The 56,145-nt window shown below is 57.5% G+C and carries 55 protein-coding genes (1 of these 55 cut by a window edge); 30 read left to right on the top strand and 25 right to left on the bottom strand.

Annotation, left to right across the window (positions count from 1 at the left end):
* Positions 1–26: 26 nt before the first annotated feature.
* Positions 27–503 (bottom strand): cytidine deaminase, encoded by a 477-nt coding sequence (locus E1J53_RS00475; protein ID WP_134270018.1) that lies wholly within the window; start codon positions 501–503, stop codon positions 27–29.
* A gap of 70 nt (positions 504–573) precedes the next feature.
* Complete coding sequence (locus E1J53_RS00470) at positions 574–2,955, bottom strand: amino acid permease (RefSeq protein WP_134270017.1); 2,382 nt, start codon at positions 2,953–2,955, stop codon at positions 574–576.
* Positions 2,956–3,287: 332 nt separating this feature from the next.
* Between E1J53_RS00470 and E1J53_RS00465 the strand changes: the two genes are divergently transcribed.
* The 4 genes from E1J53_RS00465 to E1J53_RS00450 all read left to right on the top strand — a co-directional run bounded on the left by E1J53_RS00465 (position 3,288) and on the right by E1J53_RS00450 (position 6,698).
* Positions 3,288–3,983 carry a DUF6090 family protein gene (locus tag E1J53_RS00465; RefSeq protein ID WP_134270016.1) on the top strand — a complete coding sequence of 232 codons (696 nt, stop codon included), beginning with the start codon at positions 3,288–3,290 and terminating at the stop codon, positions 3,981–3,983.
* Between the two features lie 80 nt (positions 3,984–4,063).
* A complete protein-coding gene (locus E1J53_RS00460; RefSeq protein ID WP_134270015.1) occupies positions 4,064–5,296 on the top strand; it encodes an acyl-CoA dehydrogenase family protein in 1,233 nt (410 codons plus the stop codon).
* A 131-nt stretch (positions 5,297–5,427) separates the two neighbouring features.
* Positions 5,428–5,763, top strand: coding sequence for a phosphoribosylpyrophosphate synthetase (locus E1J53_RS00455; protein ID WP_134270014.1), 336 nt, complete (start codon positions 5,428–5,430; stop codon positions 5,761–5,763).
* Between the two features lie 68 nt (positions 5,764–5,831).
* Positions 5,832–6,698: a pirin family protein gene (locus tag E1J53_RS00450; protein WP_134270013.1), complete on the top strand. Its 867-nt coding sequence runs from the start codon at positions 5,832–5,834 to the stop codon at positions 6,696–6,698.
* A gap of 193 nt (positions 6,699–6,891) precedes the next feature.
* Here E1J53_RS00450 and E1J53_RS00445 read toward each other — a convergent pair whose 3' ends face one another.
* From E1J53_RS00445 to E1J53_RS00435, 3 genes are all read right to left on the bottom strand, one after another.
* Positions 6,892–7,668 (bottom strand): Bax inhibitor-1/YccA family protein, encoded by a 777-nt coding sequence (locus tag E1J53_RS00445; protein ID WP_134270012.1) that lies wholly within the window; start codon positions 7,666–7,668, stop codon positions 6,892–6,894.
* A 71-nt stretch (positions 7,669–7,739) separates the two neighbouring features.
* Positions 7,740–8,165: a type II 3-dehydroquinate dehydratase gene (gene aroQ, locus E1J53_RS00440; protein WP_134270011.1), complete on the bottom strand. Its 426-nt coding sequence runs from the start codon at positions 8,163–8,165 to the stop codon at positions 7,740–7,742.
* 803 nt (positions 8,166–8,968) lie between these two features.
* Positions 8,969–9,505, bottom strand: a complete 537-nt coding sequence (locus E1J53_RS00435; protein WP_134270010.1) for a helix-turn-helix domain-containing protein — start codon at positions 9,503–9,505, stop codon at positions 8,969–8,971.
* A 151-nt stretch (positions 9,506–9,656) separates the two neighbouring features.
* Between E1J53_RS00435 and E1J53_RS00430 the strand changes: the two genes are divergently transcribed.
* A complete protein-coding gene (locus E1J53_RS00430; RefSeq protein ID WP_134270009.1) occupies positions 9,657–11,093 on the top strand; it encodes an oligosaccharide flippase family protein in 1,437 nt (478 codons plus the stop codon).
* Here E1J53_RS00430 and E1J53_RS00425 read toward each other — a convergent pair whose 3' ends face one another.
* Positions 11,094–11,876: a hypothetical protein gene (locus E1J53_RS00425; RefSeq protein WP_134270008.1), complete on the bottom strand. Its 783-nt coding sequence runs from the start codon at positions 11,874–11,876 to the stop codon at positions 11,094–11,096.
* Between the two features lie 261 nt (positions 11,877–12,137).
* Here E1J53_RS00425 and hemH point away from each other — a divergent pair, with 261 nt between their 5' ends.
* Together hemH and bioD are read left to right on the top strand one after the other, a co-directional pair.
* Positions 12,138–13,223: a ferrochelatase gene (gene hemH, locus E1J53_RS00420; RefSeq protein ID WP_134270007.1), complete on the top strand. Its 1,086-nt coding sequence runs from the start codon at positions 12,138–12,140 to the stop codon at positions 13,221–13,223.
* 142 nt (positions 13,224–13,365) lie between these two features.
* Positions 13,366–14,019 (top strand): dethiobiotin synthase, encoded by a 654-nt coding sequence (bioD, locus tag E1J53_RS00415; RefSeq protein ID WP_134270006.1) that lies wholly within the window; start codon positions 13,366–13,368, stop codon positions 14,017–14,019.
* A 17-nt stretch (positions 14,020–14,036) separates the two neighbouring features.
* Here bioD and E1J53_RS00410 read toward each other — a convergent pair whose 3' ends face one another.
* Both E1J53_RS00410 and E1J53_RS00405 read right to left on the bottom strand, forming a co-directional pair.
* On the bottom strand, positions 14,037–14,255 hold the full coding sequence (locus E1J53_RS00410) for a hypothetical protein (protein ID WP_134270005.1): 219 nt from the start codon (positions 14,253–14,255) through the stop codon (positions 14,037–14,039).
* A complete protein-coding gene (locus E1J53_RS00405) occupies positions 14,255–14,536 on the bottom strand; it encodes a hypothetical protein (RefSeq protein ID WP_134270004.1) in 282 nt (93 codons plus the stop codon). The genes E1J53_RS00410 and E1J53_RS00405 overlap by 1 nt, the downstream gene beginning before the upstream one ends.
* A gap of 449 nt (positions 14,537–14,985) precedes the next feature.
* On the opposite strand from E1J53_RS00405, the gene E1J53_RS00400 reads away from it, so the two are divergent.
* A complete protein-coding gene (locus tag E1J53_RS00400; RefSeq protein ID WP_134270003.1) occupies positions 14,986–16,014 on the top strand; it encodes a glycosyltransferase family 9 protein in 1,029 nt (342 codons plus the stop codon).
* On the opposite strand, the gene E1J53_RS00395 is transcribed toward E1J53_RS00400, so the two are convergent.
* Complete coding sequence (locus E1J53_RS00395) at positions 15,998–18,391, bottom strand: M12 family metallo-peptidase (RefSeq protein WP_173021315.1); 2,394 nt, start codon at positions 18,389–18,391, stop codon at positions 15,998–16,000. The two genes, E1J53_RS00400 and E1J53_RS00395, sit on opposite strands and share 17 nt — an antisense overlap.
* Before the next feature lie 524 nt (positions 18,392–18,915).
* A complete protein-coding gene (locus E1J53_RS00390; protein WP_173021314.1) occupies positions 18,916–19,311 on the bottom strand; it encodes a DUF4783 domain-containing protein in 396 nt (131 codons plus the stop codon).
* Between the two features lie 507 nt (positions 19,312–19,818).
* On the opposite strand from E1J53_RS00390, the gene gpmI reads away from it, so the two are divergent.
* From gpmI to E1J53_RS00365, 6 genes are all read left to right on the top strand, one after another.
* A complete protein-coding gene (gene gpmI, locus E1J53_RS00385) occupies positions 19,819–21,354 on the top strand; it encodes a 2,3-bisphosphoglycerate-independent phosphoglycerate mutase (protein ID WP_134270000.1) in 1,536 nt (511 codons plus the stop codon).
* A 60-nt stretch (positions 21,355–21,414) separates the two neighbouring features.
* Entirely contained in the window at positions 21,415–22,134 is a 720-nt protein-coding gene (locus E1J53_RS00380) for an META domain-containing protein (RefSeq protein ID WP_134269999.1), read from the top strand.
* Positions 22,135–22,232: 98 nt separating this feature from the next.
* A complete protein-coding gene (locus E1J53_RS00375) occupies positions 22,233–23,399 on the top strand; it encodes a methylmalonyl-CoA mutase family protein (RefSeq protein ID WP_134269998.1) in 1,167 nt (388 codons plus the stop codon).
* A gap of 46 nt (positions 23,400–23,445) precedes the next feature.
* Entirely contained in the window at positions 23,446–24,570 is a 1,125-nt protein-coding gene (locus tag E1J53_RS00370; protein WP_134269997.1) for an aldose epimerase family protein, read from the top strand.
* Between the two features lie 40 nt (positions 24,571–24,610).
* Positions 24,611–24,922 carry a hypothetical protein gene (locus E1J53_RS23925; RefSeq protein ID WP_173021313.1) on the top strand — a complete coding sequence of 104 codons (312 nt, stop codon included), beginning with the start codon at positions 24,611–24,613 and terminating at the stop codon, positions 24,920–24,922.
* Positions 24,837–25,520, top strand: a complete 684-nt coding sequence (locus tag E1J53_RS00365; protein WP_173021312.1) for a TIGR04283 family arsenosugar biosynthesis glycosyltransferase — start codon at positions 24,837–24,839, stop codon at positions 25,518–25,520. The genes E1J53_RS23925 and E1J53_RS00365 overlap by 86 nt, the downstream gene beginning before the upstream one ends.
* 102 nt (positions 25,521–25,622) lie before the next feature.
* Here E1J53_RS00365 and E1J53_RS00360 read toward each other — a convergent pair whose 3' ends face one another.
* Both E1J53_RS00360 and E1J53_RS00355 read right to left on the bottom strand, forming a co-directional pair.
* Entirely contained in the window at positions 25,623–26,378 is a 756-nt protein-coding gene (locus E1J53_RS00360) for a metallophosphoesterase (protein ID WP_134269995.1), read from the bottom strand.
* A gap of 15 nt (positions 26,379–26,393) precedes the next feature.
* Positions 26,394–26,639 (bottom strand): GlsB/YeaQ/YmgE family stress response membrane protein, encoded by a 246-nt coding sequence (locus E1J53_RS00355; RefSeq protein WP_134269994.1) that lies wholly within the window; start codon positions 26,637–26,639, stop codon positions 26,394–26,396.
* A gap of 264 nt (positions 26,640–26,903) precedes the next feature.
* Here E1J53_RS00355 and E1J53_RS00350 point away from each other — a divergent pair, with 264 nt between their 5' ends.
* From E1J53_RS00350 to E1J53_RS00325, 6 genes are all read left to right on the top strand, one after another.
* A complete protein-coding gene (locus E1J53_RS00350) occupies positions 26,904–28,346 on the top strand; it encodes a M14 family zinc carboxypeptidase (protein ID WP_173021311.1) in 1,443 nt (480 codons plus the stop codon).
* Positions 28,347–28,422: 76 nt separating this feature from the next.
* Complete coding sequence (locus E1J53_RS00345) at positions 28,423–29,784, top strand: T9SS type A sorting domain-containing protein (protein WP_134269992.1); 1,362 nt, start codon at positions 28,423–28,425, stop codon at positions 29,782–29,784.
* 12 nt (positions 29,785–29,796) lie between these two features.
* On the top strand, positions 29,797–30,363 hold the full coding sequence (locus E1J53_RS00340; RefSeq protein ID WP_134269991.1) for a hypothetical protein: 567 nt from the start codon (positions 29,797–29,799) through the stop codon (positions 30,361–30,363).
* A gap of 502 nt (positions 30,364–30,865) precedes the next feature.
* On the top strand, positions 30,866–31,279 hold the full coding sequence (locus E1J53_RS00335) for a thiol-disulfide oxidoreductase DCC family protein (protein WP_134269990.1): 414 nt from the start codon (positions 30,866–30,868) through the stop codon (positions 31,277–31,279).
* An 87-nt stretch (positions 31,280–31,366) separates the two neighbouring features.
* Positions 31,367–32,629 carry a LamG-like jellyroll fold domain-containing protein gene (locus tag E1J53_RS00330; RefSeq protein WP_134269989.1) on the top strand — a complete coding sequence of 421 codons (1,263 nt, stop codon included), beginning with the start codon at positions 31,367–31,369 and terminating at the stop codon, positions 32,627–32,629.
* A gap of 83 nt (positions 32,630–32,712) precedes the next feature.
* Complete coding sequence (locus tag E1J53_RS00325; RefSeq protein WP_134269988.1) at positions 32,713–34,482, top strand: aminopeptidase P family protein; 1,770 nt, start codon at positions 32,713–32,715, stop codon at positions 34,480–34,482.
* A gap of 7 nt (positions 34,483–34,489) precedes the next feature.
* Here E1J53_RS00325 and E1J53_RS00320 read toward each other — a convergent pair whose 3' ends face one another.
* The 3 genes from E1J53_RS00320 to E1J53_RS00310 all read right to left on the bottom strand — a co-directional run bounded on the left by E1J53_RS00320 (position 34,490) and on the right by E1J53_RS00310 (position 37,832).
* On the bottom strand, positions 34,490–35,551 hold the full coding sequence (locus E1J53_RS00320) for an MBL fold metallo-hydrolase (protein WP_253929745.1): 1,062 nt from the start codon (positions 35,549–35,551) through the stop codon (positions 34,490–34,492).
* 76 nt (positions 35,552–35,627) lie between these two features.
* On the bottom strand, positions 35,628–37,163 hold the full coding sequence (locus E1J53_RS00315) for a M20/M25/M40 family metallo-hydrolase (RefSeq protein WP_134269987.1): 1,536 nt from the start codon (positions 37,161–37,163) through the stop codon (positions 35,628–35,630).
* A gap of 36 nt (positions 37,164–37,199) precedes the next feature.
* Positions 37,200–37,832 (bottom strand): NAD(P)-dependent oxidoreductase, encoded by a 633-nt coding sequence (locus E1J53_RS00310; protein ID WP_134269986.1) that lies wholly within the window; start codon positions 37,830–37,832, stop codon positions 37,200–37,202.
* A gap of 148 nt (positions 37,833–37,980) precedes the next feature.
* Between E1J53_RS00310 and E1J53_RS00305 the strand changes: the two genes are divergently transcribed.
* The 3 genes from E1J53_RS00305 to E1J53_RS00295 all read left to right on the top strand — a co-directional run bounded on the left by E1J53_RS00305 (position 37,981) and on the right by E1J53_RS00295 (position 40,411).
* On the top strand, positions 37,981–38,784 hold the full coding sequence (locus E1J53_RS00305) for a pseudouridine synthase (RefSeq protein ID WP_134269985.1): 804 nt from the start codon (positions 37,981–37,983) through the stop codon (positions 38,782–38,784).
* Positions 38,785–38,790: 6 nt separating this feature from the next.
* Positions 38,791–39,555 (top strand): acetolactate decarboxylase, encoded by a 765-nt coding sequence (locus tag E1J53_RS00300; RefSeq protein WP_216649986.1) that lies wholly within the window; start codon positions 38,791–38,793, stop codon positions 39,553–39,555.
* A gap of 139 nt (positions 39,556–39,694) precedes the next feature.
* Positions 39,695–40,411 carry an outer membrane beta-barrel protein gene (locus E1J53_RS00295; protein ID WP_134269984.1) on the top strand — a complete coding sequence of 239 codons (717 nt, stop codon included), beginning with the start codon at positions 39,695–39,697 and terminating at the stop codon, positions 40,409–40,411.
* A 63-nt stretch (positions 40,412–40,474) separates the two neighbouring features.
* Here E1J53_RS00295 and E1J53_RS00290 read toward each other — a convergent pair whose 3' ends face one another.
* On the bottom strand, positions 40,475–41,290 hold the full coding sequence (locus tag E1J53_RS00290) for a mechanosensitive ion channel family protein (protein WP_134269983.1): 816 nt from the start codon (positions 41,288–41,290) through the stop codon (positions 40,475–40,477).
* 250 nt (positions 41,291–41,540) lie between these two features.
* Between E1J53_RS00290 and E1J53_RS00285 the strand changes: the two genes are divergently transcribed.
* On the top strand, positions 41,541–42,026 hold the full coding sequence (locus E1J53_RS00285; RefSeq protein WP_134269982.1) for a regulatory protein RecX: 486 nt from the start codon (positions 41,541–41,543) through the stop codon (positions 42,024–42,026).
* Here E1J53_RS00285 and E1J53_RS00280 read toward each other — a convergent pair whose 3' ends face one another.
* Entirely contained in the window at positions 42,027–43,994 is a 1,968-nt protein-coding gene (locus E1J53_RS00280) for a tetratricopeptide repeat protein (protein WP_134269981.1), read from the bottom strand. It abuts the gene before it with no gap.
* 59 nt (positions 43,995–44,053) lie between these two features.
* Between E1J53_RS00280 and rsgA the strand changes: the two genes are divergently transcribed.
* Both rsgA and surE read left to right on the top strand, forming a co-directional pair.
* Positions 44,054–45,028 carry a ribosome small subunit-dependent GTPase A gene (rsgA, locus tag E1J53_RS00275; protein WP_134269980.1) on the top strand — a complete coding sequence of 325 codons (975 nt, stop codon included), beginning with the start codon at positions 44,054–44,056 and terminating at the stop codon, positions 45,026–45,028.
* 370 nt (positions 45,029–45,398) lie between these two features.
* Positions 45,399–46,235, top strand: a complete 837-nt coding sequence (gene surE / locus E1J53_RS00270) for a 5'/3'-nucleotidase SurE (protein WP_134269979.1) — start codon at positions 45,399–45,401, stop codon at positions 46,233–46,235.
* A 324-nt stretch (positions 46,236–46,559) separates the two neighbouring features.
* Here surE and E1J53_RS00265 read toward each other — a convergent pair whose 3' ends face one another.
* From E1J53_RS00265 to E1J53_RS24185, 3 genes are all read right to left on the bottom strand, one after another.
* Positions 46,560–46,856 (bottom strand): hypothetical protein, encoded by a 297-nt coding sequence (locus E1J53_RS00265; RefSeq protein ID WP_134269978.1) that lies wholly within the window; start codon positions 46,854–46,856, stop codon positions 46,560–46,562.
* A gap of 59 nt (positions 46,857–46,915) precedes the next feature.
* Complete coding sequence (locus tag E1J53_RS00260; RefSeq protein ID WP_134269977.1) at positions 46,916–47,281, bottom strand: hypothetical protein; 366 nt, start codon at positions 47,279–47,281, stop codon at positions 46,916–46,918.
* A 658-nt stretch (positions 47,282–47,939) separates the two neighbouring features.
* Positions 47,940–48,629, bottom strand: coding sequence for a fused MFS/spermidine synthase (locus tag E1J53_RS24185; RefSeq protein WP_154640106.1), 690 nt, complete (start codon positions 48,627–48,629; stop codon positions 47,940–47,942).
* A 68-nt stretch (positions 48,630–48,697) separates the two neighbouring features.
* On the opposite strand from E1J53_RS24185, the gene E1J53_RS00250 reads away from it, so the two are divergent.
* Positions 48,698–49,378: a hypothetical protein gene (locus tag E1J53_RS00250; protein ID WP_134269975.1), complete on the top strand. Its 681-nt coding sequence runs from the start codon at positions 48,698–48,700 to the stop codon at positions 49,376–49,378.
* Positions 49,379–49,390: 12 nt separating this feature from the next.
* Entirely contained in the window at positions 49,391–50,284 is an 894-nt protein-coding gene (locus E1J53_RS00245) for a glycosyltransferase family 2 protein (protein ID WP_173021310.1), read from the top strand.
* On the opposite strand, the gene E1J53_RS00240 is transcribed toward E1J53_RS00245, so the two are convergent.
* From E1J53_RS00240 to E1J53_RS00230, 3 genes are read right to left on the bottom strand one after another with little or no spacing between them, the layout of a single operon-like run.
* Positions 50,281–51,234, bottom strand: a complete 954-nt coding sequence (locus E1J53_RS00240; RefSeq protein ID WP_134269973.1) for an L-histidine N(alpha)-methyltransferase — start codon at positions 51,232–51,234, stop codon at positions 50,281–50,283. The two genes, E1J53_RS00245 and E1J53_RS00240, sit on opposite strands and share 4 nt — an antisense overlap.
* Positions 51,231–52,577 carry an ergothioneine biosynthesis protein EgtB gene (egtB, locus tag E1J53_RS00235; RefSeq protein ID WP_134269972.1) on the bottom strand — a complete coding sequence of 449 codons (1,347 nt, stop codon included), beginning with the start codon at positions 52,575–52,577 and terminating at the stop codon, positions 51,231–51,233. Before egtB ends, E1J53_RS00240 begins: the two co-directional genes overlap by 4 nt.
* A 9-nt stretch (positions 52,578–52,586) precedes the next feature.
* A complete protein-coding gene (locus E1J53_RS00230) occupies positions 52,587–52,871 on the bottom strand; it encodes a DUF427 domain-containing protein (protein ID WP_134269971.1) in 285 nt (94 codons plus the stop codon).
* Between the two features lie 181 nt (positions 52,872–53,052).
* Between E1J53_RS00230 and E1J53_RS00225 the strand changes: the two genes are divergently transcribed.
* Positions 53,053–53,658, top strand: coding sequence for a TIGR04282 family arsenosugar biosynthesis glycosyltransferase (locus E1J53_RS00225; protein ID WP_134269970.1), 606 nt, complete (start codon positions 53,053–53,055; stop codon positions 53,656–53,658).
* A 191-nt stretch (positions 53,659–53,849) separates the two neighbouring features.
* On the opposite strand, the gene E1J53_RS00220 is transcribed toward E1J53_RS00225, so the two are convergent.
* Both E1J53_RS00220 and E1J53_RS00215 read right to left on the bottom strand, forming a co-directional pair.
* Positions 53,850–54,953: an AI-2E family transporter gene (locus E1J53_RS00220; RefSeq protein WP_134269969.1), complete on the bottom strand. Its 1,104-nt coding sequence runs from the start codon at positions 54,951–54,953 to the stop codon at positions 53,850–53,852.
* A gap of 198 nt (positions 54,954–55,151) precedes the next feature.
* The gene (locus E1J53_RS00215; RefSeq protein ID WP_134269968.1) at positions 55,152–55,913 is read right to left on the bottom strand and encodes a hypothetical protein; all 762 of its coding nucleotides are present in this window, start codon (positions 55,911–55,913) and stop codon (positions 55,152–55,154) included.
* A 133-nt stretch (positions 55,914–56,046) separates the two neighbouring features.
* On the opposite strand from E1J53_RS00215, the gene icd reads away from it, so the two are divergent.
* Positions 56,047–56,145 carry the start of an NADP-dependent isocitrate dehydrogenase gene (gene icd / locus E1J53_RS00210; protein WP_134269967.1) on the top strand. It continues 1,131 nt past the right edge of the window, so only the first 99 of its 1,230 coding nucleotides appear in the window; its start codon is at positions 56,047–56,049; its stop codon lies off the right edge, out of view.

Here is a 56,145-nt window from a genome sequence, read left to right as displayed (position 1 = left end):
GCAGCACCGCTGCCTGGCCGTTTTCGTTACAGCAGCTCCCCGGAAAAGCCAAAGGGCAACAAGTCTCCGGCGGAGGAGAAGACGTAGACCGGTCCCGACTCTCCGCGTAAAATGAGACGCATGGGGGTGCGGAAGCGGGTTTCGTGTTCGCGCAATTGCTGACGGCAACTGCCGCAGGGGCTGGCGGGCTCCCGGAGTTCCATACTCGGGGACTTGACGGTAATGGCCATCGCCACGACGGGCATCCCGGGCCGCTGGCTGGCGGCCGCCGCCAGCGTGGCGGGTTCGGCACAAATGCACATCGGATAAGCAGCATTTTCGGTGTTCCAGCCCGTAACGACGGTGCCGTCCTCCAGGCGGGCCGCCGCCGCCACCTTAAAGTTGGAGTAAGGAGAATAACTGTGCGCCAGGGAAGCGGTGGCCGCCGCCAGGAGTTGCTGATCTGCGGCGCTCATGGCTTCCGGGGAAGCGTACTCTTCGTATTGGATGGTATGGGTTGGCATGGGGCTTGGCTTTTCCCGCCGTCAGCTCAACGGGGAAGGAAAGAACGCTCCAACCACAGGTTTTGGTTCATTACCGGATTTTGACTTCCCCGGCAGCGTTGACGAACAGCACGTTGCCGATGTCCTCGTAGCCCCCGAAATAGTCCTTGCCCAGTCGCTTGAGGGCCTCGTCCCGGAAACCGAGAATCACCAGATCCGCCTCGCCCGATTTCTCGGCAATGACGCTGCGGGACTCCGTTTCCCCCTGACGGCAAAGCACGTCAATATTGTTCCGACTGATCGGCAGCTGCCCGGTCTCGATCAGATCGTACAGTTTCTGCTTTTCCTCGTCAAGCTTGCTTTCCTCAAAGACGGCAAAGAGTCGGATTTCGGCGTCCTGCCAGTCCGGGTGGCCGGTCATGATGTAGGCCAGCAAAATCATCAGGTTGGCACTCTCGTAGTGCGCCCGGGTGATCCACACGTGAATACTACGCTTCAGCCCGAAGCCACGCTCCGACAGCCCCAGGATACCGACGTTGAAGTCGACCGATTTGATCAGTTTGAAGTTGTCGATGATGTCCTTCAGGCCATCCTCCTGATTTTTGGAATACTCCAGCAGCAACAGGTTGTTCTCCGTGCCGGCAATGCCGGGGAACTGCACCGTCTGGGCGATGGCCGAGGTGTAGGACGGAGACACGATGGTGTCTACGTAAATTCGGCTATCGGTGGCTTCCGCCATCCGGATGATGCGCTTTTTGATCTCGGCGGCCTCCTCGCTGGATTCGTGGCTCAGGTAACCGTTTACGTAGTGCAGGTAGGTGCCGAATCCGTACTTCTGCGACAACCACCTCAGGAGATCGAAGGCGCCCAGTCGGGTAAAGGTGGCGTCACTGGCGGCAATTACGCTGGGCCGCCAGCTCTTCTTCTCTTCTTTATCCGCCTTCTGCAGGAAAATCTGCAGGCGGCGCGAGAACTGGAAAATCACGCCCTGGAAGATCAACGCCATGCTGCGCTTGTCCGGGTTGCTGTAGGCGATGTACATGTAAAGTACGCCGATCAGAATCAGGGCAATGGTGGCGTAGGTGCTGTTCATGAAGAACATGAGCCCGAAACAGGCCAGGGCACCGAAAAGCGACACGAACCACTTGGAGCGGAAGCGGGGCCGGTAGCTGGGGTCGGCGGCAAAGTGGTTGAGGAAGCTGATCAGACACAGGGATCCGTAGGTCACCATGAAGAACATCGAGATGATCTCCGCGACGCTGTCCAGGGCCCCCAGCATAATGAAGAAGGCCGCCACGACCACCGTGATAAGGCTGGCGTTGTAGGGTTCCTTTTGGGCTCCTTTACCCTTGGCCACCCAGTAATTGAACTTCCGGCCGGGGAAGATGCGGTCCGCCGCAATGGCCTGCAGCGTCCGTGGGGCCACCAGAATGGAGCCCAGGGCGGAGGAGATGGTGGCGGCCGCCAGGCCCAGGGGAATGATCCACCACCCCTGCCAGGCGATATCGGCCATCACCAGGCGGCTGGTGTCGGCCAGCGCCTCGGGCGGTGCCGAGGCGGCGAGCTTCCAGGCCATGAAGAAGTAAATGACCATGCCGCCAATGGTAGCCGCCAGCGTTCCCAGCGGGATGCTCCTCCCCGGATCCCGTAAGTCGCCCGACAGCCCCACGCCCGCCGTCATTCCGGTAAAGGCCGGAAAGATGATGGCGAAGACGGTGAAGAAACTCAGCTGGGGGATTTCCGGGGGCGTATCGACTGGCGTGGGCGGGATGGGTTTGCCCACCACGGTACCGTCCGGCAGTTGGATCGTATCCAGTTGCACGGCTTCTCCGGTTTCTTCTTCGATGATGTGATCGATCGCGGCGGCAGTTTCTTCCACCCCGGCGCTGTAACTGTTGAAAAAATCAACGGAATTATTCTCGCTGTACTCCGTCGTCCCGAGGAAAAAGGCAATCAGGGCCATGGCCAAGGTAGCCACCACGGTGTAAAGCACTTTAACCCCCAGATCAGCTCCCTTGGACAAAATGACCAGCGTCAGTAGCAAAAGGGCGGGAATACCGATGGTTTGGGGCTGCGCCAGCAGCCAGTCGGCCCAGGGCAGCAGGTTATTACTACCGCGGATCCACTCAATCAGCGGACGAAAGGCCTCCGTAAAGGCCATGATGTAGAAGGCCACCGAAATGGCCTGGGACATGAACAGAGCAATCCCGATGGTGGAACCGATGACGAGTCCGAAGCTGCGGGAAATGATGTAATATTCCCCTCCCCCTTCTACTTTCTGGTTCGTGGCGATCTCGGCGATGGCCATGGCCGTAGGAATCGTTACGGCGTGCCCGATCAGGATGATGGCGATGGTCCCCGCCAGGCCCACCATGCCCACCGCAAAGCCAAAGCGGAGGAACATGATCGCACCCAGAATGGTACTGATGGCGGTGAAGAAAACCGGCGCCGTGCCGAATTTTTGCTTTTCCATATTGGGGAGTATAGGGTTGCGAAGGTACGCAGACTGGAGGATTAGACTGGGCCTTTCCCCGTCGGTCACCCGGAGCGGAGCGGTTTTTTAATTGGACATTCTCCGCGGCCGGAAACCTCGTTGGCAATACCCAGCTAAGGCCGATGCCATTAAGTCGCAGGGCGCGGTGCGCCGGTGCCGGGCGATCGGTTGGAGCAATGACCGGACGGATTACTCAAATACCAAAAAAGAAACTGGCCCCAACCATTTGCCGCCAGTACTTAAAATTTTCAAAGTCCTTGGTCAAATGAAGGGTAACCTTCAAATTGGGTCCCGGAACAGCTTCCTGCCCCATGCTTAGTAAACGCTTCAAAGTTCGCAGTGCCCTCGCCTCCGCCCTGCTGGAAATACTCATCATCATTGTCGGCATTCTGTTGTCCCTGTGGATCAGCAACCTGTTCCAACGGAATCAGGAAAACCGGCAGGAGACGGCATACCTACGCAACATCGAGCGGGACCTGCAACGCGACCTCGTACAACTCCAAACGGACCTTGCTCAGCGTCAAGCACAACTTCAGGCCGCCAATACGATACTCCAGGCCCTGGAAGCGCCCGATGATGCTCAGATAAATACCATCGTAGAGAATATCCCCCAACTCATGTTCACCGTGCGTTTCAGCTCCTCTCAGGCCACTTTCACCACGCTGGAAAGTACTGGACACCTATCGTGGATTCGCAACGACTCCATCGTCAGCGGCCTGACGGACCTCTACAACAACAGCTACGAAAGTATCCACCACAACAACGATGACGTTTCCGGTTTTCGGGACAACTTCTTACTTCCCCTGGTCATCGAAAATTTTGATTTTCGGAGCGTGGTGGATCCAGAGTACCGCCCGGAGGCCAGCTCCGTAAAACCCGTGGGGGCGCTTTACAACCACCTGGTTTATGAGACCATGACCCTCCAATCCACCGTGAACATGTACCGCGAGGTGATCGCGGAAGTAGAAGCCCTCCTGACGATGGTCAGCACTACGTTAGAACGATAACGTCCGGGCCGGGTCAGGGGGCCAAAGAGGCATCGGGAGCACCGCAAATTGTGTACCTTAGCGGCGCTAAAAACAAGATTATGCCCACCACGCAAACCAAACAATTCACCAAGAAGGAGGACTTTCATCAGGCCAGCCGGGAAGATCGCTTTCAGTTTCACGATTACTACCTGGTAGAAGACCTGCTCGAGGATGACCACAAGCTGGCCCGGGCGGCCGTCCGCGACTGGGTTAAGTCGGAGGTAAGCCCCATCATCGAAGACGCCGCGATGCGCGGCGAATGCCCCACGCATTTGTTCAGGGGGCTGGCCGAGATCGGGGCGTTCGGCCCCAGCCTTCCTGTGGAATACGGTGGCGGCGGAATGGACGAAATCGCCTACGGCGTCATCATGCAGGAACTGGAGCGCGGCGACAGTGGACTGCGGTCCATGGCCTCGGTACAGGGCAGCCTGGTGATGTACCCCATCTACAAATACGCCAACGAAGCCACCAAGCGCAAGTACCTGCCCAAGCTGGGGAGCGGAGAGTTCATCGGTTGCTTCGGCCTCACGGAACCCAACGCCGGTTCCGACCCCGCCTCCATGCTGACCAACATCGTCGATGACGGCGATGCCTACATCCTCAACGGAGCCAAAATGTGGATCAGCAACAGTCCGGTAGCCGACCTGGCCGTTGTCTGGGCCCGGGACGAGGAAGGAAAAATCCGTGGCATGGTGGTGGACGCCGACAGCCCCGGCTTCAGCGCCCCCGAGATTCACGGCAAGTGGAGCCTGCGGGCCAGCGTAACCGGTGAGCTGGTCTTCGAGGACGTTCGCGTCCCCAAGGAGAATGTCTTCCCCGACATCAAGAGTATGCGCGGCCCCCTGAGCTGCCTCAACAAGGCCCGCTACGGCATCGCCTGGGGCGCCATTGGCGCGGCCCTGGACTGCTATGACTCCGCCCTGCGCTACAGCCTTGAGCGGGAGCAATTCGGCAAGCCCATCGGACAGTTCCAGCTTACCCAGAAAAAGCTGGCCGAAATGATCACCGAGATCACCAAAGCCCAGCTCCTCGCCTGGCGGCTCGGCACCCTCGCCAACCGCGGGGAAGCCACCCCGGCCCAAATTTCCATGGCCAAACGGAATAACGTGAACATGGCCCTGGAAATCGCCCGCGAAGCCCGGCAAATCCACGGCGGCATGGGTATCACCAGCGAGTACCCCGTCATGCGCCACATGATCAATCTGGAAACGGTGCTCACCTACGAGGGTACCCACGACATTCACCTCCTCATTACCGGACACGACGTCACCGGACTGAACGGCTTCGCCTAAAACGGGAGAATGATTGCTCAAAAGATCCCGGGTGACCAGCTGTTCACCCGGGATTTTTAGTTTTTACCCCCTCGGTGGGGTCAGGAGCAAACACTTTAATTCCACCATCCGTTGCAAAAAGAAAAAACCTTATGCCCATCTTACAGAGCAGTCCCTACGATACCCTGACCGACGCCATCAACGAGCTACAGGCAAAAGGATACGATCAGGACTTCAATCAGAAGGAAAACTGTCTTGAGTGCAAAGCCCTGAAGAAAGAATTCCAACCCGAAGACTTCACCATCGTCCACACCTATCGGTTTGAGGGGATGAGCAGCGCCGGAGACAACTCGGTCCTTTACGCCATTGAGGCCAGCGACGGCACCAAAGGTTTGCTGGTGGATGCTTACGGGGTCTACGCCGACTCTCTGAGCCCGGAAATGATTGAAAAATTCCGGGTGGAATACCAGGATCCAGACCAGGTTTAGGCCCCCTAAAGCGTCGAAAACTATCGGGGAAGCTAACCGTTTAATGTTTAGACATTAAATGCATTATCATGGATTATCGGAGTGTTGCCCACATCCTTCCCGCCGAAGCACTCGACATGGGAGGCACCACCGTTCATCAGCCGCTTCCCACCCAGCGGGTGGAGCAGATTGACCCCTTTCTGCTACTGCACCACTTTGGCCCCTTCGAGGTGAGCGACGGGCGCCCACCCCTGGACGTAGCGCCCCACCCCCACCGGGGTTTCGAGCCCATCACCTTCCTGTATTCCGGAGGTTTACGCCATCGGGACAGCCGGAACAATACCGGCTATCTATCCGATGGCGACGTGCAGTGGATGACTGCGGGGATGGGCATCATCCACAGTGAACGCGCCTCCAAAGAGTTCCTTGAACGGGGAGGGAAGATGGAAGGCATCCAGCTTTGGGTCAACCTTGCTCCGGAGCACAAAATGGTGCAACCCCGATACCAGGACATCAAGGCAGACGCCATTCCCAGCGTGGAGCTCTCTCCGGGAGCCACGGTGAAGGTGGTGGCGGGACAGTTAGGGGAGTCGAAGGGACCCGCGCAAACTTACCGTCCGATAAACGCCTGGCAATTAACCCTCCGGGCCAACGCCACCGTCGACCTCCCGATTCCTACTGACCATAACCTGGGCGTGTATTTGCTAGACGGCGAGGTCCGGCTCAACGACAACTTCAATTACTCCGGTCGTACCCTACTCCATTTCCGACGCGACGGAGCGGGAATTCGCCTGACGGGTGTTGCCGACGAAACCAGAATACTGGTTCTGTCCGGCCGGCCAATTGGTGCCCCGGTAACCAGCTATGGCCCCTTCGTGATGAACAACCAGACGGAGATCATGGAAGCCATGCGGGACTACCAAATGGGGAAAATGGGCTTTTACATTGAAGAATAATTTTTTTACCGTCAGGCAGCGAAGCCTAATTAAGCTACGTTTCAAGAATAGTTTTGATGATGAAAGTATCTACAGCCTCACTTTATTCTCACTAGTACTGAAACACAGGCTGTTTACGAAAAAGGTCGAAAGCAAATGATTTGCTTTCGACCTTTCTTTTTTCCTGGATTGGAAAACTTATCGGCGCGAACCCCTAGTCACTGCTGAGCACCGACAATAAGCGCAGCACTTCAATGTAGAGCCACACCAGGGTCACGATCAACCCCATTGCGCAGAACCACTCCATGTACTTGGGCGCGCGGGCGGCGGCCGCCCGGTCGATCATGTCAAAGTCCAGCAGGAGGTTCAGCGTAGCAATCCCGATGATGAACAGGCTGATACCGATGCCGATCAGGCCGCCTTCGTGCAGGAAGGGCAGGGACATCCCGAAGAAGCTGAGTCCGATGTTGAGTAGGTAGACCAACATAATCGCTCCGGTGGCCATCATGATTCCCGTCCGGAACTTCCGGGTGACCTTGATCATGCCGGACTTGTAGACGAAGAGCATCATGAAGAGCAGTGCCAGGGTGAGCAGCACGGCCTGAAAAACAATGCCCGCACCGAAGCCGACAGCATAAATGGCCGTCACACTTCCCACGAAGAGTCCCTCCAGCAGGGCGTAGATGGGAGCCAGGGTGGGCGACATCGCCGGTTTGAAGGCCATGATCAGAACCAGGACCAGTCCACCAATGGCTCCGGACCAGAGCAAAATTGAACTGGGGTAGAAGAAGGAATAAACCGAGGTGGCCAGTAACATCAGCCCCATGAGAAAGGTCTTGTTAACGGCACCGTTGACGGTCATCGCCGTATCGTCGGCACGCTGGATGAAGCTTCCGTCCAGGCTTTCCGGATTGGGTTGACTGGCCTTGAAGAGTTTTTCCTCCTGAAGAATAGGGTTACTTGATTTCTTGAATCGATCAGTAAATGACATAAACAGTAATTGGTGTTAGTACCCAACCCGCGGGGAAGCCCCCCGGTTGAGCGTAAGGTTGATAGGTCAGGTTAAAGGAAGTACTGGACGGCCAGCTCGTAGCCCCGCAGTCCGAAGCCCACGATAATGCCTTCGGCCTTCGCGGAAAGATAGCTGTGGTGCCGGAATTCTTCCCGCTGGTGGACGTTGCTGATGTGGACCTCAATCACCGGCGTTTCGATGGCGGCGATGGCGTCGGCCAGCGCAATACTCGTATGGGTCAGTGCACCCGCGTTGAGAATAATTCCGTCGTAGTCGAAGCCCACTTCGTGGAGCTTGTCCAGCAAGTGCCCCTCGTGATTACTCTGGAAATAGGAAAGGTCAACGTCGGCGTCGACAAATTTCCCCCGCAAATGAATCATGAAGTCCTCGAAGGTATCCTCTCCGTAGATTTCTGGTTCCCGGCGTCCCAGCAAATTCAGGTTCGGCCCGTTGATGATGATTACGCGTAATGGCATAGGGTAAAGATAGTTCGTTAGTCTGTTGGTTGGTTAGTCTGTTGGTCTATTAGTTCGTTAGTCTGTTGGTCTGTTAGTTCGTTAGTCTGTGTGGTGCGCACTAGAGTTGTGATAACCTAGCGCATTAAAGATATGCCAACTCTCAACTCGGTCGCCAAACGGTGGCGATAAACTCTCCATCAGCCAAGTGGCGAGCCACTAGTCGTTCAAGAATCTGACCTGCTGCATCTGATACTATCCAGACGGGTTTGCCCATTTTGGTAATTAGTCCGATCCGTACCTGTTTTCCTCGGTTATGCCCGCCCACCTGGTATCGCTTACCTAGTAGACCAATCTGGCCATGGGCTGCCACGCGCCGAACAAATGTGAATCGACCAAGGTAAACGTAGGCTTTTCGTAAGCAGAAGCTTCTGGCATCGTATCTCCTTGTATTGCTGGCAAGTTTCGGGAAAGCCGCTAGGCGAGTCTGCCCTTGGCATACTCGGGTTTTGTACCGCTCGCGCTGAATGATAACGGCTTCGTCGAGAGCTTGCTGAAAAGTGGCCAGATCGGCGCAATTCCCTGCCGGTGCCCAGCGGCTGGTCGTTCCTTGGTTACGTTCAACTTTAGCGTTCTGTGTGGGGCTGCGGGGTTTGTTGAAGATCAGTCGACAACCCAGAGCGGCGAGTACGAAGGCAGCTGGCGTGACGGTGTCTAAGTCCGGACTTCCAAAAGGGCGGCCATTGTCGAAACGAAAGCATTTGATGAACCCCCATCGATGCATGACGTATAGGCAAGTTTGGAAGACCTCAAAGGCAGGAACTTCACTTATACGGCCGTAGGGGGAAAGCGAAAGCGTCCAGTTCGCTTCCCGTAGCTTCATCTACGTAGTTCAGATAACAACATGGTCGACCGTCGGCGGTATGCAATCGCTCTTTGGCGTCGACTTGCACACATTCCAAAGGCTGACGAGCCCACCCCGATTCATCACGTGGACGACGCGTCTTTTGGGGTTGTAATCCACCTCGCTTAAAGACATACTGCAGTTGTCGCTCCTTGGGAAGCGCCTGACCAGGAAATTCCTCGGCAAGTTGGAGCAGGATGTAACCAGCTCCAAGCAAATTGTTTTCGCCTTTCATTTCAACAGCCCGCTCATAAATACGCGAGTCGTAGGTTGCCTTACGTCCGCAGTTTTGATAGTTGGTAGACAGGGCCGATCGCCCCTGAGCTAAATAGGCTTTGATCAACTTACAGACTGAGCCATAGCTGACACCCAACTTGGCAGCTATGGCACGCCGGTTCATACCCTTCTCAAAAAAGGAGACCATCTGCTCTCGAGTAGCAAGGCTATGGGGCATCATCAATTTTGACCCTAAAGTTAGTATATCTTTGATGCGATTAGAAGTAATAGAACTCTAGTGCGCACCACATCTGTTAGTCTGTTAGTCTGTTAGTTCGTTGGTCGGTTAGTCTGGTGGTGGGTGGGAAGGGGTTGGGTAGTACCTTCGCATCATGGTTCGCCAGTTTTTTCGCGTGGCCGTTTTGCAGCTAAGCCTCAACCTGATCGTTAAGGGTGTTTACCTGTTCGGGATTGACCGGGTGGTGCAGAACGTGCTGCCGGAAGAAGACTATGGCCTCTACTTTGCGCTGCTGGGATTCGGAATGTTACTCCAAGTGATCGCCGATTTTGGTTTGCAGCTCTACAACAGTCGGATGCTGAGCGGCCACCGACAATTACTGGCCAAGTATTTCCCGTATTTCGTGGGGCTGAAAATCATCCTGGGCCTGCTCTTTTTCGGGGCCCTGTTGCTGCTGGGACTCGTGCTCGGATACCGGGAGGAAGCCCTGCTGCTGTTGATCATCGCCGGGGGCGTGCAGTTGATGAACAGCCTGGTGCTTTATCTTCGGTCGAACCTCTCCGGGCTGGGGCGGTTCCGCCTCGATGGCTGGTTCAGCATCGCCGATAAGAGCATCATGATTGTGGGGGTCGGGGGGATGCTGCTGTTGGCTCCCGGGCAGCTCACCATCTGGCATTTTGCCGGTTGGCAGTTGTTTTCCTGGGCGATCACCGCAGGTGCCTTGCTGATCGTACTGAGGGGCAAACTCACGGGTATCTGGCCTAAATTTCACTGGGCCACTTTCCGCGTATTGCTCCGCGGGGGTGCCCCTTACGCCCTCGCCGTATTCCTGGCTACTGCCTACACCCGGGCCGATGCCGTGATGATCGAACGGCTCCTCGTGGAGGGAGCAGAAGCCGCGGCCCACTACGCCGCCGGGTACCGCCTCCTGGATGCCATGAATATGTTTGGCTGGCTCCTGGCCGGATTACTCCTGCCGATGTACGCGCGGATGTACGTCCGCCAGGAAGACTGGAAGCCCCTGCTGCGGTTCAGCACTCGCCTCCTCGTTTCGACGGCCCTGATCATTGCCGTTCCGCTGGCTTTTTACGCCGCGCCGGTCGTTGAACTACTCTACGACTTCGCCGAAGCCCGCACCGGTCACATTCTGGTGTTTTTGTCGCTGAGCTTCGTGGCGCAATGCCTCAATTACGCCTATGGTGCCCTCCTGAGTGGTACCGCCCTGATCGGAAGAATGAACCGCATCTTCGCCCTGGGCATCGCCTTCAACGTTGTGGGTAACCTGCTCCTGCTGCCGCACTACGGTGCCACCGGCGCCGCCATGGCCACCCTGGCTACCCAGGGGCTGATCGCCCTGACCCAGGCCGTCCTCGCCCACCGATGGCTTGACGTAGCGGCGGGCCTGGTGGGCTGGCCCAAAATATTGCTCCTTGCCCTCATCCTTGGCACCTGCGGCCTCGCCCTGATGTATCTGGACTGGCCCTGGCTACTCGAAGCGACGATGATGGGCATTCTCGGACTCGCGTTTGCCCTGCAAACCCGGCTCATTGACCTGGAGGGCACCCGAAAACTTATGGGCGAAGGCCCGTAATCACCGGTCGTTCCGGGCACTCCCGTAGAAAAAAATCGTTTCGCTCCGCACCAAGCGCGAAAGCGCCAGCAGGGCCACCAGGATCGCTCCGCCCCAGGCGGTATACCGAACCATGGGGTAGCCGGCCTGCTCCACCCCAATGGCCGCTAATGCCCAGGCGACGGTCAGGCCATACACACCATCATCTTTAAGGGTTAGCCAGATGCCGATCCCCGACAACACCAACAGTAGAATGGCCGCAAGAGCCGTGCCCGTCTCTGTGGGTAAAGACACTCCCAATTCCTGCAGCCCCAGGGCCATGGCAATTACCGTTGCTGCGGACACCCAGCCCAGGTAAATGGAAGGTGCAGCGTATATCCATCCGGTACGTATCGCTCCTTGGGCACGATGCGCCCGCAGAGCACGATTGGCCGCGATGAGAGCCACCAGGTGCCACAACAGATTAATGGCGGTCAAGAGTTGAATATTGGTAAAACTAACCGGGACAAACGCAATACTCGCCAGCCCCGCCACAAAAAGGAATACGTATGCCTGACGCAGCGCCGGGCTGTGCCGAGACTCCTTAAACTGAAACAGACTAAAGGCAATCATGCCCAGAAAGATGATGCCCCAAATGGCAAACGCCTCTCCGGTCGCATCCACCAGGGTATCCGGATCGTCTTCAAAACGATTCTCCCATTCCAAAAAAATGAAGGGTAAATAATTGACCAGGACAACGGCCAGGAAAGTAAGTAATAAGACAACCTTCCAGGTACGGTGATCGGGGCTTTTGCTGAGGGACATAATGGGTGTAGATAAGAGAGACCTTCGTAGGTGGGCTCAGGGTGTTTCTTGATCTGGTCAAAGCAAATTTGGTATCCGGGGTTAAGTGGCTAACGGCACGGACAAGCTTCGGTTCGCAGACTGCTCTCTTTTCTATGTTAAGTTTTTCAGGAAGGTCCCGGAAGCCTGGGATTCCGAAATTGTCCGCTGATCGTAAACAGTTATTTATTGTTGCAACCGAATAGCCCTCCCGTCGTTTACGGGGAGTAATCACCTTACAACATGCACGTACAAAAACACTTTGGCAAAAAGGGGGTCCTGCTGGTCAACCTCGGTACTCCTGATGCTCCCACCCGGGGAGCCGTCAATCGTTATCTGGGACAATTTCTTACCGACGGTCGGGTAATCGATAGTCTCCCCGGTCCGGCCCGGCAGCTGCTGGTGCGCGGTATCATTGCTCCCGTTCGCTCCGGCCTCGTCAATCCGTTTGCGCTGGGCGGCTCCACGAAATTGTACAAGGAGCTGTGGACGGAAAACGGTAGTCCGCTGAAGTATTACGGTGAGGTGCTCACGGAAAGGGTTGCCGCGGAGCTGGGTGATGAGTACGCGGTAAGGTTGGCGATGCGTTACCAAAGCCCCAGTATTGAATCGGCCCTTGATGAGCTGCTAGCCGAGCAAGTCTCGTCCATCACCATTTTCCCACTCTTCCCCCAGTACGCCAGCGCTACGACCGGCAGCGTACACCAGGAGGTGATGCGGATTCTTTCCCGTAAGGAGACCATCCCCAACGTCAACCTGATCAACAGCTACTACGAGCATCCGGCCATGATCAAGGTATTCGCCGACAATGCCCGGGAGATGGGTGATCTGGACCAGTACGACCACATCATCTTCAGCTACCACGGACTGCCCCAGCGGCAACTCAAGAAAGCGGACAACTGTAATCACTGCTACGTGCAGCAGGATTGCTGCAGCACCATCGGCCGGGTCAACCAGTTTTGCTACTCTGCCCAGTGCCACGCAACGACCCGGGCCATCGCCCGGGAGCTGGGGCTTCCCCAGGACCGGTACACGACCAGCTTCCAGAGCCGACTCGGCTTCGATGACTGGGCCAAACCCTACACCATTGACGTCCTGGAAGAATGGGCCAAGGAAAAAAACGCCAAAAAGCTGCTGTGCTTCAGCCCCGCCTTCGTGGCGGACTGCCTCGAAACCACCATCGAAATCGGCCTCGAGTATCAGGAAGAATTTGAGGAATGGGGCGGGGAGCACATTGATCTGGTACCCAGTCTGAACGACGATCCCCGGTGGGTCGGTGCGGTAACGGACATGATTCGCGCGGAGACAACCGAAACCGTTGCTGGATGAGCAAGAGCTTGTTTGGAATTTAATAATCGACCTCCAGTTGGCCTTTTTTAGCGCTAGTTTCGTTGGGAAAATCCTCATTTAGCGCTGCTAAACTCCGGTTTTCCCGCCTCGCTACCACTAAAAAATTCTCAAATTCGGCCAGATGACCAAAATCCAAACAAGCTCTAAACGATATTTCGTCACCGGCATCCATACCGGTATCGGGAAGACCGTCACCAGTGCATTTTTGAGGGCCTGCCTGGACGCCCACTACTGGAAACCCATTCAGGCCGGCGACCTGGACGAAACCGACAGTGACCGGGTGCAGTACTGGAGTGGCGCGGCCGACCACCAGATCGTTCCCGGCACCCACGCCCTGCAGACGCCCGCCAGTCCGCACTACGCCGCCCGGGTAGACGGGGTGGAAATTTCCCTGACGGATTTCACCCTGCCCGATCACCCGGAAGCGCCCCTGATCGTAGAGGGAGCCGGTGGTCTTCTGGTGCCCATCAACGAGCAAGAGACCATCACCGATCTGATTGTCCATCTGGAGCTTCCCGTAGTCCTCGTTTCGCGGCACTACCTCGGCAGCATTAACCACACCATGCTGAGCATTGATCTGCTGCGCCGCCGGGGCATTCCGATTGCGGGGCTGATCTACAGCGGTGGCAACAACCCGGAAACCGTACGCATCATTGAGGCCCAAACGGGCCTCGCGCCCCTGGTAGAACTACCAGAACTGGAGGAGGTGACCCCGGAAGTCATTGCCCGGCTGGTGGATGAACTTGGCGCAATTGTGCGCGAATCGCTGGGCTAGTATTGACTCCGGAACGCCTACTCCCCTTTTCTTTCCGAAGGGGATGGGGCTACGGAAGCCATCACGCGCTTGAAGACCGACTTGGTAAACCGGACGAATTCTTCCCGTTTCCGGTCGTATCCGACCCACCGGTACTGGTTGCCGTAGGGGCAACTGGGGGCTCCGGGGGCGTCCCCCGGCAGCAGGGAGTAGCGCTCCGGGCGATCCAGATAGGTGGCCATATCCACTTTCCGCATCAGGAGGGCCGGTAGGTTACCTTACACTTCCGGCACAGCAATTGCCCTTCACTACGGTGCAGAACGATCCCGGTCAGATGTTTGGTGGCGTAATCCTGCACCCAACCCACGTCTTCGTCCTTGTGGTTGGCGTCCAGGCCGCGGTTCCTTACGGCATCGTAGAATTGTCCGCCGTATTCCGCCCTCCCCCAGCAGTTCGGGCATAAGCCGTCCGGAACTCCGGAACGGGAGGAAGCGGAAGATTTGCGGGCGATTCGGAGCAGGGATTTTACGAAGGTCATGGGAATTTGGTTAGGGAATCCTTTCGGGGATTCGGGGTGAGCAGATACCGAAAGATAGGCGGGGCCTGGTATGCAGATCAACCCGTTCGACCGCGGGAGGTTATAAATTCGACCAGTATTCTCCCCGAAGCGTCGGATCGCGTCAGTTAGGGCCAGGAACACCGACTTTATCCAGGCTGTCCTGTGAATTAATCATCTGGCAATCAAGCCCTTGAATTTTCCAGTAGCGGCAGGAAATTTCCTGCCGCTACCGTTTGCCCCACTAAACTGTCGCGATTCCGCAGGAATCGCTGATGAAACCTTGCGAAACAGTCTACGACTATATCCCACGCATTCTCCGTGCGAAGCCCACAGATACTTAAGAATCTCCCCTTTCAACCCGGTCGGCCGGAAGGTGGCCGCGAGCTGATTTTACGCTAACTAACGCTCCGGGAATTACCTTTGCCGCCATGCCCCCCAAAGTGCTCATCATCCGCTTCTCATCCATCGGGGATATCGTGCTCACCACCCCGGTCATCCGCGGGGTAAAACAGCAGGCCGGTGCTGAGGTCCACTTCCTGACCAAGGCCAGCTTCGCGGCCGTGCTGAAGGGCAATCCTCATCTGGACCGAGTCTGGACCATCAAAAAAGACATCAGTGAAATCGCCGCTGAATTGGTCCGGGAAAACTATGACTACCTCATTGACCTGCACGGGAACCTGCGGAGTCTGGAGGTAAAGACCCGGCTCCTTGTGCACGCGCTCCGGCACCTGCGGCCACGCCCCCGTACGGCTACGTTCAACAAGCTGAATTTTCGCAAATTTCTGCTTACCCGCCTGGGCATCAATCGGATGCCCGATCTCCACATCGTGGATCGCTACCTGGCGGCTGCGGCCAGGCTGGGCGTACGGAAAGACGGGCACGGACTGGATTATTTTATTGCCTCCGAGGATGAGGTCCACCCGGAAGAAGTGGGGCTCCCCCCGCATTATCTTGCCTTCGTCATTGGGGCGGCCCACGCCACCAAACGGCTTTCCGAGGAGCAAATGGCCACCGTTTGCCGGGAATTTCCGGCCCCGGTCGTGCTGCTTGGCGGTCCGGCGGAAGCGGCCCTTGGTGAGCGGCTGGCGGAGGGAAATGACCACGTCCACAACGCCTGCGGAAAATTTTCCCTGGGAGGCTCCGCGGACCTCGTCCGCCAGGCCCAGGTCGTTTTGACCCACGATACGGGACTGATGCACATCGCGGCGGCCTTCCGCAAACCCATCATCAGCGTCTGGGGGAATACCGTTCCGGACCTGGGGATGTACCCCTATCTTCCCGGAGCCGAAGCGGAGGAAAAAGAGCGGCGGCAGGAAATCACTGGATTGTCCTGCCGCCCGTGCTCAAAAATTGGTTTTCAGGCGTGCCCCAAGGGGCACTTCCGGTGCATTCTGGACCAAAGTCCGGCCGACCTGGTGGCCGCCGCCCGGGCCCTGCTGCCTAATGCACTACCGTAAATTTTTTACTCTCCGATAAGCGGTCACCTTCCAGCCGCAAGAGGTAGCTGCCGGCCGGCAGCTGAGACACTTTGACCGACCAGGAGGTGCCGGAAAAATTACCGGCCTGCAGTTCCCTTCCCGTCAGGTCCAGGACCTGATACTGAATCGTACCCGCATCCGCGGGCGTACGGATTTCCAGCTGATCGTCTACCGGATTCGGGTAAATACGTAAACCCTCTTCTTCCAGAAGCGAGCTACCCGGTGCCGGAAGCTGTTCTTCCCCAAGGCAGGGGCCACCTTCGGACAGGTTGACGTCGCGGAAGTAGCTGTTGCCGTCCCGGCTGCCGACGTCATGATCGGCGGCAAAGAACAGGTAGGTGGCCTCTCCTTCGTAGTACTGACCGACCGGAATTTCGTAGTATTCCCACTCTCCGCTGCCGTCGTAACTGCTGAAGTCTCCGATTCCCCAGCTCTGGGTACCGTACAGGCGGAAGGTCAGGTTGGAAGAGATCACCATATTATCGTCGAGGCCGATACCGTGCACTTCGCCCTTCCTGGTGGATTTAAACCAGAAGGAGAGCCACGTATCCGGAGTTACGGTATAGGGGTACTCAACCGCTTTCCAGGCATTGTTCCGGAGCACGAGAATCTCTCCGTCCTCCTGTATTTCGGCCGAACCCGCATCCTGGTTGGTGCCGTAGGACATGACGGGTTCCTTCTCGAAGTTGATCGTCAGGCAGTTGCTATCGTCTACCGGCGGAATATCCGGCAGGCAGAAATCGACAATGTCCAGGGTATCAAAGGTGCCACCGCTTCCCAGGATGGTTCCCGTAGAGTCGGTCAACTCGAAGCTACCGTTACCGTATTCACAGCAGATGCCATCGTTGTCACTGTCGCGGATGGTGAACAGGTAGCAGCCGTCGGAGACACAAATCGTATCCCGGATCACCCGTCCTTTTTGCTTTTTGGGGTATGGTCCTCCAGTGGCCAGTACCGCTCCGCCTTCGGCCCGTAAATCCCAGGTGGTTTCCATTCCGAAATCATCGAGCGTCAGTTTAAGGTAGACCGTTTGTGCGTCGCAAACGATGGCCGGCTCGTCATCATCGTCGTCATCCTCCCCGTCGTCACCGCCACCATTATCGGGGGGCGAGGCGCAGGAAGCCTGGACGCAGTCCTGAGCGGCGGCCACCCGGTTTTGAATCACGGCCGTCGGCTGATCGCCAAAACCGAGTTCAAAATTGATACCCACCGGCGTCAGATGGCAATAGGACATGATCGTTCCCCCGGAAGCCGGAATGCCCGGCGTTCCGCAGAAACCTTCCGTCCATCCCGGGCATCCGTCGATGGCGGTATTGTTCCCGTTCCAGACGCAGGCGTGGGTGTGCTGGCTGCCCAGCAGGTGGCCCAGCTCGTGGGCAATGACCATGGTGGACCAGCTGTACAGCGGCACCGAAAGGAAATTGGGGTGAATACTGGAGAAGCTCATCCGCGCCGAAGAGAAGGGGTGGCACAATCCGTCCAGGACCGCAATACCGCCACTGGCCTGGTAGCTGACCAGCTGCGCCAGATCCCCGTTGAAGGAGGTGCGGTTGGACTGGAACTGGGTCAGCATGGCGCTGCTGGAGGTGCCGAAGTAGGGGCTGGGCTGGTCCCAGACCAGCAGTTCGCTGATCTCCAGATTGACGTTGATTTCATCGTAGAGGATGGACACTTCGTTGAAGTTGGCCACGACGTGAGCCGCCGCGGCGGCGATGCTTCCCTTGTCAAAGAAGATGTCGTAGTCCACTTCAAAAAACACCTCCACGCAGCCTCCGGTGTTTTTGGCTTCGGAGGTTTGCAGTTCCTTATCCGAGTAGCCAATGCCACTGTCCGGGGTTGCGCAGTCCAGTTCCTGCCGGTCCTGCAGCTGCCGGTCCGGGAAGAGCACGTAGAGCGTCTCGGTGGCACTTTTTTGTTGGGTTCGCAATCGTCCCAGGGCCAGTCGTTCCCGCCCGGGCTGGCTGATGGTGGCGGTAACTTCTTCCTCCAGCAAGCTCAGGGCTACCCGGCTTCCGGGAACGCCCACCACTTCGCCCACGTAGTGGTGGCCGAGGAAGGTTCGCGGATCAACCGGAGCGCCGGAGGCCGCGCGCAGCCGGAAGCCCGACGCCAGAAAGTGATTGGGGCGTAGCCGCAGGTGCAGAGCCGGTTGGTCCGGCAGAGCACTAGGAAGGAGCATCTCCCATTCTTCGGGAGAAGCCGCAAGCAATGATGAATAGTGTTCCGGGTTGACGCTGAGTAAGCTAAATTCTCCTAATTCTTCCCGGAGTACCGGATCGGCTTTTTTCTGCTCGGAGAGCCGGAAAATATCACCGGGGTCGGAGAACTTGGTTTTACTTTCAATTTGAGAGAACACTGTGTTAAACAGGAGTACCAAAAGGGTACTCAAAAAAACGTGTCGAGAGTACATAAGAACGAGAGTAACAATGACACGGCCTTTGGGACAGCCGTGCTAAGTTAGGAAATAGCTGGCTACCACTCCCGGGGGGAAGTGCAATTCCGAACCTCCAGAAATGGGGGTATCGTCCACCGAAAGACCGGTGCCAGCAATGCAGCAGTGATGGTGTGGCGGGGGAAGGTACCAGCTTACTGGCTACGGGGAAGAACGTAGCAAAACCAATATGTTCAGCGGGAATTGTCGGGATAAAGGCCTACGAGAAGCAGCCCGTTTTATGTGTTTTCATCCTGTGTTCAAAGCAGTCGTCTCCTGGGGATCGCGAACATAACGTGAGCATTTAAAGCCTAGTTTGTCTTTTCTATTTCGTTTACGGAGCGGTAATAAAAAGGGTAGAAACGGGAAGCCAAATTCGCCCCAAAAGAAAGCCGCCGTCACGAATCTTCTTCGTGACGGCGGCCAGAAATGTTTTTATTCCGAAGGGCTTATTCCCGATCAAACTTCAGCTCCTGAAGGACAATCGAGTTACCTTTTTTAGCAACGTATATGTAAACGCGGAAGGAACCTTTCGCGGTGGCCAGCTTACCAATGCAGTACTCCGCATCGTTGGCCTTGGAGGCACCCTGGTGAACCTTCCCGAAGCTGGTCGGGCTGAAATTACCGAAGAACTCCCGGAGCTGTGCTCCCGCCGCTTCGCGGCTGTAGATGTCCTCCTGGTCCAGGATGGTGAGTTCGACTTCCGTATCCATCACGGCTATCAGTTCGGAGACCTTGCCGCCGCCAATGGCGCGACAAACATCATCCAGCCCAACGGGTGCCTGCGTGGAAGCCGGCAGGACGGGGCCAAGAATAGCCAGGCAAAGAAAAATTATGGATTTCATGGGAATATCATTTATGCCAAGTGAGTGCGTAGTGACCACCTCTCCAGTTGTCCGGGAGTTGTGGTGTGCGGCTAAATCTCTGTTTATTAGACGTATCCGCACACAAATGTCACGTACGTATGGACAATAGAACGCCCCCATTGTGATGGGGATTGCTAAATTTTAGTTAAGACTTGTCCGGAAACCAACCAAAAAAACCGGTCCGATGCCCCCCCGCCGGGCTGGACAAGGCCAGCCAATCCGGCATTTTCTCCGTAAAAACGCCCTTCCTTGGGGGGCAAAACCTTCCCCACACCACCAACGTGAATTCCTAACACTTCTGGTGCTTTTAGCAGAATCCTAAGGAAAATTCACGAAAAACGGATCGCTATATCCCCCGATCGGAGCGTAAATCGCAGGATTTTAGGGCATCGGATTAGTTCATAGGCACCCCACACGCATTTTTTCTTAATGCTTACCTTCGTCCGCAGTAGCGCCCTGCTACCCCCATTGACTTAGACCAACCATATGAATTCCGGAAAATCACTACTCGTAATCTTAGACGGCTGGGGACTCGGACAGCGCCCGGAAGCCGACGCCATCGCGCAAGCCGACACCCCTAATTTTGACCGCATTTACCGGGAGGAACCCCACAGCACCCTCATCACCTTTGGGGAAGAGGTCGGGCTTCCGGAAGGACAAATGGGCAATTCCGAGGTAGGTCACCTCAACATCGGTGCCGGACGGGTAGTTTACCAGAATTTTGCCCGGATCAATAAAGCCATTCGCGACGGCGAGCTGGCTAAAATTACCGCCCTACAGGACGCCCTAACCTACGCCCGGGAAAAGGACCGTGCGGTCCATCTGATGGGTTTGGTCAGTGACGGAGGCGTTCACTCCCACCTCAATCACCTGCTCCGGTTGTCGGATATCGCGACCGAAGCGGGCAACACCCGGGTCTTCATCCATGCCTTCACTGATGGCCGGGACGTGGCGCCCACCTCCGGCAAGGGTTTCCTCGAAACGGTGGCCCAACACATCGCGGACCAACCCACGGAAGTCGCCACGGTGACGGGCCGGTTTTACGCCATGGACCGGGACACGCGCTGGGAGCGGATCAAGCTGGCCTACGATGCGCTGGTACGCGGAACGGGTGAAAAGACCCGGGATATTCTGGCTACCGTACAGAGCCGTTACGACGATGGAGAAACGGATGAGTTCCTCAAGCCCATCATCCACACCGACGCCAGCGGCGATCCCGTGGCGGTAATCCAGGAAGGTGACGTGGTCATCTCCTTCAACTTCCGTACCGACCGGCCCCGCCAAATTACCCGGGCCCTCACCCAGGAAGACTTCCCGGAGCAAAATATGAAGTGCTTTTCGGAGCTGCGCTACCTGACCATGACGCAGTACGACGACAAGTTTCGGGACGTGGAGGTGCTCTTCCCCCCCGATGACCCCAAAGAAACGATGGGGGAAGTCGTCAGTAAAGCAGGAAAAACCCAGGTCCGGATCGCCGAAACGGAAAAGTACGCTCACGTCACCTTCTTTTTCAGCGGGGGCCAGGAAGATACTTTCCCCGGAGAGCGGCGCATTCTGATTGATTCACCCCGGGACGTGGAGACCTACGACGAAAAACCGGAAATGAGTGCCTACGAGGTGACGGAAGCCATCGTCAAAGACATTAAAGAAAACGCTCCGGATTTCATTTGTCTCAACTACGCCAACACCGACATGGTGGGCCACACCGGCGACTGGGAAGCCGCCAAAGCGGCGGCAGCCGCCGTGGATGAATGCCTGGGTAAGCTACTGGAAGCAGCGAAAACTGCCGGCTACCACACCATCGTCATTGCCGACCACGGCAACTCTGACATCATGAAAAACGAAGACGGTAGCGTACACACGGCCCACACCACCAACCTCGTCCCCGTGGTTTACGTGGGCCCCAGAAAGGACCTCCGCCTCCGGGAAGGTGGAAAACTGGGCGACGTGGCCCCTACCCTCCTGGAGCTGATGGGCGTTGAGGCTCCCGCCGCCATGACCGGGCAGTCGTTGATCGCCTGATTAATTTTTGCGGGGGACCGCAGGTGCGGTCCTCCCTCCTTTTCACGTAACCCATCCATCATGCATCGCCCCCTATTCCTGGTTTTCACCATCCTGAGTCTTATGGCCTGTCAACCCAAACCCGACGCCTCCGCCGGCGAGCAATCCGCCAAAGCCGTGCTTCCCGTACCCTCGGAATGGGTCCTGGTCAGCTGTGAAATGGAGGGTAAGGTTATTCCTGCGGTCAATGACCGCGCCTTCGTAAAAATATCCGACGGGCAGATCGGCGGCAACACGGGCTGCAACAGCTTCGGCGGAGACTGGCAGCTCTCCGGGGCCAAACTCAATGTTCCCGGTGTGATGGCCACCAAGATGTTCTGCCAGGAGGCTTCCTCTCAGGAACAGTTATTCCTCAATATTCTCAACGGGGACGTCGGCTACGCCGTAACTGGAGACCGGTTAACCCTTTCGGGAGCAAGTGGACAACTAAACTTCCGGCGAAAGGACTCCGGCATTCAGGTGTCCGAAAAGCAGGTCACGGGCATCGTCGGTTTGTTTACCTATATGGCGGATGCTCCTGGCTTCGAGCGCTGTGAAGACGGGATGCGGATGGCCGTCCTGCAGGAGGGCGAAGCTTACCGGGAGCTGGAGCGCACCTATCTGGAACTGGGCCGCCCCGGGGAGCCCGCACTCCTCACCGTAGAGGGCGACGTTGTCGACAACCCCGCTGCGGAGGGCCATCCCAAGGCACTGCGGATTCGCAAAGTCCGCAAGCTGTCAGAGGAAAGCACCTGTCCCTGAGGAAAGGCCATTTTTCTTGGTGATTTCGTAAAGAAGCGCCCGGGAATCGGGGGATAACTTTGGGGAATGCCTACATTTAAGCGGTCAAAAAATATACTATGGCATCGTCCGACAACCACGTCCCCTTTGCGCCAACCGGCAAGGAAGATTGGCTGACCCAGGTCAACAAAGAGCTGAAGGGTAAGAGCGTTGAGACGCTGGACTGGGAGCTCAACGAACGCATCCGGATGGAGCCCCTGTATACCGCGGATGAGGTCCCCGCCCGGCAGCCCCTGAACCGTCAGCCCGGATGGTCCATTGGCGCCTACGTTGACGGCAAATCGAACGCTGACATTAATACCTACGCGCTGGAGGAACTTTCGGGCGGCGCCGAAGCACTGCTGTTCCGCCTGTTCCGTCAGCCCGGCCCCGACGACATTGCGGCGATTCTCAAAGACGTCCGCGTAGACATGATTTCGCTACACTGTGCCCTGCGGTATCCCGGCCAGGATCCGGCCGAACTCTTCCGGGATCTGGTGCGCTACCTGAGAAAGCAGGGATACGACCTGAGTAAGATTACCGGCTCGGTCGATTTTGACCCGCTGCTAGACTGGAGCGATCCGCCCTTCCCGCCCCTCATCCGGCTGATGTATTTCGTGCAGCGGTGGATGCCGGGTTTCCGGGTGCTGCAGGTTAACGCTGCCGGCTTCAACAACGGTGCCGGCATGGCGGACGACGAACTCGCCCTGGCCATTGCCAAGGGAACCGAGTACCTGGCGCAACTGCAGGAGCGCGGCTACCCTCCCGGGCTGGCGCACCGTCACCTCAAGTTTGCCTTCACGGTGGGCACTTCATTTTATACCGACGTCGCCAAATTACGTGCCCTCCGGGTGCTGTGGGCGAACGTCCTGCGGGATTTCGGGGTCGACAATCCAGCGCCCACGCAGATTGCGGCCCACTCCGACATTGGCACCCTGACCAACGAGCGCGACGAGAACCTTCTGCGCCTGACGACCCAGGCGCTGGCCGCCGTTACGGGCGGCGCGGACACCATTTTCCTGGCACCTGCCGAAGGCCCAGACAAAACTCCTACCCCCTTCGGGCGGCGCATGGCTCGTAACGTCCAGCACCTGCTGCGGCTGGAAAGCGGCCTCGGCCAGCTGCCCGACCCGGCAGCGGGAAGCTTCTACCTGGAAAAACTTACCGACGCCCTGGTGGAAAGCGCCTGGGGCCGTTTCAAGAGCATCGAAGAACAGGGAGGTTTTGCCCAGGCGACCGTTTTCTAATTTCTCCCTCCCGATGAACGGGAACCGAAGTTAAAACATTACCCCAATGCGCCAACTCCTGTTTCTGGTGCTTTGTCTTCATTTACTCTCCGCCTGCGATTCTGTCGGACCCGAAAGTAGCCCAGAAAACATTCCCAATATGCCCACCATCAGTCAATCAACCTGGGGAGAAAGTCCCTACGGAACGGCTTCTCTCTACACCCTGACGAATGAGGCCGGCCATCAGGTGGTCATTTCCGACTGGGGCGGCATCGTCCAGTCCATCCGCTACCAGGATACGGAGATGACCGTGGGCTACGAAACCCTCGAAGAGCACCTCGGCCCCAACCCTTACTTTGGCGCTCTGGTGGGCCGCTACGGTAACCGGATCGGCGGAGCCACCTTTACCCTGGAGGGTAACACCCATAAATTGGCACCCAACGGAAACGGCCATCAACTCCACGGCGGCCCGGAAGGCTTCAACCGGCGCCTCTGGACCGCGGAAACCCGCACTACGGATACCAGCGCCATGCTGATGCTATCGCTCATTAGTCCCGACGGAGATCAGGGCTTTCCCGGCAGACTGGAAGTCAGTTGCCAGTACGAATGGACCAACAACAACGAACTGCGCATAGCGTATACGGCGACCACCGATAAAACCACCGTGGTCAACCTGACCAACCACACCTACTTCAACCTGGCGGGTTCCGGCACCATTCTGGACCACCATTTATGGTTGGACGGAGACTACTTCACCCCCGTCAAAGAAGACATGATCCCCACCGGGGAAATAGCGGCGGTAAAGGGTACGCCCTTCGACTTCACTGAGGCCAAGGCCATCGGCCGGGACCTCAACGCGGATCACCCCCAGTTGAAAATCCCCAATGGCTACGATCACAACTGGGTCATCAATAACTACGATGGTTCCCTGCGGGAATTCGCCCGACTGGAAGACCCGGCCTCGGGCCGGGCCATGCGGTGCTTCACCACCGAACCAGGGGTACAAATCTGGACGACCAACTTCTCGGAAGGACAATTTACCGTGCGCCCCAACACACCAATACCTACCCACGCTGCCATCTGTCTGGAAACACAACACTTTCCCGATTCTCCGAATCAGGAAAACTTCGCTACGCCCGTACTCAACCCCGGAGAAACTTACCGGACCACCACGGTGTATCGCTTTGAGTAAGGACCTGCGGCTGGGGAAGGTGTTGACAATCCTATTCCCCATGAAGCAAGGTATTCAGCAAATCTTAATTTACGGCGCTTTCGGACTGCTGCTCGGCGCAAAAATGGTCGAAGTGCTAATCAATGACGGCGTTGGGCTGTTCGATTACTGGTTGCTGGGCATCGGACTGGCCGCCGCCATCATTCATTACCTGCCCAAGAAGCATGAGGCCACTGATCATGAACGCAGCCATTCACAAGCCTACGGTGAAGACACCCTGGTGCTCCGTGATCATTCCCGTCTTGAACGAGGCCAGCATCCTGAAGCAGCAGATACGGACGCTTTCGGATACGCTTCCCGCCACCGGCATTGAAATCATCCTCGTAGACGGCGGTAGCGACGATGACACTTTCCGCATAGCTGGAGCGCTGGGCTGTCGCATCATTGCTTCGGCTCGGGGACGCGCCCGGCAGATGAATACCGGTGCGGCACACGCCCGGGGTAGCTACCTATATTTTCTTCATCTGGACACCTCGCCGCCATCGGATTGGGTGAAGATTCTGTTTTCCGCCATCCAGGAGGAGACCCATCCCCTGACCTTCAGGTTACGGTTTTCCGGGCAGGAGGACTCCCCGCTGCTCCGCTTTTATTCCTGGTGCAGTCAGTTTGACGTTGATGCCTTTCGGTACGGTGACCAGTCCCTCCTCGTTCGCCGGGAGGACTTTCTTGCCGTCGGTGGTTTTCGCGAAGATCACCGCTTGATGGAGGGGCATGACCTTATCCGCCGCCTCCGGCGGCGCACCGGGCGGCTCACCGTTCATCCGGCGGCCGTTACTACTTCTTCCCGCCGCTACGTCGAATACGGAGTGGTCTTCACCCAGGCGATTTTCACCCTGATCTACCTACTCTACCGGGTGGGCGTTCCTCAGCGGCAACTGGCGGCCATTCACAATTGGGCGTTTCGGCGGTAGGCCATCCGGACGCTCGGAGAAGGTTCTCCATTCTTCTGACTTCCGTCTTCATTTTTCCTTGGCCTTGACGACCGGCTTGCGGAGCAAGCCTCTTCCGGAGCCTCAGCTTTCTTCTCCTCCGCCTTCCCCCACGTAATACGGCACACAGCGAAAATCTCCATCATCGGTCCATTCCATCATCTGGTAGCCGGGGGGCAGGAGTTCCTGTTTGAACTCCGGGTGGGTGCTATCGAGGAAGAAACTGGTTGGCGGACAGAGAAATACCTCAAGATTTTCGTGGTTGACGGTTCGGGAGGTGTGGTAATGGCCGCAGAAAATGCGGCGGCGGCGGCCGTCGCTGGTCAGGATGTGGAGCAGGTTTTGGGTGTCCCGCAGGGGATATTTATTGTCCATGAAGGGAACTCCCATCAGGACGGGAGGATGGTGCATCACCACGGCAGCCTCGGGGTAGATGGTAATGGCCTTGGCCAACCAGTTCACCTGTTCGTCGTCCACTACGCCGGCGCTGGAATCCAGAAATAGAAAATCGCGTCCCTTTACCCGCACCAGTCCCTTGATCGGGCTTGCTCCGTGCCCCTCCAGAAAAAAGGCGTTGCGCATCATCTGCCGGTTGTCGTGGTTGCCCGGCGCGAGGTAATAGGGTTTATGGAGCGCATCCAGCACCGGTCGGAGCCGGTGATACACTTCTTGCTCCGGGTCCCGGGCACAGAAATCTCCCGTCAGAAAATAGGCATCGGGGTCGAGGGCGGACGCGTGCCGCAGCACGCGTTCCAACCGCTCGTTTACGTCGAGGTGCATCAGTTGCTCCCCGGAATCCAGTAAGTGCAAGTCAGTGACTTGCGCGATGCGTAAGGCCACAAAAACGGACTTTCTTTAGAAGAATTTTCGCCCGATGAAGAGGACGATGAGTGCGCCGCCAACGGCGATGGCCATTGAACCAAGGTCGAAGCCCTGTACACTTCCGACTCCCAGCAGGGTGCCAACCCAACCTCCGACGAGGGCGCCCACGATACCCAGCAGGATGGTCTTAAGCCACCCGCCACCGTCCGGTCCGGGCATGATCAATTTTGCGAGTGCTCCGGCAATGAGGCCAAATACAATCCAGGCTAACCAACTCATAATTACTTGCGTTTAGGTTTATGGTTTTTGTTTTCGTTGTTCTTGCGGCAGCGCATTTGGGCGCTTACGCGCAGGAGCAATGGTCGTCGGGATGAGCCAAGGTTCCTTCCGTTTTCCGGGCAACAATGCATGATCTCACCGCTTCAGCGTTCCCGGCCATCAACCGCCTAGTCGTTAAGCACGACCACAACAGCTTGAGTACCACGAACGAGGTGACCTGCCCAATTTACAACCTCAATGGGAATATCGCCCTACCTTTCTTCCATGTACTACCGTCTCTACCCTCTTCTCGCCTTTTTACTCCTGTTTGCCTGCGGTGATTCCGCCGATATGCCCCAAAGGGATTTCCCCTACATGGCGGTCGTTGAAAGCCTGGAGGCAGCCCGGGAAACGACCATCACCACCCGCCGCTTCAAGCAACCCGACCTCCAGCCTCTGATCCAACAGCTGCCCGCGACCTTTACGGTCGATACCGCCGGGCGCTCGGTAGAAAACCGCCCGCTGTGGCGGGTGCGCTGGGGAAGTGGAAAAACTACGGTCCTGCTCTGGTCCCAGATGCACGGCGATGAACCCACCGCCACGGCGGCCCTCTTCGACCTCTTCAACTGGCTTTCCTCCACGGATACCACCCTGGCCGATCTGCGCACCACCCTGGACCAACAACTCCAGCTCACCTTCCTGCCGATGCTCAACCCCGACGGGGCCGCGCGCTACGCGCGGCGTAATGCCCTCGGCATCGACCTGAACCGGGACGCCCTGCACCTCACCAGTCCGGAGGCCCGCCTGCTCAAAGCAGAGCGGGACCGACTCGACGCCGACTGGGGCTTCAACCTCCACGACCAGAGCACCTACTACGGCGCGGGCTTCCCCAGCACAAAGAGTTGCGCCCTGTCCATTCTCGCCCCCGCCTTCGACTGGGAGAAATCCGTTAGCGACAAACGCGAAGACGCCATGCAGCTCATCGCCCGGATGGATCGGATCTGGCAGCGGGACATCCCCGGTCAGGTGGGCCGCTACAACGACGACTTCGAACCCCGTGCCTTCGGGGACAACCTCCAGAAATGGGGCACCCGCACTATCCTCATCGAATCCGGCGGTTTGCGGGACGACCCGGAGAAGCAGGTAATCCGGCGGCTCAATTTGCTAGCCCTCATTGCCGGCCTCCACAGCATCGCTACCGGGGAATACGAAGATTACGCCCAGGAGGACTACTTCGCCATCCCCGAAAACAAGTTCAACGGCATGCACGACCTGCGCCTGGAAAAAGTCACGTTGGAACGCCCCGACGGGGACTTCCTGATGGACATTGCCTTCCGCCGCTCCGAGCGCAGCCTGCCCCCCGATTTCCGTGACTACACTTCCCGCGGTTACGTCAGCGACGTGGGAGATTTACACACCTTCGGGGCCTACGTCGACGTGCGGGAGGAAGGCCTCCGTGCCCGCCCGGGGCGGGCGCTGCCGGGCGTCCACGACAGTCTGGCCATCCACCAACTCGACCCCCGGGCGCTCTACAAACGGGGCTACACGGCCGTAGTCGGCACCAGCTGGCAACTCCGCCACCCCATGGAGGATCAGCTGACGATTCTGCCACCAAACGGCACGGCCGACACCCTCGTGGCCCCCGGCCACCGGCCGGATTTATTGCTGTATGATCAAGCGGACCAGCTGTGGGGCGTGGTGATTGACGGGCGGTTGCGGAAGCCCTGACGGACCGAATTTTAACTGCGATAATTTCCCTTGTGGAAATCCCCTAGCTTTAACGTCACTACCAAAACTCAGGAATATGAAAGCACAACTACTCACCCTGGTGGGGTCCCTTTTGCTGTGTACTAGCCTTATGGGGCAGCGCATGGACCCCGTGTTACTCGACTCCCTCTACGGCGAGCGGGGCATCCCCGGCACCACCACCTTTGCCCCCGATTTCCGGGTATCTTATCCGGCCTACGATGAAATGGGACGGCCCCTGGAAAGGGTCCTGGAAACCTTCAACGGTTCGGGTAACTGGGTCCCCTCCCAGCGCCGTCTGTTCAGCTACGCGGGAAACACCACCACCATCACCGAGCAAATCTGGTCCAGCCAACTGCGGGAATGGCGCGACCGACGCCGGGAAACCACCGAGGTGGAAGACGACCTCATCCTGATGCGTGTCCGGGAGGTCCTGGACGGCGATACGCTGCGGAACCAGCGTCGGTGGAGCTACGTGTACGACGGCGATGATCAGGAAACTATGGTCCTACTGGAACGCTGGAACGGCGCAGCATGGGAAAACCTGAGCCAAAAACTCAGCACCTACAACGGCAACGGCGGCACCACCTCCCAAACGCTGCAGTTTTGGTTCGAGGGTAACTGGCGGAACATCCGCCGCCGAGGATGGCTCTACGGCCCCGACAATGCGCCCCCGTACTTTGTTGAGCAGGCCTTTTCCCAAGTCTGGTCCGTAGACGAAGACGCCTGGGTGAACCAGCTGCGGCAGGACTTCACCTACGAAGATGGCCTCTGGACGGAGTCGACCTTCTTCACCTGGAACGCCACCCAGAGCAGCTGGCAGGAGGCCGATCGGGCACGGTACGAATTCGATGAGTTCAACCGCCCCACCGGACAAGTCGTCCAACGGTGGTCCGGCGACTGGGAAAACGATGGCCGGGTCGACTATACCTTTTCGGGGGACAATCTCCTTTCCCGCATCCAGCAGTGGGACAACGGCACCCAGGAATGGACCAACTTCCTCCGCTACCAGACCGAACTGGACGAGTACGGCCTGGCGAAAGTCCGTACCGGCATGCAATCCTGGAATATGACCACCCAAGCCTGGGAGAATGAGGTTTATTCGCAGCGCATCACCGCGATTCACACTCCGGCGGACCTCATCAATGACGTGGAGGAAGTTGACCTGCCTTCGACTTGCCGGGTGCCTAACCCTTACCTGCCCGGCACCTCCTTTTCCTGTGATTTTGGGCAGGACGTCCACCCCTTTACCATGGAAGTCTTCGATGCCCAGGGGCGCCTGGTGCTGCAACAAAACGTCCGCTCCCACCAATCTACTTCCATCGACCTTGACTTGCCTTCCGGGCCGTACGTCTTGCGCGTCCGCAACCAGCAGCAACTGGTTCACCTGCAACGCCTCGTCATTCCTAACCGCAAGTAAAAATCAGAGACCATGTATCTCATCATCCTACTGCTCAACCTCACCTTTTTTCCCGGTCAGTATGCGGTTCCCATGAGCCCGCCCGTCATGGCTCCGCAAACGGACACCCTTCCGCCGATCATCACCGAGGAGTTCATCCGGGAGTTTACCGCTCTCCCTCAACAAAAAACCTGGCGGGATTCCGGCTACTACTTTCAGCTAGAACTCGTTGACTGGATCAATCGGGGCTTCCGGACCACAAATACCGGCGATTACCTACTGCGTTCCACCGTTATTTCGGCCAGTTCTTCGGGAACCCAGTTTCGGGCCCGTGCCATTTTGCGCATTGACAAGGACGACTGGCCAATGGATAATTTCCCCTCCCCGAACACCGTCGAGTGGGGATCCGCCATTCTGGCCTTCCCCCAGGATTTACTCTTCTGTCCTTCCGGTAACGAAGAAATCGGTCTGGGGCAGAATGAACTGTACATGCCGCTGTCCGTGGGCGGAGAAATCACCCGGGTATTCAACGATACCATCCTGTTTACCTCCATTCCCCTAAACGCCCAGATCAGGAGTTTTGACGTGATCATGGAATAGGTTATGGCCAGTGGGGCGACGCAGGAATTAGTGCCAAATACCTAGCTCGGGAGCTTTCCTTTGGGCACTCCCGTGCAGGTGCCGTGTACCACTCACCGGAGCCCGGGACTTTCGTAGAATGTAGGGTGATACATCCATTATTCTGGCCAGGGATAAACCGTGGTCGGAAGCCTGTTTCGCGAAGGCATAGCCAAGTGAAACGGCGTCCGAACACTATTTGACACAATCGGTAAAGCGTGAAATTTTTATCTCCCGACAACGAATGCCCGCCTCATCCCACGAGGGGGGCATCTGTTGCGGGAGGCACTGACCTTCGTAGGCAGGCGCTACGTGACTACTACCCGCATTGCCAGCGCGGTGTCTCCGATTGGGGGATGGGTAGAGAACTCATCAATTGCGATTCTCTTTCAAACGCGATCTTCATTTAGGGACGCAATAAGTCACCACACATTCCTTGTCTCCGTTACATTCAACCGCCCCGCCGTCGGCTTGTTCCCTTGGTATGGACCAACAGCCCCAGCATCCGATACTGTTCTTTGATGGCGTTTGCAACCTTTGCCACGGCGCCGTACAGTGGTTCCTCAAGCGGGATAAACGCGGGGTGCTGCGCTTTGCCAGCCTACAGTCGGACCTCGCCGCAGAGCTGCTGCCTAAACACGGGGTTGACCTGGAGGCCCTCAGCTCCCTGGTGCTGTACCGGGATGGGAAAGTGTACACCCACAGTGATGGAGCGATGGAGGCCGCCAGGTTGCTGGGCGGGGTATGGACGCCCCTTTCCACCGCCCTCAAAATTTTTCCCCGCGGGCTCCGGGATGCCGTGTACAACTGGATTGCCGCCAACCGCTATCGGTGGTTCGGGAAAAAAGAGGCCTGCTGGTTGCCCCGGCCGGAATGGAAGGCACGCTTCGTGGGGTAAATCCGCAATTCCGGACCACAAATTCACGTTACCTTCGCGGACCCAAAACAACCCGCCGGATCGATCCTCCGGCCTCACTCCTCGCCTATGCGATGCTTTTACCTTTGTCTGCTTACCCTGACCCTTGCTTGCTTTGCCTCCGGAGCATCAACCCTCCTGGCGCAACCCACCGAAGTGGGTTTGGTGGCCTACTACCCCCTTGACAATAACTTCTCGGACGCTACCGGAGACAGTTCCAACGGCGGGGTGGCCAGCGGCGTACCGGAATTCGCCTGTGGGGTCAACGGTCAAAGCCTGGCCCTGAATGGCGGCAATGATTTTGTCCGTATTCCCGGTGGCAACACCAACAACATCAACCGGGAGTTTGATTCGGAAGACTTTACCGTGAGCATGTACTTCAAGAGTATCGGCGTCAACGGTACCCAGTACCTGTTCTCCAAGCGGGACACGAACTGCAACAACCTGCAGTTTTTCCACGTCCGCTTCGCTCCGCTGACGCAGACAATTTCGGTGACCCTGCGGGAAAACAACCAGGAGGCCAGGATCGACCACCGGATCAACAACGGCGACTGCTGGCAGCACATCGCGATCGTGCGTGACGCCAACCGCGTGCGCCTCTACCTCAATGCGGCAGAGGTGGGAGAAGCCGGGACTTCTTCCCGCGTTGACGTGGAGAACAATGGAGAAATCTTCATCGGATCCTCCAGTTGCCTGGGCAACGCCGAAACGGCCTTTGACGGGCTGATCGACGAAGTACGCATCTACAACCGATCGCTTCGGGAATCCGAAGTGCGCACCCTCTACGAATTCCCCGACCGCATCCTGACCACCACCCGCCGGATTTTCCTGGGTGAGGAGGTACCCATTCAGCTGAACAGTAATTGCGGCGTGGGCTTCAACTGGGTACCCGCTGCCGGGGTAGACAACCCCGCCGCCGCCGAACCGACGATTACTCCCGTGGCGGCCGGCCGTCAATCCTACATCGTCGAAATCGCCGACCTGGAAAGTACCTGCGTGGCCCGCGACAGTATCGTACTACAGGTCATCGACCCCACCACCCTTGACTGTTCGGAAATTTTCCTACCCAAGGCCTTTACGCCCAACGGCATCGGTCCCGTTGAAAATGAAACCTTCGGCATTTCCAATCCCTTCGCGATCCCCGAGCTGATCAGCTTTGAGGTGTACGATCGCTACGGTAACCAACTTTTCCAAACTACCGACGCCTTCGGGCGCTGGGACGGCTCCTTTCAGGGCCAACCCGTTAATCCGGGCGTCATGGCCTGGCGGGTGGTCTTCCGTTGCGAGGGCCAGGAGATCGTAGAGTCGGGAAGTGTGATGGTGTTGCGGTAGGTGGGTTACTAGCCGCTGGGTGCTGGTTGTTAGTTGCTGGGTGGGGAGGTGCTCCGCACGTGCTAATTGCTTATCTTCCCGCCATGACGGTAACTGAGAAAATTGCGGCCCTGCGCAGGGTCATGCTGGAAACGCAGATTGATGCGTACATCATTCCTTCTACGGACCCGCATCAGAGTGAATATCCCGCCCCCCGGTGGGAGTCCCGGATCTGGATGAGTGGATTTACCGGCTCGGCCGGTACGCTGGTGGTTACGCTCCACGAAGCGAAACTCTGGACGGACGGGCGCTATTACCTACAGGCTACCGATCAGTTGGCGGGCACCGGCATTGAGCTGATGAAGGACCGTCTTCCCGACACCCCCTCCATCGAAGACTGGCTGGGCAGCACGCTACTCAGCGGGCAGCAGGTGGGTTGCGACGGTCGGGTGGTGAGCGTGAATACCGTACGCCGAATGCGTAATAAGCTGGCCAAGCACGACCTTAAACTCGTCACGGAGGAGGACCTCATCCGAAAGATCTGGAAAGACCGGCCGGCCGTTCCCGGAAAATCCGTTTTCGAACATAAGCCGGACTACAGTGGCGTCCCCTGGCAGGAGCGCCTAAAAAAGATGCAGGACTGGGTCGGGGAACAACACCTCGATTACTACCTCGTTGCGGCGCTGGACGAAATCGCCTGGCTGCTCAACATGCGGGGCAGCGACATCGACTTTAATCCACTGGCGGTGTGCTACCTCGTGGTGGGCGCCAAGGGGGATCACAGCCTGTTCAGTGCTCCCCGTCCCGGGCTGGAGCCCTGGAAGGCTCTGCTGGAAGTCCACGACTACGATAAGATGAGCAGTTTCCTGCGCCGGATCAACGCCCTGAACGCCGACATTGGTCTTGATCCCGCCACGACCTCCGCGCGGTTGTGCATGTACGCGGGAGACGATAAGGCCGCCCAGATCGCCAGTCCGATTCCCGACTGGAAGGCCATCAAAAACGAGGTAGCCATCAACCACCTTCGGGAAGCGCTCCGGCAAGACGCGGTCCCACTACTCAAATTACGCCGGTGGCTGGATCAGGCCATTCCGGAGGGCGTAAATGAATATGAAGTCGGGGCCAAACTGACGGCGCTGCGCGCCGAACTTCCCCTCTACGTAACGGACAGCTTCCCGCCAATCGTGGGCTACGGGCCGCGGGGAGCCATCATCCACTACCGGGCTCCCTACCGGGGAAGCGGACAGCTGGCGGCCGAAGGCCTGCTGCTCATTGACTCGGGCGGACAGTACCACAACGGCACCACGGACATCACCCGGACTTTCGCCCTCGGACCGGTTACGGAAGACATGAAGCGGCACTTCACCCTGGTGCTGCAGGGACACATCGACCTGGCCATGGCCCGCTTCCCCAAAAGCACTTCCGGCGTACAATTGGACACCCTGGCCCGGCGGCCACTCTGGCAGGAAGAACTGAATTACGGTCACGGCACTGGTCATGGCGTAGGCTTCTTCCTCAACGTGCACGAGGGCCCGGTGGGCATTGCCGCCAATCCGCGGTCTCCCATGATGCAACGCCCCCTGAAACCGGGCATGGTACTCAGCAACGAGCCGGGGTACTATCTCGAGGGGGCTTACGGCATCCGCACCGAAAACCTCGTGCTGGTAACGGAAGGTGAGCGGGAGGACTGGCTGCGGTTCGAAACCCTTACGCTCTTCCCCATTGACCGACAACTCATCGTAAAGGAGATGCTGTCTCCGGCCCAGCTCGCGTGGGTGAATGATTACCACGCCCGGGTACTGGCGGAAGTCGGTCCGCTCCTGGAAGACCAGGAGGAGCAGGCCTGGCTCACGGCCGCCTGCGCGGCGCTTTAGACAAGGTTTATAACCAATGGGGTGCCCCCAAGGGGGGCTGCACGAGGCGATCGGCCAGCTCCGCGTCTTCCATCAGGCGGGTTGCCCACCGGATGGGCTCAGAAGCCGGCTCGTTACTCAGGTCATACGTACCGTGGTGCATCGGCCACCACCGGTCGGCCCCGAGGGCCCGGAACCCCCGAAAGGCCTCCTCCGGGTTGGCGTGGTTGTCCTGCATCATGAAGGCGGGCTTATAGGCACCAATGCCCATGAGGGCCAGATCGATGTGCTGAAACAGGTTACCCACCTCCTCCCAGTAGGCCGTTTCGGCCGAATCCCCGGCGAAATACACCGTGTGCCTGGCCGGACGGGTTAACGCAGCACCTGCGGTCCCTCGCCCTGCCGAAGGTCCGGCGGTATCGTCGAGTGCTTCCAGCATAAAGCTGCCCCAAAGGACCCGGTTAAAGTCCGTCAGCCCCCGCCGGCACCAGTGGCGACTGGGCAAAAAGGTAATGCGGATGCCGTCGGCAAGGGTGTCGTAAATCTGGTACCAGGCCGCCTCCTCGATGGCCGTTTCGCCCACCCACGGACGGATTACGTTGGACAACTTCAGCGGACAAAGAATCTTCCGGATCGGATTATGCTGTACCAGGGTACGGACGCTCTTTTCGTCCACGTGGTCACGGTGATCGTGGCTGAGTAGCAGATAATCAACGCCCCGAATATCTTCCAGCGCCACGGGGCTGGGGACCCGCCGGGGCACCAGCGGCATATCCCGTAGTTGGGGGTCGATCAACAGCCGCACGCCATTGAGTTGCACCAGAAAACAGGCGTGACCGAACCAGGTCACCCAGTTCCCCCGGCGATCGTCAAGGTAGGACAAATCAGTACTCAACGCCGGCACCCACTGGTCGGCCTTTTTTTCCTTTCGTTGCGGGTTTGGGGTCACCAGCATGCGCAATAATGCCCCCCAGTCCGGACGGAAGGCATCCTGGAGATACTGAAATTCCCGGCCCTGGATGGGGTTGCCGCGCCATTCTTCGGCCTTTGCGGGTAATACGGGGAGGTCGGGGTTAAGCAGATACTCCAAGGTGTGGGGTTTTAGCTGTTGGAAGTGTATGAACCGTTAATCGGTTGGAATTTCCCCCCATTTTTTTAGCCCCCACTTACCGACCGGACAACGGTTCCCGCAGCACGCCATACAGCGTCTCCGCGCCGCGGAAATAATTTTTCAGGAGGATATTTTCGTTGGGGCTGTGCTGATTATTGTCCGGATTAACCAGCGGCAGGACTACGGCAGGAACGTCGAGAATGTTGACGAAGGGCGCGATGGGCACGGAGCCCCCCATCGTTCTGATCAGTACCGGCTTTTTCCCGAAGGTGTTCCGCAGCGCTGATTGCAGCCAGGAGCCGGTGGGGCCGTTCAGATCCGTGCGAAAAGCCCCGTAGCTCGTTTTGCCGGCGAAACTTGCCAGCCGGGGGTATCTGGCGCGCTCCTCATCCGTTGGCTCCCGTCCTTCCGGCACCAGGTAGTAGCCCTGGGCGCTGATGTGGCCACGCAGGAGGTCCAGTAACCGATCGCCGTCGCTTTCCTTGACGAGGCGCAAATCGAAATTGGCTACGGCGGTGGCGGGAATGATGGTACGCGCCGCGCGCCCCACCCAGCCACTGCTCATCCCGCGAACGTTCAGGCTGGGATACTGCAGAGCTTCCTGCAGATTACTACCGACCCCGTCCGGCTCAGAAAATCCAATTTTTTGGTGAATGGCGTCGAGTTGATCCGGCACCCCGGCCAGTAACTGCTGGGTACCTTCATCAAGGTCAATGCCATCGTAATACCCGGGAATGGTTACCCTTCCGGCATCGTTTTTCATCGAGGCAATCAGCTGAGCCAACCGCAGTGCCGGATTGGGGGCATAATTTCCGTAATGCCCGCTATGCTGGGGAAGTTTGGGTCCGTAAACGGTCAGGCGGGCCGTGGCGATGCCCCGGGCGCCGCCCACGAGGGTCGGCTGGTTGGTGGTGTGGACGGGACCGTCAAGAATAATCAGGTGATCCGCCGCCAGCGCTTCCCGGTGGGTAACCACCGCCCCCGGCAAATCCGGACTACTCCCCTCTTCCATGGGGTCGATGATGAACTTCACGTGGTAGTCCGGTCGCACCCCTTCGGCCCGGAGTTGGTCCCAGGCGACAAAAAACAGCATGATCGGGGCCTTGGCGTCGCTGGATGACCGGCCAAAGAGTCGCACGTCGGTGCTGGCCGGATCGGGGGGAAGTTGATCCGCTTTGGTGTATTTGATGGTACCGTCCGGCAGGGCTTCCATGTAGCCGTAGACGGGGTCAAAGGGGGGCGAAAGCACCCATTTGGCGGGGTCAACGGCCTGCCCGTCCACGTGGCCGTAAAACAGCACGGTGGGCGCATCCGGACTGTCCGCCGGATATTCAGCCAGCAGCAGGTCGATGCCCGCATTCTTCAGGCGCTGTTGCCGGAAACCCCGGCGGCGAAACTCCCGTTCAAGCCACTGCAGATTCGGCTCCAACTGGCCTTCGATGTTGGCGTCGTTGGGTATCGCAAGGAACTCTTGGTAAAGTTCGAGAGACGCCAGCGTGCGGTCGTGGAGGCTTTGGGCGTGAACGCAGGTGCCAAGCAAAACCAGGTAAAGGCAAAGTTGCGTCGGTAATTTCCAATCCATTTTTTTCATGTCCGGAAGGTAAGCAGCGCCCGTCGGTGATTCAAACTAGGTCGACGACATGGTGACCGCTTTGGCCTCCAGCCCGGGGTCGGTGAGATGATGCACCATGTAGTGCGCCACGTCTGCCCGCGGGATGGTATTCTTCGGCACTTTTCCTTCTTCCTTGGCGATGTACTTCCCCCCAGACACCGGGTCTTCGGTGAGGCCCACCGGGCGCACGATGGTGTAGGGCAGACCACTACTACGCACGTCCGTTTCCTGGCGCTCGTGGTCTCCGAAGGGTGCCCGTAGGACCGTCGCCTTGAGCGCTTTGGCGAAGAAGCTGACCTGATCAACGCTATTCCCGGTTCCCGCCGCACTGAGGATCCAGAGCCGGGCGGTTGACTTATTTTTCTTCATCGCCGCGATGACGTGTTGGGTGATGACCTGATTGACCGTACTCCGGACCAATCCGCCCCCCACCAGGATCAGGATGGCGTCGTAGGGTCCGGCCGCTACGGCCTGGTTTACGGTCGCCGCATTCCGGCCATTACCTTGGAGAACGGTCAAGCCGGCGTCCGTGATCGTTACTTTTTCGGGGGAGCGCACCAGGGCGGTTACCCGCTGGCCGGCGGCCAGGGCTTGCTTAACGAACTCCTGACCGGTACGGCCGGTGGCGCCAATGACGAGGGAATGCATGGTGGTAAGATTGTTGTGGGTATTCAAAGTGATTTCGTAGGCAGCGCCCGAAGGCTACCTAAAGTAAGGGGGTTACGGGGTGTACCCGCAAATCAAAGTGCTTCAAACCAAATATAGGGGGAGCGAGCGGCTTGCGTATCTTCGCGGCATGAAGAAGCCCCGTCGATTTCAGCGATCCCAGGCCCGCAACAGTGGCAAACCTCCCGGCCTGGCCCGTAAAGCGGAAGACCTCGTTGGTATGCGGTTGAACAAGTACCTCGCCCATAGCGGGGTCGCCAGCCGTCGGCAGGCCGGCGACCTGGTAAAGGCCGGCAAGGTGATCGTCAACGGCTCGGTGCAGGACAATCCCGCCTACCAAATCCAGGCAGGGGACGTGGTGGAGTATTCCGGGAAAGTAGTCCAACCCGACGAGCAGTTCGTGTACATCCTGCTGAATAAACCCCGAAACGTCATCACCACCACCAGTGATGAACTTGACCGGACGACGGTCATGGATTTGTTGCAGGACCCCGCACTGGAGAACTACCGGCTGTTCCCCGTAGGTCGGCTCGACCGGGACACCACGGGCTTGCTGCTCATTACCAACGATGGTGACGTAGCCAAGCGGCTCACCCACCCGAAGCATGAAGTCAGCAAAATCTACCACGCGACCTTAGACAAGAAGTTCTCCGTCACCGATCTGGCCCAGATGGAGGTCGGTTATGAGCTGGAGGACGGTCCCTTTCGGGTCAATTGGGTACGCCCCGCCAGTCCGGATGATTTTCAAACCATCGCCCTGCAAATCCACATTGGCCGGAATCGCATCGTCCGCCGGGCCTTCGAGCACCTCGGCTACACGGTTGAAAAGCTGGACCGGGTCTACCTGGCGGGCTTAACCAAGAAAAACTTACCGCGGGGATTCTACCGTTTTCTCACCGCCGAGGAAGTCCGGATGATCCGCCATTTCAGTTAACGCAATATGACTACCCTTCACCACATTCGGGCCCCTTTCTTTACCGTTCCCCTTCTGCTCCTCTCGATTGCCATCCTCTTTACCAGTTGCGGTACGGAGCCCGACCATACACAACAAACCGATGAGAGCTCCCCGCCCGAGGTCCTGATCACCGGCGCCATGAAGCGCGTCATGTGGGAAGGAAAACTTGACGGGTTGATTCGCTTTGACACCCTCGGCGATCGCCAGGGACTTTACGGCATTGGCCCCCTGGTGGGCCTGCGGGGAGAAGTTACCATCGATGATGGCAAGGTGTACGTGTCGAGAGTAACTTCCGACAGTACGATGGTCGTGGAAGAATTCCCCGCTTCCTCCGCCCCGTTTTTTGTCCGGGCGAAGGTTAACGACTGGAAGTCTATTCCCCTCCCCCCGGAGGTCAAGACCATCCAGCAACTGGAAGCTTTCCTGGTGAAGCAGGTCGACAACAGTCCCGATCCATTGCCCTTTAAACTCACCGGAGAAATTGAGCGGGCCGTGATCCACGTGCAGAATCTTCCACCGGGTACGCCGGTAAGCTCCCCCGCAGAGGCGCACCAGGGGCAAGTCGATTACACTTTGGGGGCCGAACGGGTGCGGATCATCGGCTTCTACTCCCAGAAGCATCAGGGGGTTTTCACCCACCACGATTCCTACCTGCACCTGCACCTCGTTACCGAGGATGAAAACTGGATGGGCCACTTGGATGAGGTAAGCTTCAAAGACGTGCAACTGCTGCTTCCCGCTGGTCAGTAATTGATTTCGGGTAACCCGCGGCCTTTTCTTGCGGAAATTATAAGGTGGAGGTTAAATAGTGTTAAGCACTTGATCGGTGTCATAACGCCCACTTTATTAGGGTATTCATTCTACACTACGTTACCTGAAGTACCCAGTCATGAAAAACACCCAGAAGGTTTCCCTGCTTGCCCTCCTCTTTTTCTTCTCTTTCACCCTCTCTTCCCAGACGGACAGCAAATGGTCCGTTGGTCTGCAGGCGGGAATAGCCGACTACTTGACTTTTTCTGACTTTCAGGAAGTAGTGTACACTATTGAAGGAAATGATTATTTGTACAGCCTTGGGAATATTACTGAGTCCAATCTGGGTCCTGCCCTTGGGCTGGAAGTAGGACTGGACATCAATCCCCGTTGGCGGCTGACCGGCTTTGCTCAGTTCCAGACCTATTCCGGCAGGCTCTACGAAAATGACTTCGCCATTTTCGGAGTTTCCAGCACCGTGCCCGAGCCGGTAGAATTCCGGGCGCCAGCCGACAATAAGCTGACGGCATTTCAACTTGGCGTCCAGGTCCAGTACTGTGTACTTCAGGACCAGAAGCTCCGCGGATATTTGGGGGCAGGCTTCTCCTTTTTATCCAGAAGTCATGAATACCGGAATCGCCTGGAAGTGGATTTCACGGAAGATCGGAGGACAAATTCTCTGGTAGAGTTTTTCACCACGGCCAATCGAAATGCCCTCGCCCTTCCACTTTCTGCTCGCCTCGAAAAAGACCTATCCGAGAATATCTTCGTGAGCCTGACGGGACAACTCACCGTTTTCCCTAATCTGGAAGACCACCAAATCGCGGGGCTGATTGGCCTTCACTACCGGCTATAAACAAAAAAGCGTGGGCAGTTAACAACCGCCCACGCACACGTTTGGGGATTATCAATCCGAAAATTAATTGTTGCTGATCATGTGAATGTCCCGCTGCGGGAAGGGAATACTTACGCCCTCACGATCAAAGGCTTTTTTGACGTTCTCCTGCATGTAGAAGAAGGTGTCCCAGTAGTGTTCACTCTTACAGAAAGGACGCGTGGCCAGATTAACGGAGCTGTCACCCAATTCTGCAACCACCACGCCCTGAGCGGGGTCGTCGAGAATCCAGGGGCATTCTTTTCCGACCTCAAGGATGATCCGACGTGCCTTGTCGATGTCATCCCCGTAGCCGATCCCAAAGGTAAGTTCGACGCCGATTTGCCCCTGGCCGGAGATGTTGGTGATTACGTTGCTGGTCACGGTTCCGTTAGGTACGATTACCCGCTTGTTATCGAGGGTGGCCAGGATGGTATTGAAAATCTGCACTTCGGTGACGGTGCCCGTTTGCCCACCGCCGATGGTGACCAGGTCGCCCACGCGGTAGGGGCGGAAGAATAGCAGCATTACGCCACTGGCAAAGTGCCCCAGGGTGCCCTGCAGAGCCATGCCGACGGCGAAGGCTAAGGCGCCAAATACGGCGATGAAACTGGCGGTTTCAATCCCGATCATCCCCGCAACGGCCAGGAGAACGAGTATTTTTAGTCCCGTGCCCATCACGGAGGTGAGGAAAGGGGTAACGGTCTTGTCGGCACCGGATTTTTTCAGGCGTTTGCCCACGAAGCCAGCCAGACGGTTGGCAATCCAAAAGCCAATGATGAGTACGAGCAGGGCTCCGGCGATGTTGATGGCCCACTGAGTGGCCAGTGCCATTTGTTCTTCGGTCAAAAAGTCGAACATAGTATACGGTAATTGGGTGGTTATGATCCCGAAATTGGGGGGTGAAAAAGTTATTTAAAGATGCAGAAAATCTATATAACGCTGATAAAGACGGATGAAGCAAGAAAAAGTAACCGCTTCGGGGTTCCCCCGATGCTTTTCCGGCCTTGCTTTTGAGAGATTTTGTCACCCTCCCCCCAAGCACATTTTGCTTTAAAAAAAATACATCCCAACAATTAATCTTAACTTTGACCATTCACTTTCCTTTCCCGTGGCACAAAAATCCCCCAAGGCCGTCTACACCTACCAGCAGGCACTGGAGGCACTACAACATTACTGTGCCTACCAGGACCGTTGTCACCAGGAAGCCCGGCAAAAGCTAAGGGAGTTGGGTTTTCGGGGTGACGAAGCCGAATCCATCATCGTAGATCTCATCGGAGAAAAGTTTCTGGACGAGGAGCGTTTTGCCCGCACCTACGCCCGGGGGAAATTCCGCATGAAGCGTTGGGGGCGCTACCGCATTAAGCGGGAGCTCAAGCAGAGGGAGATCAGCGAATACTGCATCCGTAAGGCCATGGAAGAAATTGAGGAAACGGACTACCTCGAAACCCTTGAGGCGGAACTACTTCGCCGGGACCGCCAGGAAAAAAAGGCCAAGCACCCCTACCTCCGGCGGAGAAAGCTGGCCAACTACGCCGTTGGCCGGGGATTTGAAGCCCCCCTCGTGTGGGAAACGATCAATCGCCTCGGACTGTAGCTACTGCCCGAGCCCCATCCGTTCACTCCGGATATTCGGGTTGATGGCTTCCGCCCGCCCAAAGTACTCTTCCGCCAGTTCGGGTTGGCCGTTCTGATACAGGGCAGCCCCGTAATTCCAGATCGCATCCGCGTTTTCCGGCTGAACTTCGTAGGCTCGGCGGAAATACTCCACCGCTTCCTGGGTGCGGCCGGACACACCCGAAGCAACTCCCAGTAACCGTAGGGTCTCGTAGTCGTTGGGGGCAAGTTGCTCGGCTCTTCTCAGGTAGCCAAAAGCGGCGTTGAGGTCTCCACGCTCCTCACCGGCAGCCCGGCCGGCGGCCGTGAGGGCCCGTAGCATATTGTCCCGCGCCGGCTGGTAGCCGCCGTCCAGGTCCAGTACGTGGTCATAGTCGGCGATGGCCGCATCGTAGTTTTTCAGCAGCAGCTCGGCGTTTCCCCGAAGCAAAAAGGCATTGCGGTAGGTGGGGTGAATTTCCGTGGCCCGCGTCAGGTCCCGACGGGCATCCAGCAGCAATTGTTGCTGGTTGGCCCGACTGGTTTCCGGAAGACTCTGGTAGCGGTCCAGGCGCACGCCACCGGAGGCATTCAGCAGCTTGGCGCTGTTGGGCTGCTTTTCCACGTCGGTGGTAAACAGCGTGAAATTATTCTTCCAGACCGGATTCCGATTGATGGTCAGCACGCTAAAGACCAGCGCCACCACCGGAACTAGCCAGGCCAGGCCGCCGCCAAAGCGGCGGACCAGCGTCGCCACCCCCACGGTCACGGCCAGCGCCCACCCCAGGGAGGGCATGAACAGGAACCGCTCGGACATATTGGTGCCCACACTGAAAAATACGTTGCTGACGATCGACAGGGAGGCCAGGTAAATCACGATGCCCAGGGCCGCCAGGGGAAACTGCCGGAACTTCAGGACCACGAACAGGCCCAACCCCAGGTGCAATAACAGGCCGAGCCAGGGCGTCAGGCTGGCCCAGTCCATCACGGGAATTGCCCGGGGGTAATAGTCGTGTACCAGTCCATAGGGAGCAAACAAGAGGCGCAAATATTCCCAGAGCGTATGCATGACGGTGGCCAGGCGATCACCGGCGCTGAGGGGCACCCACTGTCCGTCGCGCAACTCCAGAAAGGGATTGTTCAGGAGTTCCATCACGGGCTCTCCCAGTGAGAACCCGATTACCCTGCTCCGGATGACCAGGAACAAGCCCGCCAAGGCCACCACGGGGAGGTAATACTTCAGTTCGGCCCAACGGAAATCTTTGCCCCGGACCAGAAACAGCATGGCCGGGATAACGGCCAGGAAGGTGATGGCATTCTCCTTGGCCAGACAGCCCAGGAAGAACAGCCCGGCACCTGCGACCGCGCCCAACCAACGCTCATTTACCGCCGCCCGCCAGACCAGCCACGAGCCGGCGACCACCCCCAGCAGCGCCACGATTTCGTCCCGCCCCTTGATGTTGGCGACCGCCTCGGTGTGCAGCGGATGAACCGCAAAGAGGATGGCCGTGGCCACCGCAAACCACCAGGGAAGCTCCTTTCGCCCGCGCGAGATATCCCGGACGAAGCCAAAAATGACGGCACACAACAACGCGTACCAGAGCACATTGAACAAGTGATGGGCGGTGGGGCCGCCGAAGAGTTGTTGCTCCAGCGCAAACATGGCGGGTGTCAGCGGGCGATAGCGCCCACCGGCCACCAATTGGGCCTTATCTTCATCCTGGAAGAAACCGTAAAAGGTATCATAGGTAAAGAGTTCTCCCCAACCGGCGATCCCCTTTTGCACGATCACGTTGTCCGTAATCACGATGGCATCGTCCAGCGCATACTCGTGCCCCAGGGTGTTCAGGTACACTCCGGCGGACAAAACGATCACCGCCAACAGTTGGAACCGGAACGCCCGGTACCATGCGGGGCCCGGTTTGTTGGCCTCCGTTGATCTTTTTTTCTGCTTGGACTGCTTCGCCATAGGGTGAAAGTACACAAGACATCGCAACTTTGCCCACTCGCCAGCCCTTAATACAAAAGATGCAAAAAGGAACCGTAATAAAATCTACCGGGAGTTGGTATAACGTGCAGCTGGACGAGCCCAGCCCGGCCGGGGCTTCCCTGCTCCGCAGCCGCGTGGCGGGCCGATTTCGTCTTGACGACAAGAAGCTGACCAACCCCATCGCCGTGGGTGATCGCGTGGCCGTAGCCATCGAAAGTACGGGCGACGAAGAAACGGGCGCCATCCGCGAAATTGAAGACCGGAGGAATTACGTGGTGCGCCAGAGTCCGCGGAAACGACACGCACTGCACCTCCTGGCCTCCAACATTGACCAGGCGGTAGTGATCGTGACCGTCATCGTTCCGGACCTTAAGCTCGGCTTCATTGACCGGTTTTTGCTGATGACCGAGCCCTTCAACATTCCGACCACCATCGTCTTCAACAAGGCCGACATTTACGGCGAAGACGAACTGGAAACCTTTGAGGTGATCCAGCAGATTTATTCCGACATTGGCTATGACGTATTGCTCGTTTCGGCGGAGACCGGCCAGGGCCTGGAGGAGTTCCGGGAACTGCTGCGCGACAAGCGCAGCCTCATCAGCGGGCAGAGTGGCGTCGGAAAATCCACGCTCGTCAACGCCGTGGAGCCCGAACTGGAATTACGGACCGGAGAGCTGTCCGACTATTCCGGGAAGGGACAACACACCACCACTTTTGCCGAACTCTTCCCGTTGAGTTTTGGCGGGGAAATCATCGACACCCCCGGCATCAAAACGCTTTCCTTCAACTACCTCAAACCGCAGGACGTCGCCCACAACTTCCGGGAAATCTTCGCCCTGAGTCAGGAGTGTCGGTTCGGCGGGTCCTGCCTCCACCGCCACGAACCCGGCTGCGCGGTCATTGAATCCGTCGAGGAAGAAGACGACCGGGTGACGGACCTACGCTACAATTCCTACCTCACCATCCTGGAGGAGGTGGAGGGACAGAATTACTGGGAGAGACGGAAAGTGTAAGCGGGTTACTGGTTGAGTAGTTGCTGGTTACTGAGGGCTAGCAACGCCGCTCCCGGCAGCTTAGCTGTAGGGGGATAAAATCCACTGTTTTGATTGGACATTCCTTGCCAGCCCCAATAGCAATCGGGGAGCAATCATCTACTTTTCAAACCAGGGTTAATCCGTGGTCGGAAGCCTGTTTCGCGAAGGCCTAGCCGAGTGAATGGCGTCCGAACACTATTCGACCCAATAGGCCAGGACGAAATTTTTTACCCTATAGCGGATGTTCGGAATTGTAGGCTTAATTCAATGGTAATGGCTCACTTGGAAGTAGAATATAAACTACTGCCTACTTTCGTCCGTTCTTACTGCTCTACCAAATTCTACTACTATGGCCCGCCCCCTGATCCTCGTAACCAATGATGACGGAATCACCGCCGGAGGCATCCGGGAACTGGTTGGGGTCGCCCGGGAATTTGCCGATGTGCTGGTGGTGGCGCCGGATAGTCCCCAGTCCGCCCAGGGGCACGCCATCACCATCGAGCGCCCGGTTTTCGTGACCGAAAGTGACGTTTTTGGGGAAGAGATTGAGGCTTACGCCTGCAGCGGCACGCCCGTAGATTGCGTCAAACTGGCCAAGAGCGTGCTGCTCAACGGCCGCGTTCCGGATCTCTGCGTTTCCGGGGTCAATCACGGCAGCAACGCCGCGATTAACATCATTTACTCCGGCACCCTCTCGGCCGCCATGGAAGCCAGCCTGGAAGGCATCCCCAGCATTGGCTTCAGCTACCTCGATTACCGGGCCGACGCCGACTTCTCCCCCTGCCGCCCCTACCTGCGCAAACTCATCGGCTTCGTCCTGAACAACGGCATGGCGGAAGGTAGCCTGTTTAACGTCAACATCCCCAAAGTGGAGGGTGGCCCCCGGGGACTGAAGATCTGCCGGCAAGCCGAAGCCCGTTGGGTAGAGGAATACGTCAGGGGCGAGGATCCGCGCGGCCGCCCCTACTACTGGCTAACGGGACGCTTCGTCAACGAAGACGACCGGGAAGACACCGACGCCAACGCCCTGCAGAACGGCTACGTTTCCCTGGTGCCCAGTCACCACGACCTGACCAACCACCGGGCCCTTACGAGCCTGCAGTCCATCGAAAGCCTGCTGCAGCCGGAGGGCGCGGAGGCCGACTCCAGCGACGGGACGTCCCCGCAGCAGTTGGAGCAATTCTAAGAGTTCCACCAATTTTATTTTACCGTTCAGTAACCAAACGACGCCGCTCCGTAAGCAAGCGGCCGAAGAAGTTGTGCGAGTCATTTATCCGCTTACCTTTGTTTCGATCTCAAAAAGAAAAGTACCTCAGACCTGCCAGTTGCGGCAATTGAGTTTACCACCCTCACTCGTTGAGGATCATTATCTCATGAGAGTATTGCGAATATTTATTCTCGCCGGATCGTTCACAAGGATGAGAACACCATTCATCCCCTATATCCGGAAACCACAAGGGAGCGAACCGTGTCACGGTCCGCTCCCTTTATTTTTGGTCAGTATCCCGGGCTACCCGCCGTTCAACAAATCCCGACCGTAGTAGAAAAACCAGGTCAGGGCCAGCACCATGGTGCCCGTCACGAGGCCGCGCAGGCTCTTGCTGCGGTAGCTACGGCGGAAATAATTCATGGGCAGGACATTGAGGCAAATGGCGATCAGGGCCAGCGTTCGGTCCTTGAAGTTAATCGGCCGGCCGGCACTTTCGGCCAGCCACTCTGCCCCCTGTTGCAGCAGGGCAAAGGCAACGAAGGCCACCGAAAGGGCGGCCAGAAATCCTACGAGAAAGTGGTCATTCCTGGGAATCATGAGGGAGTATGCTTTTCGCTGTTTGGTATCTAACGTAGCCCATCAGGGCGTGTTGCCGTCTATTCCACGTATTCTTGCCGCTTGATGAGAAACACCCATTCGCCCTCCGGATTTTCCACCTGGTAGCCATAGTCATAACAGAAGCGATAAAGCTTACCGTTCCGGGTCGTATACTCGTTCGTGAAGTACCGAAACTTGAACCCGCGGTCAATGAGCCGATCCTTGCGCACGTTGGCCTTTCCGTCGGGGTTGAGTTCCGCCAGGACGTTGCGGTTGTGCTTCAGGATGTTGTTGATCTTCCGCTGGTAACTGCGCTCCTCGGCGGTTTTGCGGTTGTGATGATTGGCCCGGCAGGAGGCCGAGCAGAATTTTTTATCCAGGCGGCCCTTGTATTCTTCACCGCATTCCGGGCAGATTCTGTTCATACTTAAAGGTAGCGAAATTCACGTTTTCTAGGGGGTAAACACCGTCGGACCAGGCATAGTTATCGCCTTTAGTGGCGGCGGTCCCGGGATCCGTAACTCGTCGGGATCACCGATTTTTAATAAAATGCGGCGAAGCGCAGGATGCAATGCGCTCGGGTAGGGCCCAGGAAGCTTGCAATAGGGTTCCTCAAAGGAGCAACGCACCCAAAACCGGTCGAGGCGTTCCACGCCGAGCCACTCCCAAAGCTGAACATCTTTCCGGAAAAGATTTGCTCCAGGGAGCAAAATAGACTCTTCATTTTTCAGCCCATAAAGGAGTTCCAACTCCCGCGTGATGTAACGGAATCTAGGAATAGGCCGTTCCGTGAGGTTCATCAGCGATTCCTGCGGAATCGCGGCAGTTCAGTGGGGCCAAACGGTAGCGGCAGGAAATTTCCTGCCGCAACTTAAAAATTCAGGGGCTTGATTGCCAAATGATTAATTCACGGAACGGCCTAGATATAGAACCCCTTCACCGGTAAGAGTAGCTTTGCAACGCGGTGCCATCAATATAAAAAATCAAGGTGCTCACCCAGTGAACGGACTAGGGCCTCACGCCATCGGGGCAACGGTAAAAGAGCGCCGGTAGAAAGTCAGCAAGACCGTCCCCTATCCCCAATTACTTACGCAAAAATTTTCCGTCATTCACCAACATCAGATTCCCTCCGCTATCGAAAACGGTCCCGACGGGGAAGGCCGACAGGAAGGGCCCCTCGTAATAATCCCGGGCGAGTCTTCGGTGCTCCCGGGTATCAGCCAGCCGGTTGTAGATGATGGCGCCACCCTCTTCCAGGGATTGCTGCAGCAACTCCAGGAAACTATGGGTATCCAGGTGCTCCGGTACGGTGGCGTCCTGGAAAACGTCCACACAAATGAGGTCATACTTTCGGGCGTCCAGCTGTAGGAACTGATAGGCGTCAGCCTCGTGCACCTCGACGGGGGAAAGGATGGCCGGGAGGGAATAGTCCGTCGCCAGCTCAATGATGACCGGGTCAATCTCTACGGCTACGTAATCGTAGTTTAATTCGTGGATATCTTCCAGTAGCTCCGGGATGCTGCCCAACCCCAGCCCCAGCAACAACACCCGAGCGTTGTCGGGCAGCTGTTCGAAATCGAAGACCTCAAACAACTTACGGAAATTGAGGTAGTAATCGCCAAAGCTGTAGATGGCGTCTTCGGCCACCAGTTGGAGGCGTCCGTGCACCAGACTGACGTGTAAATAGTCGTTGTGCGGCGAGGAAGTCACTTCCAGCACCTGCTCCCACAAATAACTTAACCAGAACCGATAGGTCGGAATATGCTTCGCCACGGCGGCGAAGATAGTGCACACCTCTTTGCCGGATCAACCTCCCGGGCGAGGAACTTGTCTTTCTCATTGTGACCAAGGAAAAGTATTTCTCCTCCCGCCTCCGGCTTACCGCCGCTCTCTGGCCCCTGCGCCGGCGGCGGCTGCGGGCCCTATGGCAAAACAGCAGTGGGCCATCGGGATGGCTGGAATGCTGGTTCGGTCTCCTGGACCTGCTGGGAGTTGTTGACCTGCACGAAGCCCTCACCGCCCTGTTGCCGGGTGTCAGGGGACTCCATCCACGGGAGATCCGTTTCCTCCGCACCATGTTCGGCGATAGTGTTCCCTACGGTCTCGTGCGGGTCGACGAGCGGGCCTGGCTGGGGCCGCGCTTCGGTAATTTCTGCTACGTTAGCTTCCACACCGTCAATAGCTGGGGTCCCATGCACCCGGCCGTGTTGGTCCATGAAATAGTGCACGTCTGGCAGTACGTTCACCGGGGCGCGGCCTACATTCCCCGCGCCCTGCGGGCGCAGCGCTCGGCCATGGGCTACAACTACGGAGGCGTCAGCGGGCTCGAGGGCGCCCACCAGCTGGAAGATTTCAATTACGAGCAAATGGCCGACGTGGTCGAGGATGCCTTCCGGCTGGCCAACGGCATCCAGGGCCAGTGGGTGCCCGGCCGGGGAGCAGAAATTTTGCTCCTCTACTACCCCTTTTTGCGGGAGTTGCGCAGCGCTAAGCCGCATTCCGCTTACCTTCGTTTCCCATAACCTTCTCCCCTGGTGTTTTCCATTTGCCTTCCCGTTTATCGCTACGACGTCCGTCCCCTGGTGGATGAACTGCTGCGGCAGGCAGCATCCCTCTCTCCCGCACCGGAAATCATCGTCTTCGATGATGGCAGTCCCGCCACCGAAGCATACGGACAGGAGGAACTGCGCACCACCCCCGGAATTGTCTACCGGGAGCTGCGGGAAAACCTCGGGCGGGCCGGCGTCCGCAATGCGATGGTCGGCGCGGCCACGCGTCCCTGGGTGTTGCTGATGGACGCCGACGGCTGGCCGCCGGCCAGCTTCCTGGAAACCTACCTGACCAAACTCCGCCAACTTTCTGCCCGGGAATCCGGTACCGTGATGGTGGGAGGCAGAACGTACGCCCCCTCCCCTCCGCTGGATTCCACCCTCCGGCTGCACTGGCACTACGGTCACCAGCGGGAAAGCCGGGACCTTCCCCGCAGGCGAAGGGACGGCTGGCTGGGCTTTCAGTCCAATAACTTCCTCGCACCGGTCTCCCTGCTGAAACAATATCCCTTTCCGGAGGGCCATCGGGGGTACGGACACGAAGACACCTACTGGGGACAACGGATGCTACGGGCGGGCGTGCCGATCCTGCACCTGGATAATCCGGTCGTGCACCTCGGATTGGAACCCGCCGGAAGATTCCTCGACAAACAGCGGGAAGCCATCCGTAACCTCCATCTACTCCGTCGGGAACACCCCTGGCTTCGTACCCGGCTAACGGAGATCACGGATCATTGGTCCTGGGCACCCATGGTTGCCCGGCTGATCCCCGAGTCCACACTACAAAACTACCTGAGTAAGCGATCAGCTCCCAATCTTTTGGCCCTGGACCTGCTCAAACTTCGCTGGTGGCACGAACTCCGTCCGCACGGGCGCTAGACCCGCGCCAGCGCGTCCGAAAAATATCCCCGCGAGTCTTCCAGGTGCCGCAGAAAGGTGAAACCGGCCTGTTGTAGCATCGCTTCGATTTCCGGGCGATTGTACTTCTGGCTGATTTCTACCTCAATGGGCTCCCAGACATCAAACCGGAATCGACGGCCGTAATCCGGCAGGCGGACGGACTGGTCGGCGAGACTTACCAGGTAACTGCGCGTGGCACCGGAAACGGGATTGTAAGTTTCCCAGTGTTTCCACTGATCGAGCCGGAAGTCTGCGCCCAGTTCTTCGTTGATCCGCCGCAATAAATTGAGGTTGAAGGCGGCCGTGTATCCTGCCGGGTCGTTGTAGGCCGCCAGGATGATCGCGGGGTCTTTTTTCAGGTCAAAACCAACCAGCAACAGGTCGTCTTCCCGTAAGAACTTTCTGAGGTGCCGCAAAAACTGCACGGCTTCCTCGGGTGCGAAATTCCCAATGTTTGCCCCCGGGAACAGCACCAGGCGGAGGTGATCACCCTGGCTTTTGCCGAGGCGGTCCAGCGCCGAAAAATAATCGTCCTGCACCGGCTTGAAGGGCAAGGTGGGCCAACGACGACGAATGAGGTTTCCGAGAATCTCAATGGCGTGGGCACTGATGTCGATCGGGCGATAGGTAAAGTTGGCTCCCGCCGCCAAGAATTGTTCAATCAGGAACTGCGTCTTGGTTCCATCCCCGGCCCCCAGTTCAATCAAATCAAAACTCCGATTACCGATGGCGTCCAGCAATTCCGGACCGGCGGTTTGGAAAATTTCGAGTTCGCAGTCCGTCAGGTAGTATTCCGGCATGCCCATGATCTGCTGAAACAGTGCATCTCCCCGCTCGTCGTAAAACCACTTACTGGACAGGCGCCGTGGAGTGGACGCCAATCCTTCAAAAACATCTGCCGCAAAGGCTGAAATCTGAGTATTAATCATTTGGGTACGCGGGGATTTTCGACGTCCTTGGCCAGGCGAATTCCGGTGAATTGCCACCGTTTATCCGTTTGAAAAAAGTTGCGGTAAGTGGGTCGGATATGACTGAGGGGCGTGGCGCAGGAGCCACCCCGCAAGACCATATGGTTAACCATAAACTTGCCGTTGTATTCTCCCAGGGCTCCTTCCGGGCGCGGGTACCGCGGATACGGCAAATAGCTGGAATTGGTCCACTCCCAGGCGTGGCCCAAAAACTGGGGGTCTCCGGAAGTAGCCCTTTGGGGGTGGTAGGCGGTGGACTCAACCCAATTCCCGTCCGCGGGGATTTCTGGCTGTAGCCGGGCGGCAGCTATCTCCCACTCAAATTCCGTCGGTAGCCTGGCCTCCGCCCAGCGGGCGAATGCATCCGCTTCGTACCAGCTGACGTGGGTAACGGGCAGGTGCGGATCAACGGGTACCAGTCCGCCGTTCAGTCGGTAGTGAAACCAGTTACCGGCTTCGTCGGGATACCAGTACTGTGGAGCCTTCACCTCCAGGGTGCGGGCCCACTCGATCCCCTCCATCTGCCAGAGCTCAAACCGCTCGTAGCCGCCGTCCTGCATGAAGGCCAGGTATTCTCCCGCCGTAACCAGCCGGTCGCCGATTAGGAAGTCCTCCAGCAAAACCTGATGGACGCTGAGCTCATTGTCCCAGCAGAAGCCATCGCCCCGATGGCCGATGGTGTGAATCCCTCCGGAGATATGGGAGAAGGTCATCGCCTCCCCTGGCTCCTCCGTGCGGAAGCCGGCACCTGCGGTCATCGCCCCTAAATCACCATATCCGGTGTCGGGTCCGTGCTCCCCTGCTTCGCGGTAAGCGGGATACAGGGGATTGGTTCCGAGGGTATACTTAATGTCCGTGAGCAGCAGCTCCTGGTGTTGCTGTTCGTGGTGCAGCCCCAGTTCTATCAGCTTATTAAGCTCGTCGGATTGTGGCTCTCGCCGAAGCAGATCGGCCATGATTCGGTCCACGTGTTCGCGGTAAGCCAGGATCACCGAGAGTGCCGGTCGGGTCATGTTGCCCCGGTTAGAGCGCAGGATTCTCGGCCCCTGACTTTCGTAATAGCTGTTGAAAAACCAGTTGAGTTTCCCGTCAAAAAGCTGGTAGTCCGGAACGTACTTCGCCAGCACAAAATTTTCAAAAAACCAGGTGGTGTGCCCCAGATGCCACTTGGGAGGACTGACGTCTTCGCAGGCCTGCACCACGTAATCTTCGGGCTGCAGGGGAGCACACAGGGCCAGGGACTGCCGACGCACAAAGGCATAATGCTGCGCCAGACCAACGGTGGTGTCAATTCCTTTCGTCATGAGTAGGATTTATTCCTCAACAATTTCCACGCCCTTCCAGAAGGCAATCCGATCGCGGATTTGTTCCGCCCGCGGATACGGATCGGCGTAGTACCAGGCGGCATCCTTATTTTCTTCCCCGTCTACCACTACGGAATAGTAGCTGCAGTGTCCCTTCCAGCCACAAAAGGTGGTGGTATCGCTGGACGTGAGCAGGGATTTATCGACGGCGTTTTCCGGGAAGTAATGATTTCCCTCCACGACTACGGTATCGTCACTCTCGGCGATTACCCGTCCTTTCCAGATGGCTTTCATGATGGCTTTTGCTTGGTCTCTCCTCAAGTAACGGAGAAGACAGGGGCAAGTTGCAGTTTTTTGGTCCGAAAACACGATCACTTCGGTCCAGATACTTGTCAATTCAGGTCATTTGCCCGCCCGGTGGCGGAGCTGCCTCCGGCAGACATTTCCCGCCTGCTCCTTGTTGTATATTGCCGCCATGAAGCAGCAAGCCCTCCTCATTTTTGTCAAGAATCCCATCGCCGGACGGACCAAGACCCGGCTGGCCGCCACCGTCGGTGACGAAAAGGCACTGAAAATGTACCACCAGCTCATGGACTGGACCCGCGACCAGGCCCTCCCCCTGGAAGACGTGGACCGCTACCTGTTTTATTCCGACTGGGTCGCCGAGAATGACAACTGGCCCGGAGACGATTTCCACAAATTAGTGCAGGAGGGCAATGGACTGGGAGAGCGCATGCAGCGGGGCTTTGAGCATGCCTTTGCCCGGGGGCATGAATCCGTCATCATCATCGGAAGCGATTGCCCGGGGGTGACCACCGAATTGCTCCGGGAAGCCTACACTCAACTGCAGGACCACGAGGTGGTCGTGGGGCCGGCGCTGGACGGCGGTTATTATCTGCTGGGACTGCGCCAGATGGAAACTTCCCTCTTCGAAAATATGGCGTGGAGCACGGAGGCCGTTTTGCCCGAAACTCTCCAACGAGCGGAACAAGCCGGTCTGCGCGTCGCCCAGCTCACGCCGCTCTCCGACGTGGATTACCTGGAGGATTGGCTTTACTACGGGTGGACCGTCCCCGAGTAGGGGACCCCTCCTATCGGGGAAGTCTGGATACCCCGAAAAATGGTCCGTTATCCCGCAGAATCGTTTACTACGGTCAACCACCGGGGGTTCTCCTCATTACCCCTCCCCTCCGTTCTGCGAAAAGGGCGGTTGTTTATAGCAGTGTGTGATTTCCAGCGTCCCGGCTCCGATATACTATGGGGGCCGGGATCCTATTTTTCCGCGGGGACTTCCACGGCTTTCGGTTTCTTGGCGCGCTTTTTCTTCGGATACCTGCCCGCCACTTTGACCTTACCGTTTTTGCTCAGCAAAATGGCAATGGCCCGGGTTTTGGGAAACTGCGCACAAATGATGATGATGGCCACCGTGATGGGAACGCTGAGTAACATACCCACCACCCCCCAGAGCATGGACCATAAAATCAGGGAAAGTACCACCACCAGCGGAGAGATATTGAGGCTGTCGCCCATCAGCCTGGGTTCGACAATGTTACCGATCAGGATTTGGATGCCGGTCACCCCGAGGGCCACCACCAGAAAGGGCGTCAGGGTTTCAAACTGCACCAGGGCCAGCAGGGCCGGCAGGGCGGTGGCGGTGATGGAGCCGATGGTCGGGATGTAGTTGAACAGAAAAATGAGGAAGGCCCAGAACAGGGCGTAATCCAGTCCGATCGACTGCAGCACGATCCAGCTCAGCAGTGCGGTGATCAGGCTGGTGAAGGTTTTCACGCCCAGGTAGGTCCGCATGGCGGTGTTGATCTCGTTCAGGACCAGGCTAAGTTGGTTGGTTTCGCCCAGATCCCAGCCGAGGGCGCGCATTTTTTTACCGAAGGCCCCCTGCTCGATCAGAAAAAACAACACGTACAACAGGACCAGGAACAATCCCTTGGCAAAGTTGGTGACGCCGTTGAGGACTTCCACCGAGTAGGCCCAGAGCTGTTCGTTCAGTTTCAGGTTGGCGACGGAAGGCGGGATGTCTCCGGGCCGCAGCATCGCGTAAACCTTGGCGATTTGCGCGTCGATTCGGGGCACGTATTTCTGGCTATCCACCACGAAGCCGTTGATGGTCTCCACGATGGTATCCCCCACCGCATACAGGGACAGGCCGATCATGGCCAGCGACATACCCAGGGTGAGGAAATTCGGGAGATGTTTTCCGACGACGGGAAGTCGGCGAAACTGGTTGTTGAGGGCATTCACCAGGTACCAAATGACCAGGGCCATGAAAATGGGTACCAGGTAACTCTTCCCCACCACCACCAGGGTGAGGATCAGTCCGATGGACAATAACCAGGCGGCTACGCGAACGATGGACATCAGGTGGATTTAGTGAGGTGAGGCGGGAATAACTCCCGTCTTCAACCATAACAACATTATCTTACTAACGTTCTGTGTGGCCGCCGATTGTTGCGGGGGAAATGGCGGACACGAATTTCCGTCAGGTTGTTTTAGGCAACAATAGGGATTAGGAGCCCAACTTTTCCGGGTGATGCTGGCCTTCGCTCCTAATGTTTATCACCCCTCCCAAATCACCACACCCTCCCGAATGCGCTCGATGAAGCCCAGGCAGTTTTTGCGGGGCTGGCACAACTGATAACCCCGGCAATCAAATAAGTACTGGCCGAAGGGCGATTCGAGCAAGTAGACGTAGCGGTCGTCCTTCCAGGGAAATCGGGTGATGTAGGTGGCCGAAAAATCTTTGGCCAGATCGTACAGCCACTGACTTGGCCGATCGTAGGCCTCACAGAAGATCGGCCGCGGAATCCCGGAACTTACCCGCAGGAGTTTCCAGCAGGTGATGCGAATGGTGGCGTCAACGTTCGTACAGGTGTTGGTGGGGTCGGGGTCCATGTACTCAAAACCAATGCTGATTCTCGAACCCGGCTCCAGGGGGTCACCCCGATATTCGGCCCCAACGTAGAACAGATTTCCGGCGTCGGTTTCCAGGAGCAGGTCGCAGCCGTCTTCCCCTTCGTAGCCCCGCACTTCCACCGCAAGGTGACAGGCGTTATTGGCCCGGGGCAGCGCCGGAGCGGAGGTTGTCCTTCTGCTGATGAACTCGGCGTAGCGCGTTGGCAACACCTCTACCGCTACCGGTTGGTCCGTCGAAATCTCTTCCGAGCCGACCTCTCCCTCCCCGCCGGTAATGGGGGGAGCGATGATGGTATCTCGGTAGGTTTCTCCCGTTGAATTATCCTGGATCGGTGCACTGGATCGTGGCGTGCCGCAGGTGCAAAGGAGTAGTAAAAGAGCAAAGAAGATTGGGTTCTTGTTCAAGCGCGAGGAATTTGAGGCACAAACGATTATAAGCCAGTGGTATTTCCCTGAAAAGAGGGCAAAAAATTTCTTATTTTTGCCGGCCAATGCGCGCCAACGCGCACTCTTATCGCTAAAAATAGGAAACAAGTCCATGAGCGGAACAAAAATCACCCTGACCAACGGAAAATTAAACGTACCCAACGACCCCATCATTCCCTTCATCGAGGGAGATGGCATCGGTCCTGACATC

The sequence above is a fragment of the Lewinella sp. W8 genome, assembly GCF_004375085.3.
Taxonomy (GTDB): domain Bacteria; phylum Bacteroidota; class Bacteroidia; order Chitinophagales; family Saprospiraceae; genus Neolewinella.
The sequence above is the reverse complement of the archived record's forward strand: the minus strand, read 5'-3'. Positions and strand labels throughout refer to the sequence as shown.

Excerpts from the sequence above, each read along its gene's own strand:
- E1J53_RS00475 (WP_134270018.1), bottom strand. The coding sequence starts at position 503 with ATGCCAACCCATACCATCCAATACGAAGAGTACGCTTCCCCGGAAGCC.
- E1J53_RS00470 (WP_134270017.1), bottom strand. The coding sequence starts at position 2,955 with ATGGAAAAGCAAAAATTCGGCACGGCGCCGGTTTTCTTCACCGCCATC.
- E1J53_RS00465 (WP_134270016.1), top strand. The coding sequence starts at position 3,288 with ATGCTTAGTAAACGCTTCAAAGTTCGCAGTGCCCTCGCCTCCGCCCTG.
- E1J53_RS00460 (WP_134270015.1), top strand. The coding sequence starts at position 4,064 with ATGCCCACCACGCAAACCAAACAATTCACCAAGAAGGAGGACTTTCAT.
- E1J53_RS00455 (WP_134270014.1), top strand. The coding sequence starts at position 5,428 with ATGCCCATCTTACAGAGCAGTCCCTACGATACCCTGACCGACGCCATC.
- E1J53_RS00450 (WP_134270013.1), top strand. The coding sequence starts at position 5,832 with ATGGATTATCGGAGTGTTGCCCACATCCTTCCCGCCGAAGCACTCGAC.
- E1J53_RS00445 (WP_134270012.1), bottom strand. The coding sequence starts at position 7,668 with ATGTCATTTACTGATCGATTCAAGAAATCAAGTAACCCTATTCTTCAG.
- aroQ (WP_134270011.1), bottom strand. The coding sequence starts at position 8,165 with ATGCCATTACGCGTAATCATCATCAACGGGCCGAACCTGAATTTGCTG.
- E1J53_RS00435 (WP_134270010.1), bottom strand. The coding sequence starts at position 9,505 with ATGATGCCCCATAGCCTTGCTACTCGAGAGCAGATGGTCTCCTTTTTT.
- E1J53_RS00430 (WP_134270009.1), top strand. The coding sequence starts at position 9,657 with ATGGTTCGCCAGTTTTTTCGCGTGGCCGTTTTGCAGCTAAGCCTCAAC.
- E1J53_RS00425 (WP_134270008.1), bottom strand. The coding sequence starts at position 11,876 with ATGTCCCTCAGCAAAAGCCCCGATCACCGTACCTGGAAGGTTGTCTTA.
- hemH (WP_134270007.1), top strand. The coding sequence starts at position 12,138 with ATGCACGTACAAAAACACTTTGGCAAAAAGGGGGTCCTGCTGGTCAAC.
- bioD (WP_134270006.1), top strand. The coding sequence starts at position 13,366 with ATGACCAAAATCCAAACAAGCTCTAAACGATATTTCGTCACCGGCATC.
- E1J53_RS00410 (WP_134270005.1), bottom strand. The coding sequence starts at position 14,255 with ATGCGGAAAGTGGATATGGCCACCTATCTGGATCGCCCGGAGCGCTAC.
- E1J53_RS00405 (WP_134270004.1), bottom strand. The coding sequence starts at position 14,536 with ATGACCTTCGTAAAATCCCTGCTCCGAATCGCCCGCAAATCTTCCGCT.
- E1J53_RS00400 (WP_134270003.1), top strand. The coding sequence starts at position 14,986 with ATGCCCCCCAAAGTGCTCATCATCCGCTTCTCATCCATCGGGGATATC.
- E1J53_RS00390 (WP_173021314.1), bottom strand. The coding sequence starts at position 19,311 with ATGAAATCCATAATTTTTCTTTGCCTGGCTATTCTTGGCCCCGTCCTG.
- gpmI (WP_134270000.1), top strand. The coding sequence starts at position 19,819 with ATGAATTCCGGAAAATCACTACTCGTAATCTTAGACGGCTGGGGACTC.
- E1J53_RS00380 (WP_134269999.1), top strand. The coding sequence starts at position 21,415 with ATGCATCGCCCCCTATTCCTGGTTTTCACCATCCTGAGTCTTATGGCC.
- E1J53_RS00375 (WP_134269998.1), top strand. The coding sequence starts at position 22,233 with ATGGCATCGTCCGACAACCACGTCCCCTTTGCGCCAACCGGCAAGGAA.
- E1J53_RS00370 (WP_134269997.1), top strand. The coding sequence starts at position 23,446 with ATGCGCCAACTCCTGTTTCTGGTGCTTTGTCTTCATTTACTCTCCGCC.
- E1J53_RS23925 (WP_173021313.1), top strand. The coding sequence starts at position 24,611 with ATGAAGCAAGGTATTCAGCAAATCTTAATTTACGGCGCTTTCGGACTG.
- E1J53_RS00355 (WP_134269994.1), bottom strand. The coding sequence starts at position 26,639 with ATGAGTTGGTTAGCCTGGATTGTATTTGGCCTCATTGCCGGAGCACTC.
- E1J53_RS00350 (WP_173021311.1), top strand. The coding sequence starts at position 26,904 with ATGTACTACCGTCTCTACCCTCTTCTCGCCTTTTTACTCCTGTTTGCC.
- E1J53_RS00345 (WP_134269992.1), top strand. The coding sequence starts at position 28,423 with ATGAAAGCACAACTACTCACCCTGGTGGGGTCCCTTTTGCTGTGTACT.
- E1J53_RS00340 (WP_134269991.1), top strand. The coding sequence starts at position 29,797 with ATGTATCTCATCATCCTACTGCTCAACCTCACCTTTTTTCCCGGTCAG.
- E1J53_RS00335 (WP_134269990.1), top strand. The coding sequence starts at position 30,866 with ATGGACCAACAGCCCCAGCATCCGATACTGTTCTTTGATGGCGTTTGC.
- E1J53_RS00330 (WP_134269989.1), top strand. The coding sequence starts at position 31,367 with ATGCGATGCTTTTACCTTTGTCTGCTTACCCTGACCCTTGCTTGCTTT.
- E1J53_RS00325 (WP_134269988.1), top strand. The coding sequence starts at position 32,713 with ATGACGGTAACTGAGAAAATTGCGGCCCTGCGCAGGGTCATGCTGGAA.
- E1J53_RS00315 (WP_134269987.1), bottom strand. The coding sequence starts at position 37,163 with ATGAAAAAAATGGATTGGAAATTACCGACGCAACTTTGCCTTTACCTG.
- E1J53_RS00310 (WP_134269986.1), bottom strand. The coding sequence starts at position 37,832 with ATGCATTCCCTCGTCATTGGCGCCACCGGCCGTACCGGTCAGGAGTTC.
- E1J53_RS00305 (WP_134269985.1), top strand. The coding sequence starts at position 37,981 with ATGAAGAAGCCCCGTCGATTTCAGCGATCCCAGGCCCGCAACAGTGGC.
- E1J53_RS00300 (WP_216649986.1), top strand. The coding sequence starts at position 38,791 with ATGACTACCCTTCACCACATTCGGGCCCCTTTCTTTACCGTTCCCCTT.
- E1J53_RS00295 (WP_134269984.1), top strand. The coding sequence starts at position 39,695 with ATGAAAAACACCCAGAAGGTTTCCCTGCTTGCCCTCCTCTTTTTCTTC.
- E1J53_RS00290 (WP_134269983.1), bottom strand. The coding sequence starts at position 41,290 with ATGTTCGACTTTTTGACCGAAGAACAAATGGCACTGGCCACTCAGTGG.
- E1J53_RS00280 (WP_134269981.1), bottom strand. The coding sequence starts at position 43,994 with ATGGCGAAGCAGTCCAAGCAGAAAAAAAGATCAACGGAGGCCAACAAA.
- rsgA (WP_134269980.1), top strand. The coding sequence starts at position 44,054 with ATGCAAAAAGGAACCGTAATAAAATCTACCGGGAGTTGGTATAACGTG.
- surE (WP_134269979.1), top strand. The coding sequence starts at position 45,399 with ATGGCCCGCCCCCTGATCCTCGTAACCAATGATGACGGAATCACCGCC.
- E1J53_RS00265 (WP_134269978.1), bottom strand. The coding sequence starts at position 46,856 with ATGATTCCCAGGAATGACCACTTTCTCGTAGGATTTCTGGCCGCCCTT.
- E1J53_RS00260 (WP_134269977.1), bottom strand. The coding sequence starts at position 47,281 with ATGAACAGAATCTGCCCGGAATGCGGTGAAGAATACAAGGGCCGCCTG.
- E1J53_RS00240 (WP_134269973.1), bottom strand. The coding sequence starts at position 51,234 with ATGATTAATACTCAGATTTCAGCCTTTGCGGCAGATGTTTTTGAAGGA.
- egtB (WP_134269972.1), bottom strand. The coding sequence starts at position 52,577 with ATGACGAAAGGAATTGACACCACCGTTGGTCTGGCGCAGCATTATGCC.
- E1J53_RS00230 (WP_134269971.1), bottom strand. The coding sequence starts at position 52,871 with ATGAAAGCCATCTGGAAAGGACGGGTAATCGCCGAGAGTGACGATACC.
- E1J53_RS00225 (WP_134269970.1), top strand. The coding sequence starts at position 53,053 with ATGAAGCAGCAAGCCCTCCTCATTTTTGTCAAGAATCCCATCGCCGGA.
- E1J53_RS00220 (WP_134269969.1), bottom strand. The coding sequence starts at position 54,953 with ATGTCCATCGTTCGCGTAGCCGCCTGGTTATTGTCCATCGGACTGATC.